The 54,320-nt window shown below is 73.1% G+C and carries 54 protein-coding genes and 2 pseudogenes (2 of these 56 cut by a window edge); 26 read left to right on the top strand and 30 right to left on the bottom strand.

Annotated elements, in window-relative coordinates; all coding sequences use genetic code 11:
* From ACIPXB_RS24640 to ACIPXB_RS24630, 3 genes are all read right to left on the bottom strand, one after another.
* Positions 1-277 carry the start of a transporter gene (locus ACIPXB_RS24640; RefSeq protein ID WP_401453362.1) on the bottom strand. The gene continues 1,364 nt to the left of window position 1, outside the view, so the window shows 277 of its 1,641 coding nt (coding positions 1-277); the start codon lies at positions 275-277; its stop codon lies off the left edge, out of view.
* The gene (locus tag ACIPXB_RS24635; protein WP_401453360.1) at positions 274-1,083 is read right to left on the bottom strand and encodes an ABC transporter ATP-binding protein; all 810 of its coding nucleotides are present in this window, start codon (positions 1,081-1,083) and stop codon (positions 274-276) included. Before ACIPXB_RS24635 ends, ACIPXB_RS24640 begins: the two co-directional genes overlap by 4 nt.
* A gap of 103 nt (positions 1,084-1,186) precedes the next feature.
* Positions 1,187-1,879 (bottom strand): bifunctional DNA primase/polymerase, encoded by a 693-nt coding sequence (locus ACIPXB_RS24630; RefSeq protein WP_401453358.1) that lies wholly within the window; start codon positions 1,877-1,879, stop codon positions 1,187-1,189.
* Positions 1,880-2,090: 211 nt separating this feature from the next.
* Between ACIPXB_RS24630 and ACIPXB_RS24625 the strand changes: the two genes are divergently transcribed.
* On the top strand, positions 2,091-3,473 hold the full coding sequence (locus ACIPXB_RS24625) for a transcriptional regulator (RefSeq protein ID WP_401453356.1): 1,383 nt from the start codon (positions 2,091-2,093) through the stop codon (positions 3,471-3,473).
* A gap of 109 nt (positions 3,474-3,582) precedes the next feature.
* Complete coding sequence (locus ACIPXB_RS24620) at positions 3,583-4,863, top strand: hypothetical protein (protein ID WP_401453354.1); 1,281 nt, start codon at positions 3,583-3,585, stop codon at positions 4,861-4,863.
* Between the two features lie 16 nt (positions 4,864-4,879).
* Here the strand turns inward: ACIPXB_RS24620 and ACIPXB_RS24615 are convergent, their stop codons facing one another.
* Positions 4,880-6,157 carry an ABC transporter substrate-binding protein gene (locus tag ACIPXB_RS24615; protein ID WP_401453352.1) on the bottom strand — a complete coding sequence of 426 codons (1,278 nt, stop codon included), beginning with the start codon at positions 6,155-6,157 and terminating at the stop codon, positions 4,880-4,882.
* A 178-nt stretch (positions 6,158-6,335) separates the two neighbouring features.
* Between ACIPXB_RS24615 and ACIPXB_RS24610 the strand changes: the two genes are divergently transcribed.
* Both ACIPXB_RS24610 and purU read left to right on the top strand, forming a co-directional pair.
* Positions 6,336-6,782 carry a hypothetical protein gene (locus ACIPXB_RS24610; protein WP_401453418.1) on the top strand — a complete coding sequence of 149 codons (447 nt, stop codon included), beginning with the start codon at positions 6,336-6,338 and terminating at the stop codon, positions 6,780-6,782.
* 14 nt (positions 6,783-6,796) lie between these two features.
* On the top strand, positions 6,797-7,699 hold the full coding sequence (gene purU / locus ACIPXB_RS24605) for a formyltetrahydrofolate deformylase (RefSeq protein ID WP_401453350.1): 903 nt from the start codon (positions 6,797-6,799) through the stop codon (positions 7,697-7,699).
* 44 nt (positions 7,700-7,743) lie between these two features.
* Here purU and ACIPXB_RS24600 read toward each other — a convergent pair whose 3' ends face one another.
* Together ACIPXB_RS24600 and ACIPXB_RS24595 are read right to left on the bottom strand one after the other, a co-directional pair.
* Positions 7,744-8,961, bottom strand: coding sequence for a maleylpyruvate isomerase N-terminal domain-containing protein (locus tag ACIPXB_RS24600; RefSeq protein WP_401453348.1), 1,218 nt, complete (start codon positions 8,959-8,961; stop codon positions 7,744-7,746).
* On the bottom strand, positions 8,958-9,518 hold the full coding sequence (locus ACIPXB_RS24595; RefSeq protein ID WP_401453346.1) for a sigma factor: 561 nt from the start codon (positions 9,516-9,518) through the stop codon (positions 8,958-8,960). Before ACIPXB_RS24595 ends, ACIPXB_RS24600 begins: the two co-directional genes overlap by 4 nt.
* 251 nt (positions 9,519-9,769) lie before the next feature.
* Here ACIPXB_RS24595 and ACIPXB_RS24590 point away from each other — a divergent pair, with 251 nt between their 5' ends.
* Complete coding sequence (locus ACIPXB_RS24590) at positions 9,770-10,291, top strand: EF-hand domain-containing protein (RefSeq protein WP_401453344.1); 522 nt, start codon at positions 9,770-9,772, stop codon at positions 10,289-10,291.
* A 61-nt stretch (positions 10,292-10,352) separates the two neighbouring features.
* Here ACIPXB_RS24590 and ACIPXB_RS24585 read toward each other — a convergent pair whose 3' ends face one another.
* Together ACIPXB_RS24585 and ACIPXB_RS24580 are read right to left on the bottom strand one after the other, a co-directional pair.
* Positions 10,353-11,570, bottom strand: coding sequence for a serine hydrolase domain-containing protein (locus tag ACIPXB_RS24585; RefSeq protein WP_401453342.1), 1,218 nt, complete (start codon positions 11,568-11,570; stop codon positions 10,353-10,355).
* A 142-nt stretch (positions 11,571-11,712) separates the two neighbouring features.
* Positions 11,713-13,260, bottom strand: a complete 1,548-nt coding sequence (locus ACIPXB_RS24580; RefSeq protein ID WP_401453340.1) for a class I adenylate-forming enzyme family protein — start codon at positions 13,258-13,260, stop codon at positions 11,713-11,715.
* A 175-nt stretch (positions 13,261-13,435) separates the two neighbouring features.
* Here ACIPXB_RS24580 and ACIPXB_RS24575 point away from each other — a divergent pair, with 175 nt between their 5' ends.
* From ACIPXB_RS24575 to ACIPXB_RS24560, 4 genes are all read left to right on the top strand, one after another.
* The gene (locus ACIPXB_RS24575) at positions 13,436-14,653 is read left to right on the top strand and encodes an amidohydrolase family protein (protein WP_401453338.1); all 1,218 of its coding nucleotides are present in this window, start codon (positions 13,436-13,438) and stop codon (positions 14,651-14,653) included.
* A complete protein-coding gene (locus tag ACIPXB_RS24570; RefSeq protein ID WP_401453336.1) occupies positions 14,644-15,798 on the top strand; it encodes an acyl-CoA dehydrogenase in 1,155 nt (384 codons plus the stop codon). The genes ACIPXB_RS24575 and ACIPXB_RS24570 overlap by 10 nt, the downstream gene beginning before the upstream one ends.
* An 8-nt stretch (positions 15,799-15,806) precedes the next feature.
* Complete coding sequence (locus ACIPXB_RS24565; RefSeq protein WP_401453334.1) at positions 15,807-16,733, top strand: acyl-CoA dehydrogenase family protein; 927 nt, start codon at positions 15,807-15,809, stop codon at positions 16,731-16,733.
* 298 nt (positions 16,734-17,031) lie between these two features.
* On the top strand, positions 17,032-17,481 hold the full coding sequence (locus ACIPXB_RS24560; RefSeq protein WP_401453332.1) for an ATP-binding protein: 450 nt from the start codon (positions 17,032-17,034) through the stop codon (positions 17,479-17,481).
* Positions 17,482-17,664: 183 nt separating this feature from the next.
* Here the strand turns inward: ACIPXB_RS24560 and fxsT are convergent, their stop codons facing one another.
* Positions 17,665-20,130, bottom strand: coding sequence for an FxSxx-COOH system tetratricopeptide repeat protein (fxsT, locus tag ACIPXB_RS24555; protein WP_401453330.1), 2,466 nt, complete (start codon positions 20,128-20,130; stop codon positions 17,665-17,667).
* A 235-nt stretch (positions 20,131-20,365) separates the two neighbouring features.
* Here fxsT and ACIPXB_RS24550 point away from each other — a divergent pair, with 235 nt between their 5' ends.
* Positions 20,366-21,592 (top strand): hypothetical protein, encoded by a 1,227-nt coding sequence (locus tag ACIPXB_RS24550; RefSeq protein WP_401453328.1) that lies wholly within the window; start codon positions 20,366-20,368, stop codon positions 21,590-21,592.
* Between the two features lie 45 nt (positions 21,593-21,637).
* Here ACIPXB_RS24550 and ACIPXB_RS24545 read toward each other — a convergent pair whose 3' ends face one another.
* From ACIPXB_RS24545 to ACIPXB_RS24530, 4 genes are all read right to left on the bottom strand, one after another.
* Entirely contained in the window at positions 21,638-22,348 is a 711-nt protein-coding gene (locus ACIPXB_RS24545; RefSeq protein ID WP_401453416.1) for a hypothetical protein, read from the bottom strand.
* 110 nt (positions 22,349-22,458) lie between these two features.
* Positions 22,459-22,824, bottom strand: a complete 366-nt coding sequence (locus ACIPXB_RS24540) for a hypothetical protein (RefSeq protein WP_401453326.1) — start codon at positions 22,822-22,824, stop codon at positions 22,459-22,461.
* A gap of 272 nt (positions 22,825-23,096) precedes the next feature.
* A complete protein-coding gene (locus tag ACIPXB_RS24535; protein ID WP_401453414.1) occupies positions 23,097-23,285 on the bottom strand; it encodes a DUF397 domain-containing protein in 189 nt (62 codons plus the stop codon).
* A gap of 13 nt (positions 23,286-23,298) precedes the next feature.
* Complete coding sequence (locus tag ACIPXB_RS24530; protein WP_401453324.1) at positions 23,299-24,150, bottom strand: Scr1 family TA system antitoxin-like transcriptional regulator; 852 nt, start codon at positions 24,148-24,150, stop codon at positions 23,299-23,301.
* A gap of 245 nt (positions 24,151-24,395) precedes the next feature.
* Between ACIPXB_RS24530 and ACIPXB_RS24525 the strand changes: the two genes are divergently transcribed.
* The 4 genes and pseudogenes from ACIPXB_RS24525 (at position 24,396) to ACIPXB_RS24510 (ending at position 25,750) form a co-directional block, all read left to right on the top strand.
* Positions 24,396-24,797 (top strand): ATP-binding protein, encoded by a 402-nt coding sequence (locus ACIPXB_RS24525; protein ID WP_401453322.1) that lies wholly within the window; start codon positions 24,396-24,398, stop codon positions 24,795-24,797.
* Positions 24,798-24,859: 62 nt separating this feature from the next.
* Positions 24,860-25,024: pseudogene (locus ACIPXB_RS24520) on the top strand (DUF397 domain-containing protein); the annotation flags it as partial.
* A gap of 66 nt (positions 25,025-25,090) precedes the next feature.
* A complete protein-coding gene (locus ACIPXB_RS24515) occupies positions 25,091-25,279 on the top strand; it encodes a DUF397 domain-containing protein (RefSeq protein WP_401453412.1) in 189 nt (62 codons plus the stop codon).
* 234 nt (positions 25,280-25,513) lie between these two features.
* Positions 25,514-25,750: a hypothetical protein gene (locus tag ACIPXB_RS24510; RefSeq protein ID WP_401453320.1), complete on the top strand. Its 237-nt coding sequence runs from the start codon at positions 25,514-25,516 to the stop codon at positions 25,748-25,750.
* A 46-nt stretch (positions 25,751-25,796) separates the two neighbouring features.
* Here the strand turns inward: ACIPXB_RS24510 and ACIPXB_RS24505 are convergent, their stop codons facing one another.
* Positions 25,797-26,723 carry a cyclase family protein gene (locus ACIPXB_RS24505; protein ID WP_401453410.1) on the bottom strand — a complete coding sequence of 309 codons (927 nt, stop codon included), beginning with the start codon at positions 26,721-26,723 and terminating at the stop codon, positions 25,797-25,799.
* Positions 26,724-26,817: 94 nt separating this feature from the next.
* Here ACIPXB_RS24505 and ACIPXB_RS24500 point away from each other — a divergent pair, with 94 nt between their 5' ends.
* From ACIPXB_RS24500 to ACIPXB_RS24490, 3 genes are read left to right on the top strand one after another with little or no spacing between them, the layout of a single operon-like run.
* Positions 26,818-27,729: an SDR family oxidoreductase gene (locus ACIPXB_RS24500; RefSeq protein WP_401453318.1), complete on the top strand. Its 912-nt coding sequence runs from the start codon at positions 26,818-26,820 to the stop codon at positions 27,727-27,729.
* A gap of 12 nt (positions 27,730-27,741) precedes the next feature.
* Positions 27,742-28,992, top strand: a complete 1,251-nt coding sequence (locus ACIPXB_RS24495; RefSeq protein WP_401453316.1) for an acyl-CoA dehydrogenase family protein — start codon at positions 27,742-27,744, stop codon at positions 28,990-28,992.
* Positions 28,993-28,998: 6 nt separating this feature from the next.
* Positions 28,999-30,066, top strand: a complete 1,068-nt coding sequence (locus ACIPXB_RS24490; protein ID WP_401453314.1) for a Zn-dependent alcohol dehydrogenase — start codon at positions 28,999-29,001, stop codon at positions 30,064-30,066.
* A gap of 85 nt (positions 30,067-30,151) precedes the next feature.
* Here ACIPXB_RS24490 and ACIPXB_RS24485 read toward each other — a convergent pair whose 3' ends face one another.
* On the bottom strand, positions 30,152-30,751 hold the full coding sequence (locus ACIPXB_RS24485; protein ID WP_401453409.1) for a flavin reductase family protein: 600 nt from the start codon (positions 30,749-30,751) through the stop codon (positions 30,152-30,154).
* A 347-nt stretch (positions 30,752-31,098) separates the two neighbouring features.
* Here ACIPXB_RS24485 and ACIPXB_RS24480 point away from each other — a divergent pair, with 347 nt between their 5' ends.
* Positions 31,099-31,881, top strand: a complete 783-nt coding sequence (locus tag ACIPXB_RS24480) for a VOC family protein (RefSeq protein WP_401453312.1) — start codon at positions 31,099-31,101, stop codon at positions 31,879-31,881.
* Between the two features lie 80 nt (positions 31,882-31,961).
* Here ACIPXB_RS24480 and ACIPXB_RS24475 read toward each other — a convergent pair whose 3' ends face one another.
* The 3 genes from ACIPXB_RS24475 to ACIPXB_RS24465 all read right to left on the bottom strand — a co-directional run bounded on the left by ACIPXB_RS24475 (position 31,962) and on the right by ACIPXB_RS24465 (position 36,716).
* Positions 31,962-32,720 carry an enoyl-CoA hydratase/isomerase family protein gene (locus ACIPXB_RS24475; RefSeq protein WP_401453407.1) on the bottom strand — a complete coding sequence of 253 codons (759 nt, stop codon included), beginning with the start codon at positions 32,718-32,720 and terminating at the stop codon, positions 31,962-31,964.
* Positions 32,721-32,943: 223 nt separating this feature from the next.
* Positions 32,944-35,178 (bottom strand): acetate--CoA ligase family protein, encoded by a 2,235-nt coding sequence (locus tag ACIPXB_RS24470; protein WP_401453310.1) that lies wholly within the window; start codon positions 35,176-35,178, stop codon positions 32,944-32,946.
* 266 nt (positions 35,179-35,444) lie between these two features.
* On the bottom strand, positions 35,445-36,716 hold the full coding sequence (locus tag ACIPXB_RS24465; protein WP_401453308.1) for a flavin-containing monooxygenase: 1,272 nt from the start codon (positions 36,714-36,716) through the stop codon (positions 35,445-35,447).
* Positions 36,717-36,937: 221 nt separating this feature from the next.
* On the opposite strand from ACIPXB_RS24465, the gene ACIPXB_RS24460 reads away from it, so the two are divergent.
* A complete protein-coding gene (locus ACIPXB_RS24460) occupies positions 36,938-37,390 on the top strand; it encodes a DoxX family protein (RefSeq protein WP_401453306.1) in 453 nt (150 codons plus the stop codon).
* A gap of 53 nt (positions 37,391-37,443) precedes the next feature.
* Positions 37,444-37,872, top strand: a complete 429-nt coding sequence (locus ACIPXB_RS24455) for a Zn-ribbon domain-containing OB-fold protein (RefSeq protein WP_401453405.1) — start codon at positions 37,444-37,446, stop codon at positions 37,870-37,872.
* 87 nt (positions 37,873-37,959) lie between these two features.
* On the opposite strand, the gene ACIPXB_RS24450 is transcribed toward ACIPXB_RS24455, so the two are convergent.
* The 4 genes from ACIPXB_RS24450 to ACIPXB_RS24435 form a co-directional block, all read right to left on the bottom strand.
* Positions 37,960-38,676, bottom strand: a complete 717-nt coding sequence (locus tag ACIPXB_RS24450) for a pyridoxal 5'-phosphate synthase (protein WP_401453304.1) — start codon at positions 38,674-38,676, stop codon at positions 37,960-37,962.
* 70 nt (positions 38,677-38,746) lie between these two features.
* Positions 38,747-39,604 (bottom strand): RICIN domain-containing protein, encoded by an 858-nt coding sequence (locus ACIPXB_RS24445; protein ID WP_401453302.1) that lies wholly within the window; start codon positions 39,602-39,604, stop codon positions 38,747-38,749.
* A gap of 141 nt (positions 39,605-39,745) precedes the next feature.
* The gene (locus ACIPXB_RS24440) at positions 39,746-40,117 is read right to left on the bottom strand and encodes a VOC family protein (protein ID WP_401453300.1); all 372 of its coding nucleotides are present in this window, start codon (positions 40,115-40,117) and stop codon (positions 39,746-39,748) included.
* A gap of 25 nt (positions 40,118-40,142) precedes the next feature.
* Entirely contained in the window at positions 40,143-41,366 is a 1,224-nt protein-coding gene (locus ACIPXB_RS24435) for an acetyl-CoA acetyltransferase (RefSeq protein ID WP_401453298.1), read from the bottom strand.
* Positions 41,367-41,516: 150 nt separating this feature from the next.
* Between ACIPXB_RS24435 and ACIPXB_RS24430 the strand changes: the two genes are divergently transcribed.
* Both ACIPXB_RS24430 and ACIPXB_RS24425 read left to right on the top strand, forming a co-directional pair.
* Positions 41,517-42,785, top strand: coding sequence for an acyl-CoA dehydrogenase family protein (locus ACIPXB_RS24430; RefSeq protein WP_401453296.1), 1,269 nt, complete (start codon positions 41,517-41,519; stop codon positions 42,783-42,785).
* Positions 42,785-43,258, top strand: a complete 474-nt coding sequence (locus tag ACIPXB_RS24425) for a nitroreductase family deazaflavin-dependent oxidoreductase (protein ID WP_401453294.1) — start codon at positions 42,785-42,787, stop codon at positions 43,256-43,258. Before ACIPXB_RS24430 ends, ACIPXB_RS24425 begins: the two co-directional genes overlap by 1 nt.
* 123 nt (positions 43,259-43,381) lie before the next feature.
* On the opposite strand, the gene ACIPXB_RS24420 is transcribed toward ACIPXB_RS24425, so the two are convergent.
* Positions 43,382-44,029, bottom strand: coding sequence for a TetR family transcriptional regulator (locus ACIPXB_RS24420; protein WP_401453292.1), 648 nt, complete (start codon positions 44,027-44,029; stop codon positions 43,382-43,384).
* A gap of 303 nt (positions 44,030-44,332) precedes the next feature.
* Here ACIPXB_RS24420 and ACIPXB_RS24415 point away from each other — a divergent pair, with 303 nt between their 5' ends.
* The 3 genes from ACIPXB_RS24415 to ACIPXB_RS24405 all read left to right on the top strand — a co-directional run bounded on the left by ACIPXB_RS24415 (position 44,333) and on the right by ACIPXB_RS24405 (position 48,516).
* The gene (locus ACIPXB_RS24415; protein WP_401453290.1) at positions 44,333-45,121 is read left to right on the top strand and encodes a VOC family protein; all 789 of its coding nucleotides are present in this window, start codon (positions 44,333-44,335) and stop codon (positions 45,119-45,121) included.
* A 108-nt stretch (positions 45,122-45,229) separates the two neighbouring features.
* Positions 45,230-47,644 carry a PQQ-binding-like beta-propeller repeat protein gene (locus ACIPXB_RS24410; protein WP_401453403.1) on the top strand — a complete coding sequence of 805 codons (2,415 nt, stop codon included), beginning with the start codon at positions 45,230-45,232 and terminating at the stop codon, positions 47,642-47,644.
* 371 nt (positions 47,645-48,015) lie between these two features.
* Positions 48,016-48,516, top strand: a complete 501-nt coding sequence (locus ACIPXB_RS24405) for a peptidylprolyl isomerase (protein ID WP_401453288.1) — start codon at positions 48,016-48,018, stop codon at positions 48,514-48,516.
* A gap of 70 nt (positions 48,517-48,586) precedes the next feature.
* Here the strand turns inward: ACIPXB_RS24405 and ACIPXB_RS24400 are convergent, their stop codons facing one another.
* From ACIPXB_RS24400 to ACIPXB_RS24380, 5 genes and pseudogenes are all read right to left on the bottom strand, one after another.
* The gene (locus ACIPXB_RS24400) at positions 48,587-49,060 is read right to left on the bottom strand and encodes an SUKH-3 domain-containing protein (protein ID WP_401453286.1); all 474 of its coding nucleotides are present in this window, start codon (positions 49,058-49,060) and stop codon (positions 48,587-48,589) included.
* On the bottom strand, positions 49,057-49,995 hold the full coding sequence (locus ACIPXB_RS24395) for an SUKH-3 domain-containing protein (protein WP_401453284.1): 939 nt from the start codon (positions 49,993-49,995) through the stop codon (positions 49,057-49,059). The genes ACIPXB_RS24400 and ACIPXB_RS24395 overlap by 4 nt, the downstream gene beginning before the upstream one ends.
* Positions 49,985-50,377: a YwqJ-related putative deaminase gene (locus ACIPXB_RS24390; protein ID WP_401453282.1), complete on the bottom strand. Its 393-nt coding sequence runs from the start codon at positions 50,375-50,377 to the stop codon at positions 49,985-49,987. The genes ACIPXB_RS24395 and ACIPXB_RS24390 overlap by 11 nt, the downstream gene beginning before the upstream one ends.
* Positions 50,370-50,843: an SUKH-3 domain-containing protein gene (locus ACIPXB_RS24385; protein WP_401453280.1), complete on the bottom strand. Its 474-nt coding sequence runs from the start codon at positions 50,841-50,843 to the stop codon at positions 50,370-50,372. Before ACIPXB_RS24385 ends, ACIPXB_RS24390 begins: the two co-directional genes overlap by 8 nt.
* Before the next feature lie 52 nt (positions 50,844-50,895).
* A pseudogene (locus ACIPXB_RS24380) lies at positions 50,896-52,638 on the bottom strand (YwqJ-related putative deaminase); the annotation flags it as partial.
* Positions 52,639-52,877: 239 nt separating this feature from the next.
* Here ACIPXB_RS24380 and ACIPXB_RS24375 point away from each other — a divergent pair.
* Positions 52,878-53,483 (top strand): nuclear transport factor 2 family protein, encoded by a 606-nt coding sequence (locus tag ACIPXB_RS24375; protein ID WP_401453278.1) that lies wholly within the window; start codon positions 52,878-52,880, stop codon positions 53,481-53,483.
* Here the strand turns inward: ACIPXB_RS24375 and ACIPXB_RS24370 are convergent.
* Together ACIPXB_RS24370 and ACIPXB_RS24365 are read right to left on the bottom strand one after the other, a co-directional pair.
* On the bottom strand, positions 53,471-54,139 hold the full coding sequence (locus ACIPXB_RS24370; RefSeq protein WP_401453276.1) for a response regulator: 669 nt from the start codon (positions 54,137-54,139) through the stop codon (positions 53,471-53,473). The two genes, ACIPXB_RS24375 and ACIPXB_RS24370, sit on opposite strands and share 13 nt — an antisense overlap.
* Positions 54,136-54,320, bottom strand: partial view of a sensor histidine kinase gene (locus tag ACIPXB_RS24365; RefSeq protein WP_401453274.1) — the final stretch only. The gene runs 526 nt beyond the window's last position; only the last 185 of its 711 coding nucleotides appear in the window; its start codon lies off the right edge, out of view; its stop codon occupies positions 54,136-54,138. The genes ACIPXB_RS24370 and ACIPXB_RS24365 overlap by 4 nt, the downstream gene beginning before the upstream one ends.

The raw sequence follows: 54,320 nt of genomic DNA, 5'->3' as shown, positions 1-54,320 counted from the left end.
GCATGAACGCCCAGGCCAGCGCCAGGATCCCGGTCAGGAGCACGGTCACCGTGCCGGCGTGCACGTGTCCGCGCAGCAGGGTGAGCAGCAGCAACAGCGCCGCCGCGCAGAGCATCGCGAAGACGAAGGAGCCGATGAACGCGGCCTTGCGCTTGGAGGATCCGCGCAGTCCGTTGCGCAGCAGCGCCAGCTTCAGGCCGACGAAGACCGACGTCAGTGACGGCGCGGCCGCCGCCGTCGCCGCGGAGCCCGGGGTGACGGCCGTGACCGCGCTCATCGCCCGCCGCCCAGCCAGTCCAGGGCGGCGCCCGCGTCGCGGCCGTTCGCACCGACGAGTTCGAGGAAGGCGCTCTGCAGCGAGCCCGCCTCGCCCCGTACGTCGGCCAGCGGGCCCGCGGCCCGGATCCGGCCGGCGGCCATCACGGCCACCCAGTCGCACACCGACTCGACGAGCTCCATCACGTGGGAGGAGAAGACGACCGTCGCGCCGGAGGCGGTGTAGCGCTCCAGCACCCCGCGGATCGTCTGCGCCGAGACGGGGTCCACGCCCTCGAACGGCTCGTCCAGGAACAGCACCTCGGGGTTGTGCAGCAGCGCGGCCGCCAGGCCGATCTTCTTGCGCATGCCCGTGGAGTAGTCGACGACCAGCTTGTGCTGCGAGCCCGCCAGGTCCAGGACGTCCAGCAGCTGGGTGGCCCGCTTGTCGACCTCGTCGCCCGGCAGCCCTCGCAGCCGGCCCATGTAGCCGAGCAGTTCCCGCCCGGACAGCCGCTCGAAGAGGCGCAGGCCCTCGGGCAGCACGCCGATCCGGGACTTCACCTCGGCCGGGTCGCGCCACACGTCGTGCCCGGCGACCTCCACCCGGCCCTGGTCCGGGCGCAGCAGCCCCGTGATCATCGACAACGTCGTCGTCTTACCGGCCCCGTTGGGGCCGACCAGGCCGATGAACCGGCCCGCCGGGATCTCCAGGTCGATGCCCGCGACGGCGATCTGCTCGCCGAAGCGCTTCCACAGACCTTCTATCCGTACGGCGGGCGCGGCGGACGCGGTCCCGTCGCCTGCCCTGTGTGCCTGGTCGGCCATGGGTGTTGCCTTTCACTTCGTCCCCGTTGGTCGTTCTCACCATAGGAGCGAAGGCACAGGCAGCGTCAGTTACGAATGTCATGCATGTCGGCCGGGCGCCGCCTCACGCCCGGCCGCGGGCGCGCGCCGCCGCCGCCTCGCGGCCGCAGGCGTACGCCAGCGCGTCGATCAGCTCCTCGGTGTCCGGCAGCCAGCGGTTGGCGGGCGTGGGGCGGCGGGCCCACTGCACCGAGCCGCTGACCCCGTACCGGGTCGGCGGCGCCGCGACGTACTCGCCCTCGCCGCGGGCGACCAGGTCCAGCGAGGCCGGCGGCCAGCCCAGCTTGCGCACCAGGTCCGGCACCTTGGCGCCGGCGCCCGGCAGGACGAAGAAGAGCATCCGCCGGTGCGGGGTCAGGGTCACCGGACCGAGGGTGACCGCCATGCGCTCCAGGCGGGCCAGCGCGAGGAAGCCGGCGGACTCCGGGACGTCGATCGCGTCGAAGGTCCGCCCGGTGGGCAGCAGGATCGAGGCGCCGGGGTTCTTGGACCACATCCGCCGGACCTGGACGGCGCTGCCGGTGGCCTGCGCCGCCCAGTCCTTCACCGCCGGGTGCGCGCCGGGCGTCACGCAGGCCTCGCCGCCGCCGCAGGAGCACAGCTCCCGGCCGTCCGCGGGCTCCAGCGAGGTGCCGGGGAACACGTCCCAGTGCCGCTCTTCCGCGTACCGCACGGCATGGTCCAGCAGCTGCTCGCCGCGCTGCTTGGGGATGGGCGCGGTCTCCGTGACTCCGATGGTCTCTTCCACGTCCTTCACAACTCCCGCCGTCACCACGGGTTACGGGCGTAAACCGGCCGGTGGGCGGAGCATCGATCCTGCACGCGGGGCGCATCGGTGCACGGGCGGGGGCGCGCGGGAGGACGGGGAGCCGGGTCTGGGTAGCGACAAGTCGCAGAGCGGAAGATTCTCCGCCAATCAGCCGGGAAGTGATCATTCGAACGATCACCCGCGGCCACAGGGGGTTTTCATGGCAGCCAGGCCTCTCGTCGCCCGTCAGCCGAACGAACGGTTGCAGGCGCTCATCCAGGAAGCCGGGTGCTCCAACGCCGGGCTCGCCCGCCGTGTGAACGTGACCGGCGCCGAGCACGGTCTCGATCTCCGCTACGACAAGACGTCCGTGGCCCGCTGGCTGCGCGGTCAGCAGCCGCGCGGCCGGGCCCCCGGGATCATCGCCGAGGCCCTGGGCCGCAAACTGGGCCGTACCGTCACCATCGACGAGATCGGCATGGCCAACGGCAAGAACCTCGCCTCGGGCGTGGGCCTGCAGTTCTCCCCGACCGTCATCGGCGCCATCGAGCAGGTCTGCGAGCTGTGGCGCAGCGACGTGGGCCGCCGCGACTTCCTGTCCGGCTCCAGCGTGGCCGCGTCCGCGCTGGTCGAACCCAGCCGCGACTGGCTGATCAGCGGGGCGGACGCGGCGGTGGCCCGCTCGGGTGGCTCGCGCGTGGGCATGTCCGACGTGGACGCGGTACGGGCGACGACGGAGGCGCTCGTCGACCTTGACCACCGGTTCGGCAGCGGGCACGTGCGGCCCGTGGTCGTCCACTACCTCAACAGCGTGGTGTCGGGCCTGATCGGCGGGTCCTACCGGGAACCGGTGGGGCGGGCGCTGTTCGCGGCGGTGGCGCGGCTGACCGAACTCGCCGGCTACATGGCCGTGGACACCGGCCAGCCGGGGCTGGCCCAGCGCTACTACATCCAGGCGCTGCGGCTGGCCCAGGCGGCGGGCGACCGCGCGTACGGCGGGTATGTGCTGGCCGCGTCGATGAGCCACCTGGCGGCCGAGCTCGGCAACCCGCGGGAGATCGCGCAGCTGGCGCGGGCGGCGCAGGAGGGCACCCGCGGGCAGGTCACCCCGCGCGCGGAGGCCATGTTCTACGCCGCCGAGGCCCGTGGCCACGCGCTGCTGGGGGACGCCCGGGCGACGTCCGTACTGTCCGCGCGGGCGGTCACCGCGCTGGAGCGGGCCGAGCCGGAGTCCGGCGACGACCCGGCGTGGATCCGGCACTTCGACGAGGCGTACCTGGCCGACGAGCTCGCCCACTGTCACCGTGACCTCGGCCAGGCGGACGCGGCCGGGCGGCGGGCGCAGGAGGCGCTGCGGGCGCTGCCCGAGACCAAGGCCCGCAGACGAGCGATCGGGATGCTGCTGCTCGCGGCCGCGCAGGTGCAGCAGCGCGAGGTCGAGCAGGCCTGCCACACGGCGACGAAGGCGGCCGAGCTGCTGGGTTCGCTGCGCTCGAACCGGGGCGCGGAGTACCTCGACGACTTCCGCCAGCGGGTCGCGCCGTACCGGGAGGAAGCCGCCGTACGGGAATTCACGGCCCGGGTGGAGGCACGCGTGGCATAAATCGCATCTGGCCCCGCGGGCTGTGGACGGCCTGCCGCGAACGGTGAGTGACCGGGTAGCGTGACCCGACGGTCCCGTAGGTTCGGGTGCAGTCGGAGAAGGAGTCCCGGTGACGCAGAGCGGACAAGGCGGACAAGGGGGCGATCAGCGCCACCCGGTGGAGCCCCCCGCGTACGCGGACGCCCCGCCGGCCGCGGACCCGTGGGGCCCGCCGCCCGCCGTGGCGCCGGCCCCGGGGCATGCGCTCGGGCCGGGGCACGTGCTCGCGCCGGGGTACGAGGGGCCGGGCGCGCCCGACTGGGGGCACGTCCCGGCGCCATCCGGCGGAGACCGTACGCCGCTGCCCGAGGCGGCGACGCAGTACATCCCGCCGGTCCCGGCCGCGCCCGGCCCGATGGAGGCGGCGACGCAGTACATCCCGCCGGTCCCGGCCGCGCCCGGCCCGATGGAGGCCGCGACGCAGTACATCCCGCCCGTCCCGGCGGCGCCCGGTCCGGGGGCCGACGAGGCGGCCACCCAGTTCATCCCGCCGGTCACGGACGGCCCGTTCCACGCCGAGGAGCAGGGGCACACCCAGGTGCTGCCGCCCATCCAGGAGACGGTACGGCCGCACACACCACGGGGCGGGCCGCCGCGCCCGTACCCGGGGCAGCACCAGCAGCCCCCTCAGCACCCGCACCCGCACCAGCAGTACGCGCCCGCCGCCGGACCGCGCCGTCAGGCCCCGCCGCCCCTCGAGGAGCCCGCCCGCCGGGTGTCGCCCGCGATCATCGCGGCCGCCGTGTTCGGCCTGGCGCTGACCGGGCTCGGCGTCGGCGCGCTGCTCGGCGGCGACGTCAAGCCGAAGAGCAACGACCCGGTGGCGGTCGCCTCCGTGCCGAGCCCGACCGGGTCCCAGCCGCCGTCGGCAGCCGCCGAGGCGCCGGTGGACCCGGCGCGCGCCCAGGCCGTGCAGCTGGACAAGCTGCTCGCCGACAGCAACGACAGCCGGGCCACGGTGATCGACGCCGTCGACGACATCAAGGGCTGCGACAACCTCGACACCGCGGCCAAGGACCTGCGCGACGCGGCCCGCCAGCGCGAGGGGCTGGTCACCCGGCTCCAGGAGCTGAAGATCGACAAGCTGCCCGACCACGCCAGGCTGGCCGCCGCCCTCACCAAGGCCTGGCAGTCCTCGGCGGCCGCGGACAAGCACTACGCGGCGTGGGCGGACGAGCTCGCCGGTGACAAGAAGGACTGCAAGGACGGCCGTGCCAGGTCCTCGTCGCATGCGAACGACGGCAACAAGTCCAGCGCCGAGGCGACCCGCGCGAAGGAGTCGGCGGCGACCCTGTGGAACCGCATCGCGGGCCAGTACGGCCTGACGAAACGGGCCACGTCGCAGCTCTGACCCGGTGCGCGCGACGTCAGTTCGAGCCGGGCGCGCCCTCCAGCGTCTGCGTCATGTCCATCGTGCCCTCGCCCGCCTGCGCGACCAGCCGGCCCGACTGCACCACCTGGAAGCTGACCCGCCCGTTGACGATCCGCGGGTAGCCGCTGACCGCGCGCAGGTCCTGGAAGCGCCACTTCAGGTCCGGGGTGAGGCCGCCGGTCGGGACGCCCTCCGACCGGCTCAGCGCGCGGGCGACGTCGCGCGCGCCGATGGTGTCCGCGTCGCCGAGCGTCTTCACGATCTCCGTGAAGACGGAGTACGCGATCCACGTGGTCTGCGTCCCGGCGTCGCTCGGGTCCACCTCGTCGTCGCCGAAGGCGTGATCGGCGATGACCTGGCGCATCGGGGCCCACAGCGGGTCGCTGGCCACCGGGTACCAGCCGGTGACGTACGCGCCCTCGAAGGGGCTCTCCTTGCCGCCGGTGCGGTCGATCAGGGCCTGGCTGACACTGCCGAGGACCGAGGCGAGCTGCGGCTTCTTCTGCTTGGTCTCCACGCGGCGGTAGGAGTCGAAGAAGGTCTCGGTGCGGGCGCCGAGCACGGCCGTGACGCAGCCCTTGGTGGTGTCCTTGCCGCGGGCGGCGTCGACGAGCGCCTCGCGGGCCTGCGGGCCGTAGTCGCTCGCGTCCTCGGCGGCCCGGATGTCGGAGGCCTCCTGCTGCCTGCCGGCCCGCAGGCCGGCGTTGAGCAGGATCGGCATCGAGTCGCCCGCGAGGGTGTCGGGGCGGACCAGGGCCACCTGCTCGCAGGAGCGGGCGAGCTGGTGGCCGGCGCCGGCCAGCAGGGCGGGCTGGCCGCCGTTGACGGGGAAGGACAGGGTGGACTGGAACTCTTCGGAGGAGATGCCGTAGCCGCCGATGAAGGGGATGCCCGCGGCCTCCAGGGGGGACATGAAGGCGCGGCCGTGCTGGCTGTAGGAGCCGATCACGGCGACCGCCTTCTCGGCGATGGCCTTGCGGGCGCAGTCGCCGGCGCCGGCGGGGGTGTTGTGCTCGTTGCAGGTCAGGACGCGCAGCTTGCGGCCGTTGATGCCGCCCTTGCCGTTGATCCACCGCTCGTAGGCCTTGGCCATGGCGGGCATTCCGGCCATATTGGTGGCTTTGGTGTCCTGGGGTGCGAACGTCATGACCGTGAGCGTCTGCTGCGCACCCCCACCGCCACCTGGGAGTGCGCCGCATCCGGTGGCGAGACACGCACCGAGCGCCAAAGCCAGGAGGGAGCGGTATTTCGCCATGCGTCGCATGTCAGTCATGGCTATGCACACTTCCTCCCCACGGGTAACGGGGCAGTGAGCGGTAGGCAACGACGAGTGACGGGAGGGTGAACTCCGGGCGCCTCAAGATCCCGTATGGGCGGAACGTACGATCGAAAGCGTGACATTCGTCCAAGCTTCCAAGAACTCTTCCCGACCCGGCCGCCGCTCCTCCACCATGGGCGGCATGCCGCTCAACGACATGCCGTGGTGGCGCTGGCGCAGCAACGTGCGCTCGGCCCTGCACATGCTTTCCGATCCCGCCTTCCAGGAGGAGACCTGGCTGGCCGGTCTCGAGGGCTACGGTGACGTGACCGACGCCGTGTACCGGCTGGTCGAGGACACCTGGCTCGACAGCTGGTCCGCCGAGAAGTACGTCGGGACGATCTTCCGGGACTCTCAGGAGGCCGCGCTGGTCGACGTCGCCGTCCTGCGCGTGCTGCGCATCCTGCACCAGGTGGGCCCCGACGCACCCGTCGCCGCGTACCTGGAACACCACGGCTGGCCCGAGGCGGTCCGCGCGGCGCGCGAGGCGCACGTACGGCTGGCCGCGGCGGACGGGGACGACCCGGACGCGTACCCGAGGTCGCTGGAAGTACTGCGAATCCTGACCCGCACGGTGTGAAAAGGTGTGGTGCCATGAGCGATGACCCGCACCAGCCGCACCAGCCGCACCACCAGCGCCCCCCGCAGTCCGAGCAGTACGTCCTGACCCTGTCGTGCCCCGACAAGCAGGGCATCGTGCACGCCGTGTCGAGCTACCTGTTCATGACCGGGTGCAACATCGAGGACAGCCGCCAGTTCGGCGACCACGACACCGGACTCTTCTTCATGCGGGTCCACTTCTCGGCCGAGGCGCCGGTGACGGTGGAGAAACTGCGGGCGAGCTTCGCGGCGATCGGCGACTCGTTCCGGATGGACTGGCAGATCCACCGCTCCGACGAGCGGATGCGGATCGTCCTGATGGTCTCCAAGTTCGGGCACTGCCTCAACGACCTGCTCTTCCGCTCGCGCATCGGCGCGCTGCCGGTGGAGATCGCGGCCGTCGTCTCCAACCACACCGACTTCGCCGAGCTGGTCGGCTCGTACGACATCCCCTTCCACCACATTCCGGTGACGCGGGAGAACAAGGCCGAGGCCGAGGCGCAGCTGCTGGAGCTGGTCCGCTCCGAGAACGTCGAGCTCGTCGTCCTGGCCCGCTACATGCAGGTCCTCTCGGACGCGCTGTGCAAGGAGCTGAGCGGGCGCATCATCAACATCCACCACTCGTTCCTGCCGAGCTTCAAGGGTGCCAAGCCGTACCACCAGGCGCACGCGCGCGGCGTGAAGCTGATCGGCGCGACCGCCCACTACGTGACCGCCGACCTCGACGAGGGCCCGATCATCGAGCAGGAGGTCGAGCGCGTGGGCCACGAGGTCACGCCCGACCAGCTGGTCGCCATCGGCCGTGACGTCGAGTGCCAGGCGCTGGCGCGCGCGGTGAAGTGGCACAGCGAGCACCGCGTCCTGCTGAACGGCTCCCGCACGGTCGTCTTCGCCTGAGCACACCTCGGGGGCGCCGCGTGCGTGGCGCCCCCGAGGCGTTGCTACAGCCGGCTGAGGGAAGCCGCCGCGAAGAGGACGTCGCGGATGGCCTCGCGGTCGCCGCGCTGGCCGGCCGCCGCCTCGTCCGGGGCGATGTGCCCGGCCGCGAGCTGGCAGAACTCGATGGTGTCCATCGCGATCTCCGCGACCGTGCGGTCCGCCGAGGTCGCCGCCGCCGGCGAATCCAGCGCGATGTCCCAGGAACCGCCGCCCGCGCCCTCGATCTCCAGGTGCAGCGTCCGGCCCGGCTTGCCCGCCGCCACCAGGTCCTGGGGCGGGCCGGCCAGCCCGCCCCGGCGGCGGTCGGCCAGCGCACCGGGCAGCAGCCGGGCCGCCAGGTCGATCATCCCGTGCAGGTGCGCGCCGGCCGGCGGTTCGTACGGGTAGTCCACCGCCTCCGCGATGTCGGAGGCGTGCACCCAGCACTCGAAGGCCCGTTCCAGGAACGCGTCCCCCAGCGGCAGCGAGGAATCCCCGTAGTCCACCGTGAGGTCGGCGACGCCGCGGCCCGCGAAGGAGACCGTACGCACCAGGGTGTGCCCCTGTTCCCGCCAGGGTTCCCGGACCTGGCGGGTGGTCGGGTACGGCGAGGAGGACCAGAACTCCTCCGTGCGGGCCGTGGGATCGGCCGGTGCCGGCGCGCCCAGCGGATCGGTCAGCCCCAGCGCGGTCGCGACCAGCGCGTCCACCGTCAGCAGATGCCCGATGACCCCGGCCACCGTCGTCCGCCGCGAGGTCCGCCGGTCCTCCTGGAACCACTTCAGCCGGACCGGCGTGTGCCACTCCGAGTCCCCGAAGTCCCGCAGCAGCGCGTCCAGCCGCGCCGTCTCCGTGTCGTACGGCGTCGCCCAGACCGGCACGGGGATCCGCGCCGGACGCTTGCCCAGGCAGTCCTCCAGCACCCGTGACCGCAGCATGGGCTTGAGGTCCAGGCTCTCCTCGGGGTGCAGCAGGCCCACCGCGTCGCGCAGCCGCAGCGCCTCCTCCGCGCAGGGCGCGCACTCGGTGAGGTGCTCCTCCACCGCGTGCGTCTCCTCCGGCGAGCACGCCGACAGCGCCCACGCGCCCAGCAGCGACTTCAGCACGTCGTGCGAGGGCGGCCCGATCGGCGTCACCGCGGGCAGGGTGGCGAAGTCGTCCGCCGCGGCCCGTGGACCCGGTATCCGGGCGGGGCCCGGCAGCTGGTATCCGTCGTCGGCAGACTCGGCGGGGCCGTTCATCGGGAACTTCCGTATCCGGGCGGGGCGGTGTCCTCCGGGAGGACGTTGGCGGTCGACAGCAGCTGGAGTCCCAGGCGCAGCCGCCGGCGCGCCTCGTCCTCGGTGATCTGGAGGTCGGCGGCGGCCTGCCGGTAGTCGCGGCGCTTGAAGTACGCCAGTTCCAGCGCGGCCCGCAGCGGCGCCGGCATGGACGTGACGATGAAGTCCGCGCGGGCGGCGGCGTTGGCGCTGGCCACCTTCCGCTCCAGCTCCTCGCGCGAACCGCGGCCCAGTTCGGCCTGGCGCAGCCGGGCCACGGCCTGGCCCTGGGTGATCCGGGCCACCCAGGAACGCATCGATCCCTGCTTGGGGTCGTACGCGTCCGGGTTCTCCCAGATGTAGCCGAACACCTCACGGGTGATCCGGTCCGCCGCTTTCTCGTCACCGAGCACGCGGTGCGCCAGGCTGTGCACGAGCGACGCGAACCGGTCGTACAGCTCCCCGAGTGCGGCGGCCTCGCCGCGTGCCAGACGTTGCTGCATGCGGCGGTCCCAGCGCGGTGGTACGTCCTTCGGCATACTGCCCCCAGCCGTGTGTCGACCCTCCGAATGTAGTGGGCACCGTGCGGTTCGCGCCCGTTTTGGGAGAAGGTCCCCCTGGAAGGGGGGCCTGCGTGCTACAGCTCGTGCGCCGCACCGCGCTCCTCGTGCGCGGGTTCGATGCGGCCACCTCCTTGCCGGCTTTCCTTAACGCGCAGGCCACCGAGGCCTTACGCTTCCGCCTGTCTTGAACTGAACCCCACCGCACATGTGAAGGCGGAACGCCGAATATGGACAGCGCACAGTACGAGCGCAAGATCGCCGCCCGATTCGCCACCTTCGACCAGGACGGCAACGGATATATCGACCGGGAGGACTTCAGCGCGGCCGCCAGGGCGGTGCTGGCCGAATTCGGCACCACCGCACGCTCCGACCAGGGGCAGGCCGTCTTCAACGGGGCCGAGGCCTTCTGGCAGGGCATGGCCGGCATCGCCGACGTGGACGGCGACCAGCGGGTGACCCGCGAGGAGTTCATCACGGGCGCCGCCAAGCGGCTGCGGGACAGCCCGGACCGGTTCGCCGAGATCGCGCGGCCGTTCCTGCACGCGGTCATCGCGGTCGCGTCGGGCGGCAGCCCCGAGGGCTCCACGCCGGAGGCGGTGGCCCGGGTGCTGCGGGTGCTGGGCACCGCCGCCGAGGGTGCCGAGCAGATCGCGCGCGCCCTGGACGCCGACGGGGACGGCCGGATCTCGGAGGAGGAGATCCTGGCCGCGTTCGCCGGCTACTGCGGGGTCGAGGCACCGGACGCGTAGGGCGGCCGGTCCGCGGGACCGGTACGGGCCGGGCGGGCGGCCGGTCGCCCGCCCCGCCGGGCTACCCGCCGGACGGGCTCGGCGTCACGCCGGGCTGGTTCGGCTGGTTGGGCTGGGCCGCGGACGGCGGCGCGAAGGGGTGCCGCGGGGTCACGATCTCGGTGACCGTTTTGCCGATCAGCGAACTCAGGCTGCCCGTGCCGTTGTCGATGTCGGAGTTGATGAGCACGACGAGGGTGGTCCGCTCGGCGGGCAGGCGGATCGCCAGGGTCTCGTAGCCGGGGATGTCGCCGTTGTGCCCGACCCAGCCGTTCAGGGAGAGGATCCCCAGGCCGTAGCCGAGCCCGGGGTGCCCGGTGGGCGTCATCCGCATGCGCTGGGCCTGGGTGGCGGGTTCCAGGAGCCTGCCGTCGGCGAGCGCCGGCACCCAGGCGCGCAGGTCGTCGAGGTCGGAGATCACCGCGCCGGCGGCCCACGCCCAGGAGGGGTTCCACAGCGAGGAGTCGACCGGCTTGCCGCTGGGGCTGAAGTCCGTGTAGCCGTGGGCGTACGGGGTGGGCATGGCGCCGTCCTTGGGCAGGGACGTGTCGTTCAGGTGCAGCGCATCGAAGACGTGCTCCCGCAGGAACGCGGCCAGCGGCTGCCCGCCCACCTTCTCGATCAGGAGGCCGAGCAGCACCGTATTGGTGTTGCTGTACATCCACTTGGTGCCCGGCGGGAACTGCGCGGGGTGCGCGAAGGCGATGTCCAGCAGCTGGCGCGGGGTGTAGACGCGCTGCGGGTTCGCGCGGACCTCGGCCATCCACGTGGGGTCGAGGGTGTAGTCGTAGAGCCCGCTGCGCATGCCGGCCAGCTGCCGTACGGTGATCCGCTCCCCGCCCGGCACGCCGTCGACGTACCGCGCGATCGGGTCGTCGAGGCCGATCCGGCCCTCGTCGACGAGCTGCAGGACCGCGGTGACGGTGAAGGTCTTGGTGACGCTGCCGATCCGGTGGAACAGGTCGGCCTTCATGGGGGCGCCGGTGGCCTGGTCGGAGACGCCGAGGGAGCGCTGGTAGGAGCCGCCGCCGTCGATCCACAGGCCGACGTTCATGCCGGGGAAGCCGCCCCGCTCCATGGCCGCGGCGAGCGCGTCGTCGAGGCGCTGCACGGTGGCCGGGTCGAGGTCCGGCCGCCCCGGCGGCGCGGCGGCCGGGGCGGGCCCGGCGCACAGCGCGGCCAGCAGCAGGGAGGCGGCCGCCGCCGCGGAGATCCCCCGGAACCTGCCCAGAGCGCCCATCGCGGACCACCTCCGCACCTCACGTCCCCGAGGCCGCTCCTCACAGCGTAGGAGGGGACGCGGGAGGCGGCGACCGGGGCGGTGGCGGCGTCCGGGGCTGGTGGCGGCGGCCGGGCCGGCGACCGGCGGCCGGCGGGCGGGGTCAGGGGCGGGCGTAGCGCTCGCGCAGCTTGTACTTGAGCACCTTGCGCAGGGCGTCGTTGCGGGGGAGGGCCTCCACCAGCTCCAGCTGCTCGGGCAGCTTGTGCGTGGCCAGGCCCGCCCCGCGCAGGTACGCCGTGACTGCGGCCAGGTCCAGCGGCGCGGCCCCCGGCGGCTGCTCGACGACCGCGCAGACGCGTTCGCCGCGCTCGGGGTCGGGCAGGCCGATGACGGCGGCGTCGCCGACGCCGGGCAGCTGGTGCAGGAGGTCCTCGATCTCCTTGGCGGAGATGTTCTCGCCCTTGCGGATGATCACGTCCTTGCTGCGGCCGGTGAGGACCAGGTGGCCGCTCGCGGTGAGGTGCCCGAGGTCGCCGGTGATCAGGTAGCCGTCGGCGTCGAACACCTCCGCCGTCTGCGCGGGGTCGAGGTAGCCCCGGCAGACGGCCTCGCCGCGCAGCCGGACCTCGCCGTCGGTACCGGCGGGCAGCACCGAGCCGTCGGGACCGGTGATCCGTATGGACATCCCGGCGGGCGGCCGGCCCTCGGTGGTGGCGAGGTTTTCGTCGGTGTCGTCGGGCGAACCCATGGTGATCATGGGGACTTCGGTCATGCCGTAGCCGTGGGTGAGCTTGCAGCCCAGCTCGCGCACCACCGCGTGGTAGATCTCCGGCGGTTTGGGGGCGCCGCCGCCCGCCAGCAGCCGCAGGGTGGGGATCAGCGGCTCGCCGGGGTCCTTGCGCTGCTCGGTGAGGAAGAGCGAGTAGAAGGCGGTCGAGCCGCCGGCGACGGTGACCCCGTGGCGGCGGTAGCCGGCCACCGCGCCGGGCATCGCGAACTTCTCGAACAGGACCGCCGGGAAGCCGTACAGCAGCAGCATCACCAGGTAGTCGGGCCCGCCGATGTGCGCGTACGGGAAGGCGATCGAGCCGACGTCGGCGGAGGTCAGGCGCAGGGCGTGCGCGAGGCACGAGCCGCCCGCCAGGAGCGAGCGGTCGGTGTGCAGGACGCCCTTGGGGTCGGAGGTGGTGCCGGAGGTCCAGTAGATCCACCGTACGTCGGTGCCGGAGGCGGGCGGCGGGGGCAGCAGCCCGGGATCGCCCTCCGGCAGGTCCGTGTCCGCGTACGCCTCGAAGACGCCGCGGGCGCCGAGCCGCTCGGCCATCGCGCGGTGGTCGAAGCCGCGCCACTGCCCGGGTACGGCGAAGAACTCGGCCTTGGACTCGCGCAGCGCGAAGCCGACCTCGCGGTCGCGGTAGAACGGGATGACGGGGGACTGGACGGCGCCGAGGCGGGCGAGGGCGAGCGAGAGCAGCACCGTCTCGATCCGGGTGGGCAGCTGCCAGGCGACGACCGTGCCGGGCCGCACGCCCCGGGCGAAGAGGCCGGCCGCGACGGCCTCGGCGCGCTCGCGCAGCCGGCCGAAGGTGATCACGCGGTCGGTGTCCGCCTCGATGAGGGCGGGGGTGTGCGGGGTGAGGGCTGCCCGGCGGGCGACCAGTTCCCACAGGGTGGGGGCCTGGGCCAGCTCGTGTGCGGTGTCCGTCATGGCCTGACCTCCGGAGCGTCCGACGCGACCAATGTCTGACGTTGTGTCAGATCGACTGGGAAGCGTAGGGCGCTGCCGCTTGTCGGTCCAGGGGTGGCGGGGCTAGCTTATTTCTGACGATCCATCAGATTGCCGGTGCGCGGACGGCAGCGCCCGGACACGGTGAGGGGACCCCATGGAACTGCCTCGGATCATCAGCGTCGACGACCACGTGATCGAGCCCGCCCATCTCTTCTCGACCTGGCTCCCCGCCAAGTACCGGGACCGGGGCCCCCAGCCGCTGACCGCCGGCATCGGCGAGCTCGCGTACACCGGCGGCAAGTACGTGATCACCATGGACCCCGACGGCCCGCCCACCGACTGGTGGATCTACGAGGACCTGAAGTTCCCGTACAAGCGCAACATCGCCGCCGTCGGCTTCGACCGCGACGACATGACCCTGGAGGGCATCACCCGCGCCGAGATGCGCCGCGGCTGCTGGGACCCCGCCGAGCGCCTCAAGGACATGGACCTCAACCACGTCGAGGCCTCACTCTGCTTCCCGACCTTCCCGCGCTTCTGCGGCCAGACCTTCGCCGAGGCCCACGACAAGGAGGTCGCGCTCGCCTGCGTGCGCGCGTACAACGACTGGATGGTCGAGGAGTGGTGCGGCGACAGCGGCGGCCGGCTGATCCCGCTGTGCATCATCCCGCTGTGGGACATCGACCTCGCGGTCGCCGAGATCCGCCGCAACGCGGCCCGCGGGGTCAGGGCCGTCACCTTCTCCGAGATCCCCACCTACCTCGGGCTGCCGTCCATCCACTCCGGTTACTGGGACCCGTTCTTCGCCGTCTGCCAGGAGACCGGCACGGTCGTCAACATGCACATCGGGTCCAGCTCCCAGATGCCTGCCGCCTCCCCCGACGCCCCGCCCGCCGTCCAGGCCTCGCTCAGCTTCAACAACGCGATGGCCTCGATGATGGACTTCCTCTTCAGCGGGGTGCTGGTGAAGTTCCCGACGCTGAAGCTGGCCTACAGCGAGGGCCAGATGGGCTGGATCCCGTACGCGCTGGAGCGCGCCGACGACGTGTGGGAGGAGCACCGCGCCTGGGGCGGGGTCCGCGACCTGATCCCCGAGCCGCCCTCCACGTACTACTACCGGCAGATGTACTGCTGCTTCTTCCGCGACAAGCACGGCATCGCCTCGCTCGACGTCGTCGGCCGCGACAACGCCACCTTCGAGACCGACTACCCGCACGTCGACTCCACCTTCCCGCACACCAAGGAGGTCGCCCTCGACCACGTCGAGGGCCTCGACGAGGAGACGGTCTACAAGCTGATGCGCGGCAACGCCATCCGCATGCTCGGCCTGGACCTCGACCGCGACCGCCGCCGGGCGGGCCAGTGGACCTGACCTGCACCGAGGAGGAGCGGGAGTTCCGGGCACGGCTGCGCGCCTGGCTCGCGAAGACGCTGCCCACGCTGCCCGCCCCGCCCTCCCCGGACGACTGGCCGGGCCGGCGCGCCTACGACCTCGGCTGGCAGCGGCGGCTCTACGACGCCGGGTACGCCGGCCTGGACTGGCCCGTGGACGCGGGCGGCCGCGGCGCCACGCCCACGCAGGCCCTGATCTTCCTGGAGGAGACCGAACGGGCGGGCGCCCCGTACGTCGGCGCGAACTTCGTCGGCCTGCTGCACGCCGGCCCGACCATCGCCGCAGAGGGCACAACCGAGCAGCGCGCCCGCTGGCTGCCGCCCGTCCTGCGCGGCGACGAGGTGTGGTGCCAGGGCTTCAGCGAGCCGGACGCCGGCTCGGACCTGGCCGCCCTGCGCACGCGGGCGGTGCGCGACGGGGACGCGTACGTCGTCACCGGCTCCAAGATCTGGACCTCGCACGCGGAGGTCGCCGACTGGTGCGAACTGCTGGTCCGCACCGACCCCGACGCCCCCAAGCACCGGGGCATCACGTGGCTGGCCATGCCGATGGACGCGCCCGGGGTCACGGTGCGCCCACTGCGTACCCTCGCGGGCTCGACCGAATTCGCCGAGATGTTCCTCGACGAGGTGCGGGTGCCGGTCGCCAACCGGGTGGGCGCCGAGAACGACGGCTGGCGGGTCACCATGGTGACCCTGTCCTTCGAGCGCGGCACCGCCTTCGTCGGCGAGGTCGTGGCCTGCCGGCGGGTCCTGGACGCGCTGGCCCGCCGGGCGCGGGAGAACGGCCGCTGGGACGACCCCGTACTGCGCCGCCGGCTCGGCCGCCTGGCGGCGGAGTTCGGCGCGCTGTGGCGGCTCACCCAGTGGAACGTCAGCGAGGCGCAGGCGGCGGGCGGAGTCCCGGGCATCGGCGGTTCCGTCTTCAAGCTGCGCTACTCGCACGCGCGGCAGGAGCTGTTCGACGCGGCCGCCGAGGTGCTGGGACCGTTGTCGTTGTCGTTGGGCGAGGAATGGACCCTGGACCGGCTCTCCTCCCTCTCCTACACGATCGCGGCCGGCACCTCGCAGATCCAGCAGAACATCGTGGCCGAGCGCATCCTCGGCCTCCCGAAGGGCAGGTGACGGCGGCCGTGGACTTCCGGCTGAGCGAGGACCAGCGGGCCCTGCGCGCGGGCGTACGGGAACTGCTGGCCGGGCGGTACGGGCGCGAGGCGCTGCGCAAGGCCGTGGACACCGGCGCGGCGGTCGACCGGGCGCTGTGGCGTGAGCTGGGCGAGGCGGGCTTCTTCGCCCTGCGGCTGCCGGAGTCCGCCGGGGGTGTGGGGCTCGGTCTGCCCGAGGCCGTCCTCGTCTTCGAGGAGGCCGGGCGGGCCCTGCTGCCCGGCCCCCTGGTGGCCACGCACCTGGCGGCCGGGACGGTCCCGGGGGCGGCGGAGGGGACGGCCGTGGTGACGGCCTTCGACCTCGGCGGCCCGCTGGTGGCGTACCTGGGCGAGGCGGACGCGGTCCTGGGCGCCGAAGCCGTACCGGCGGGCGACCCGGTCCGCCCGGTGGACCCGCTGACACCCCTGCACAGCGTGGCCGCGTCGGCGTACGCCGGTGTGCCGCCGTACCGCGACACGGGGGCGCTGCTGACGGCGGCGCTCCAGCTCGGCAGCGCACTGCGGACGGTGGAGCTGGCGGTCGACCACGCGCGCGGGCGCGAGCAGTTCGGGCAGCCGATCGGTGCCTTCCAGGCGGTCAAGCACCTGTGCGCGCAGATGCTGGTCCGGGCGGAGGTGGCCCGTACGGCGCTGTACGCGGCGGCGGTGACCGGCGACGCGGGCGAGGTGGCGGCGGCGAAGCTGCTGGCCGACGAGGCCGCCGTACGCAACGCGCGGGACTGTCTCCAGGTCCACGGCGGGATGGGGTTCACCTGGGAGGCGGACGTGCACCTGCACCTGAAACGGGCCTGGGTGCGGGCCGGTCAGTGGCTGGGGGCGGCGGAAGCGGAGGAGCTGCTGGCCGAGGGCCTCATCGGTTCGTCGGAGGAGTCGTGTGAGGACTCACGGGTGTGACCCTTGAGACGGAGGGGTACATGTCCGATTACGGAGAGTTGATATCGGTTCGTGTCCTTCGCCCGCTTGCTCACGCACCGGAGTCGGGGGCGGGTCACGGTACGCTCCACCGATGCGAGCGGTTGAGCGGCGAGTGCGTCGCACAGTATGCACCACGCCTACTCCTTCGCGATGGAATATGCCCGAAGCGCTTGTTGTCGTGACTGTATGTCAACCATGCTGCTACGCAAGGGGATCACGGTCCGTGATTCCGTCCTGTCGCGAGGCGGAGTGTCAGCCGGTTCGGATGGTGTGAGCGGTGCAGGTGCTTCAGGTTCAGCTGGAGGTAGGTCCCGACCCCGCGGAGGTCGGCCGGGCCCGCCGGTGGGCGCGCTCCCGGCTGGCGGGGTCGGGCATAGGGGATGACGAACCACTCGCCGAGACGCTGGTCCTGCTGATCTCGGAACTGGTCACGAACGCCGTGGTGCACACCGGCTGCCCGGCGGTCCTGCGGATGCTGTTCGGCGGCCCCGGGGTCCGGGTCGAGGTCGCCGACGCCAGCGACCGCCCGCCGGCCCCGCGGCACGCGGACGGCGAGGACACGGGCGGGCGCGGACTGGAACTGGTGGTCGGCCTCGCGGACCGCTGGGGCTGGCAGCGCGAGGGTGCCGGCAAGCGGATCTGGTGCGAGGTCGACCGCGCGCACAAGGCCGCCGACGAGGTCTGCGAAAAAACTGGCCCGGGGCGGGAACCGCGCGTGTACCTCTAACGAGGTGTTGACGGACCGTCATGCGTTGATCACCCTGGAGTGGACGATTCGTCGCGAGGGGACGCCAAGGGTTCGGCCTTGACGAGTGCGGGTCGTGGGGTGGCGGCTGCCGTGCCGCGCTCGGGGCGTGCACGAACGTACGCCGCCACCCACTGAACGGGGGCCGGTTTACAGGGTTCCGGGTTACGGGGCGGGGCGGCTCGTGATGCGGCGCCAGGCGCGGCGGAGGGGCCGGGGCGCGCTGCGCCGCTGGGCCGCCTGCTGGGCGCTGGCGAGGTTGTGGCGGCTGTCCAGGGTGTCGGGGTGGTCGGGGCCGAGGGTGCGGGTGCGGTCGTTGAGGGCTTGCTGGTGGAGGTCGGCGGATTCCTGGTACCGCTCCAGCTCATAGAGCGCGATGGCGAGGTTGTTGCGGCTGTTCAGCGTGTCGGGGTGGTCGGGGCCGAGGGTGCGGGTGCGGTCGGTGAGGGTCTGCTGGTGGAGGTCGGCGGCCTCCTGGTACTGCCCCAACTCAGAGAGCATGTTGGCTACGTTGTTGCGGCTGCTCAGTGTGTGGGGGTGGTCGGGGCCGAGGATGTGAGTGCGGTCGGTGAGGGTCTGCTGGTGGAGGTCGGCGGCCTCCTGGTACTGCCCCAGTTTGTGGAACACGTTGGCGAGGTTGTTGCGGCTGCTGAGGGTGTCGGGGTGGTCGGGGCCGAGGGTGCGGGTGCGGTCGGTGAGGGTCTGCTGGTGGAGGTCGGCGGCTTCCTGGTACCGCTCCAGCTCAAAGAGCGCGATGGCGAGGTTGTTGCGGCTGCTGAGGGTGTCGGGGTGGTCGGGGCCGATGATGCGCGTGCGGTCGGTGAGGGTCTGCTGGTGGAGGTCGGCGGCCTCCTGGTGCTGCCCCAGCTCATAGAGCACGTTGGCAACGTTGTTGCTGCTGGTCAGTGCGTGGGGGTGGTCGGGGCCGAGGATGTGGACGATGTCGGTGAGGGTCTGCTGGTGGAGGTCGGCGGCTTCCTGGTACCGGCCCAGTTCGTAGAGCGCGTTGGCGAGGTTGTTGCGGCTGTCCAGGGTGTCGAGGTGGACCGGGCCGAGAACGCGGTTGCGAATGGACTCCGCCTCTTGCGCAAGCCTGTGATAGCCGATGGGCTGCCCCGCCTCGTCCATGTGGTCGGCGAGAGTGCTCAGGGTGCTGGCGACGGCCAGGTCGTCGCAGCAGCCGTCGAGTCCGGCGACAGCCAGTGCGTGCGGGGCGAGTACGCGAGCGGTCGCCCAGCCCGCGCGTCCGGCAGCCGTCACGTCCTGGACGGTCCGGCCCAGCTGGCCGGCGAGCGCCGCATGCCAGTGCTCCGGGTGCGCGACCTCGCCTGACAGGGCCAGCGCGGAGATCTCCCGGACCAGGGGGTGCAGCACCACCAGCCCGGCCGGGCCGCCGGTTTCCCCGACGACGGCGTCGACCAGACCGTACGTGTGCAGCCCGTTGACCGCGGCCTCCACCGCGACCTCGCTCGCCGCCGAGCCGGTCGCGGCGGTCACCAGGTCCGGGGTGACGAACGACAGCGGTACCGGCGCCGCTCCCAGCAGGGACAGCAGCCGCAGGACCGGCCGGGCCAGGGTGTTCCCGCCGTCGGTGAGCTGGTCGAGGGACAGCTCCCAGGTGTGGCGTACGACGGCCCGCGCGACCTCGGGATCGGCGGCCCGGGGGTGTTCGGCGCCCAGGAGGCTGGACAGTTCGCGGTCCAGGGCCTCCATGTAGGTGGCGTACGTCCGGTACCGGCTGCCCGCGGCGGCCAGGTAGCGGCCGGCGGCGTGCAGGGCCAGGGGCAGTCCGCCGAGCCGCTCGGCCAGCGCCCGGGCCTCTTCGGCAGTCCCCGCGTCAGGGGCCCCGTCCATCAGCACCTGCGAGCCCGCCTGCCCTTCCAGGGGCGTCAGGCGGCGCAGGACCGCCGCGCCGCCCCACGTACCGCTGTCGGTGTTCCGGCTGGTCACCAGCAGCAGCCCGCTGCCGACCGGGCGGATCCACCCCCGGTACGTGCCCACCGGGTCCCCGCCGGACCCGAGTGCCTCCGGCTCGTCCACGTTGTCCAGCACGATCAGCCAGCGGCCCGCCTGGGCCAGTTGCTCCCACACCGCGTCGGGCAGGCTCAGCCGCCCGGCCCGCGCGGCCTCCAGCTGCTCCTCCGGCATGCCGCACGCGACCGCGATGCGCACCATGTGCTCGGCCAGCTGCTGCTCGTCGCGCCAACGGATCCAGAACACGGCCGTGCCGTCCGCCCGGGCCTGCTCCGCCAGCGACGCGGCCACGGTCGTCTTGCCGAGCCCGCCCGCACCGCACAGCACCGCGAACCGCCCCTGCGGGCGGCGCAGCAGGCGTCGTAGCTCGGCCAGGTCCGCCTCCCGCCCGCGGACAGGGCCACCCGTGTGCGGGGCCGCGAGCGACTCCATGACCCCCGCCACGACCCGGCTGACCGGTACCAGCCGCGCCGAAGCGGCGCCCCCGCCGTCCAGCCGGCGACTCCACACCTGCAACGCGACCGAGGCCAGCACCATCACACCGAAGACCGTCCACACCAGCCACGGGTTCTCCGCCCAGGCCGGCACCTTCGCCGTGACGTAGTTCGTGAACACCCCCGTGCCACCGGCCACCAGCGCGGCCACCGCCGCCGCCACCGATCCAGCCCGTGCGCTCCTACCCTGCACCGCGCCCCCTCCAGCAGTCGCCCGCCTCTCAGAATGCGCCATCGGCGACCGGCTGTTGGTCCCGAACCGGAATTCCCGGCGGTCGTGCTCGTCGGCCGTCCCAGCCTTTCGGGCACGCGTCAGTGCCCCCGTGCGCCCCCGCGCGGATCTGGCTACCCAGCAAGGCAGTCGGCAGGATCGGCGCGGGCGGCGCGGGAGGGGCGGCATGCACGGACACGAGCAGGACGAGGACGCCCGCCGGCGGTCCCGCGGGGCGGCGATCCACACGCGACGGGCCGCCGAGGCCGTGGCGGACCCCGGGGCGCCGGCCGATCGGGCACGGCTGCTCGCCCTCCAGTCCCGCGTCGGCAACCGTGCGGTGGGCCGGCTGCTGGTGCAGCGGCAGAGTCTGGAGCCCTCCCTCGCCGGTGCGGGGGCCGCCGGAGCCCTGGCGCTGTCGCAGGTCGAGGTGGTCTCGGTGATCGGCTCGGCCGGGATCGCGGGCCGCGCCGCGGCGCTGGTACTCGCCGTCGTCGGCGGCGAGATCGTCGTCGGGGCCGTCGTCGCGGTGGCGGTAGCGGGGGCGGTGGCCGGAGCGGGGTACTTGCTGTACCTGAACTGGCAGCAGCTGAGCGGCGCCGCCGGGGCACCCCGCATGCCGTACCACCCGCCACCGGGCCGGATCGGCGAGGCCAACCTCCCGCCGCCTCCCGTGGCGGTGCCCCAGCCGGTGCCGCAGGGCCTCGACGGGGCGACCACCGGTACCGGCCCCTGGGTGGGGCCGATCTCCCTCACCCTGACCCCGCCCATCGAGCGGGCCGTCATCCGGCAGATCGCCGTCGAGCGCCCCCGTACGCAGGGGCAGGAGTGCGTGGTGCCCGACTACCAGGGCTACGCGAACATCGCGCACCTGATGGCCTTGGAGGGGGTGGGGGAGAACGTCAACTGGTGGATCGCGCACGCGCACCGCACGCCCCACGGGGAGGCGCTGCGCCGGGACCGCTCCCAGATGATCACTCAGGTCTGCCGGCAGGGCATGTACAACGTCATGGTGGCGTTCTCGTGCCAGGGCGATCTGCTCGCGATGGCTCTGGGCGCCAAGCACTACGACGACGAGGAACACGCCGAGGAGAAGGCGGCGCCCGTCATGCGGGCCGAACTGCGGACCCGCCGGGCCGCCGGCCAGCAGGCCCTGCTGGCCGGCGGGACGCTGGTCAGCATGTGCCAGCAGGAACCGTGCCGCGGTCAGTACAAGGGGCACCACTGCCTGCGGCTGCTGAACCGGATCGCCCGCGAGTACCTGCCGGGAGGGCAGGTGGAGGGAGTGGCCGTCCGGTGGCCGCCGGGCTACCGGCGGCTGCTGTTCGACGCGTACAACGCCCGGATGGCGGCCCGCAAGGGACGCGCGCTGACCGCCGCGGAGCTCGCCCCGCGTCGCGGGGACCGGGTGTGACCGGACGGCAGCCGTTCCCACGGCTGCCGTCCGGGCGCCGGACGCTTACACGTCGGCGGCGCAGATCACGTCGTACGGGCGGCCGATCTGGATGGTGAGCCTCATGGGCTCGGTGGTGCCCTTCGGGCACTCTTCCTTGGTCTTGACGAGGTCGAGGACCTTGTACGAGCCCTTGCCGGCCGAGGCGCAGGCGACCTCCTTCGCGGTCTCGGTGATGCAGTCGCCCTTGACGAGCTGACCGCCGCCCGCGCCCGCGTCACCGGGGTGGTCGTTGCCGAGGTTCCGGCCGCACACGGTGTTGGTGGGCAGGCCGGTGCCCTTGCCACCGTAGGAGACGCTGACCTTGATGATCAGGTCGGTGCCGGCCGGGCACTGGATGGCGTTGTCCAGGATGCTGGCTTCCTTGATCTCCAGGGCCTTGAAGGTGGCCGTGGAGTCGGAGCAGCTGATCTTGCGGTAGCCGTCGGGCTGGTCCTTGGGGTCGGGACCGCCGCACTCGCCGACCTTCCAGGGGCTGTTCTTCTCGGGGTCGGAGGCGGAGCTGGACTTGTCCGACGGCTTCGTCGCAGCCTTCGACGGGGAGGAGGACGCCGAGGACGACGTCGACGCGTTCGAGGACTTCTTGTCCTTGTTCATCCACTGGGAGAGGCCGAAGATGCCGCCGACCACCAGGACGAGGACCAGGACGCTGGCTATGGCGCTGCCCGAACGGCGCCGGGGTGCGGGCGGCTGCGGCATCATGGGCGGCTGCTGCATGGGCGGGGGCGGCGGGGCGGCACCGTACTGGGACATGTTGCTGGTTCCTCCGAGGGTTCTGGGGACGTGCGCGTGACGCGCAGCGTTCGCAACGACGCGTCATGCACACCTCATAGTTCCATGGGGGACCGACACGCAGGCGCGGCAATATCGACGTACGAGACGGGCACCACACGCCATTCGGGACGGAGCCCGTCGCGCAGGACGATGCTGAAGCCGGCGGGCTCGCCCCGGTGCAGGGCGGCGAGCGCGGCGACCCGGCCCCCGGCGGCGGCCCAGGCGAGGGCACGCTCGATCTCGGCGGCGGTGAGCGGGACGGGGCGGGCCGCCCGGATCTGGCTCCCGACCAGCCGGACGGCCTGCTCGGGGGTGTCGAGCATGGCCCGGTGGAGGAGCCGCGGCCGGTCGTCATAGACGTCGCGATAACAGACGGCCTCGAACCAGTACCCGGTGCGGAGGGTGGTGGTCGTGCGCATGGGTCTGCCTCCCGGCCCCGTGCGGTGGAGCCGTCCCCGTCCGCCGTGACGAGCGGTGGGCGGGGACGGCCATGCCCACCTCAACTGGCGCAGGGTTGAGGTGAGTTGCGCCGTCGATGATGAGCGGGCGCAAGGTGAACGTAGCGGTGGCTATTGGCCCGTATCAAGCGTTTGACGTCTAACGAGTGAGGAGGGGCGCTCAAACGCGTTATCCGACATGGCTCGGCCCCCTGGCCGCTGGGGTCAGGGGGCCGCAGTGCGCCGCGCGCCGCTCAGGTGAGGTCGTCAAACTCGCCTGCGGCGGCTCCGTCGATGAAGGCCCGAAGCTTCGTCGGGGTCGTCCTGATGATCACGTCCGGGTCGTCGCTCTCCCGGATGAGGATCTCGCCGCCCTTCATCGCGACTTCCAGGCAGTTGCCGGTTTCCGTGGACTTGGAGGACTTGCGCCACTTGATTTCCACTGTTCCCACGCCTTCACACTTGTTGCGCCACCTCGCGAATGAACTCGCGAGACCGTTCGGAGTCGTATGCCCGCTCCTCCACCCGGTCGAGCACCGCGCGGTAGTTGACGAGACGTGTCTCCGCATCCAGAAGCGTAGGGCCAGTTGGTGTGTCGATCTGCACGGTGTCCAGCTGGGGCACCGGGCCGTACGCGTACAGCGTCGAGCTACCCGCGTCCGGCAGACCGCCGGCCTCGAAGGGGACCACGCGCACGGTCACGTTGTCCCGCTTCGACTGTTCGAGCAGGTAGTTGAGCTGCGCCTGCATCACCTCGCGTCCGCCGAACCTCATGCGCAGGGCCGTTTCATGGATGAGGAACGTGCATTCCAGCAGGGTTTCGCGGTCCAGGACATCCCGCCGTCGCAACCGGAGCGAGAGCAGGCGGCGGACGTAGGCAGGCTGCAGGGGCGGAACGGTCTCCTCGAAAACGGCCCGTGCGTAATCCTCGGTCTGGAGGAGACCAGGCATGTGCATGATTTGCGACGTGCGCAGCGCGACGCAGTGGTGCTCCAGTTCGGAGAGATCGAGCATGCCGGCGGGTACGTCGTCGCGGTACTCCTCCCACCAGCCGCGACCCCGCTCCTCGGCCATGGCGGCGAGCGCCTCCACGTAGGCGCTGTCCGGGCAGCCGTAGCGCGCGCTCCAGGAGCGGATACGTTCACTGCTGACGCCGAAGCGCCCACTCTCCACATTGCTGATGCCCGTGCGGTCGGTGCTCAGCTGTGAGGCGGCCTCGGTGAGTGAAATCCCGGCCTGCTCGCGGATCTTGCGCAGCTCCGCGCCCAATCGGCGCTGCCGGGCGGTTGGAGCTTTTCTCGACGGCATGTGCCACCCCTCCTGTCGGCCCTCATCTTGGCGCGCGCTGCGCCGCCGGGTCCATCTGTCGACACCTTTGGGTGAAAGACACCCAACGTGTGTGACCGAGTCACTACAGTCAAACGCATGGCGCCGCATGTCCGGTAGTCCGAAGTGCAGCCGCTCCGTCGTGACTCGGGGCAGCCAATGCCACGAGCGGGCAGCGCGACGCACCGACCCCGCACCACGTTGGGAGAGCGAGACCGGTGAAGACGATGAGCGCTTTAACCCCACCCCTGACGTACCGACTGGTCGCCCCCAGCCGGGCCGACACCCCACGGCTGGCCCGCGACTGGGTGACCCTTGTGCTGCGGGCCGCCGGTCAGGACAGGCTTGTCGAACGGGCCCGGCTGTGCACCTCGGAGGTGGTGACGAACGCCCACCAGCACACCGCCACACCCGAAATCGGGGTCGAGGTCCTGCTCCAGGGCGATGTAGTGACGGTCTACGTCTATGACAGCGCCCCTGACCGGTGGCCGGCCGGAGGGGGTGGACTGTTCGACACCTGCGGGCGCGGTCTGGACCTCGTGCGGGCGTACGCGGACGACTGGTCCGTGGTGATGCTCGACGACGGGACGGCCAAGGCGGTGTGGTTCAGCCTCGGGTCCCGTGAGTGACCACCGCGGGCCGGGGGTAGGCAGCCGGCGAGTGGTCGTCGCGGCTGCCGGAGGGCGGAGGCGTGAGCGCGGTGGGTATCGAGTGGGAGAAGTCCCGGTACAGCACGGACGCGGAGGGCAGTAACTGTCTCGAACTCGCTGCGGTGGACGGCGACGAGGTCTGGCTGCGCGAGAGTGAGGCCCCCGACGTGGTCGTCAAGACCACGCGTGCCCGGCTCCAGGCGTTCCTGGACGGCGCGGTAACTGGTCAGTTCGACAAGTACGGCGTGCGAGAGGAGCGAAAGGTGGGCACAGTGGAGATCGAGTGGCGCAAGTCCTCCAGGTCCACGGATACCGGGAACTGCCTGGAGGTGGCGGTGAAGGACGGCGAGGTCCTCATCCGAGAGAGCGACGATCCGGGCGTGATCATCAGGACGACTCGGGCGAAGCTCCGGGCCTTCCTCGACGGTGCCGCCGCAGGCGAGTTCGACGACCTCGCCTGAGCATCCGGCAGCACCGCCTCCTTCCCCGGGTCGACCCGGCCCGGGGGCCGGGGCACGTTCCGCGCCACGGGTGCGCCTGCGTGGCGCCACCCTCGTGAGCGCGCCACGCGCCGACTTGCCCCGGCGGACCAGCCCCGGCAGGCTCACCCCGTGACGTGGACGACTGCCGGGAGCGAGCCGGGTGAACCACTGGCAACCGCCGCAACAGTGGTACGGCTCGCACCGGATGCCGTAGTGGCCATCGGTGCCGAGCAGGCGGCGGCCGTCGCCAGGGCGCGGCGCCAGTGGGCGCTGTACCTCGCGATCGAGCGGCACCCTGACCTGGCCGCGCGCCTGCGGCACCTCGAAGCGCGGGCGGCGCACATCACCGACCCGGAGGAGGGGCGGGCGGTCGTGGCCGAGATCGGGCGGATCCTCGATCGGGCCGCCGCCGAGGCAGCGGACGGGGGCGCCCCGGGCGCCGACCGGTAGGGGGCGTCCGGAGTCGGCCCGGCGGCCCCGCGCCCGCGCGGCGGCGTCAGAAGATGGCCACCGGGGCCACCGGGGTGCCCGTGGCGCCAGCGAAGGGTTCCGGCATGGCCGAGAGCAGGAAGCTGTAGCGGCCCTCTTGTCCACAGGCTGTGGACAAGGTTTCGAGGTTCCAGTTCTGGCCCTGGAGCATGCCCATCTCCACCAGGTCCAGCGCGTGCACCGGCAGCCACAGGTTCTCGTGCTCCGGCGGGAAGATCTCGAAGGTCAGGGTGTCGTTCGCGACCGCCGCCACGTCCCGCGCGTGGAACCACTCCGGCGTACGGACGGACAGGCCCGGTGACGGGAAGCCGTACCCGTGCTTGTCGCCCGCCAGGTAGACCTGGATCTGGCCCGTGCGGACCAGCACGATGTCCCCGGCCCGCACGGTCACCCGGCCGAACTCCTCCGCCTCCGCCAGGTCCTCCGGTGTCACCGCGTGGTCGCCCGGCAGCCGGTCCACGCCCTTGGTCGCCGCCACGTCCAGCAGCACCCCGCGCGAGACGACCGGACCCGTCTTGTCGATGCCGCTGAACTGGGCGCCCGTGTGCGCGGCGATCGACGTCGCCGGGCGGCCGTTGTAGATCCTGCCCGAGTGCGAGACGTGCGTCAGGGCGTCCCAGTGGGTGCCGCACTGCAGGCCCATGGTCACCGCGTCGTCGCTGCACGCCACCGTTCCCGGGCCGAAGAGCTCCTGGTTGATCTGCACCATCGTGTGCAGCGGGTTGATCCGTCCCGGGATCAGCCCCGCCTGGACGCCGTCCTCCTTCAGCGGCAGGGCCAGCGCGACCCGCCGGCCGGTGCGGATCCCGGCTGCGGCCGCCCGTACCACCTCGTCGGTGATCAGGTTCAGGGTGCCGATCTCGTCGTCGGCTCCCCAGCGGCCCCAGTTGTTGACGCGCTTGGCGATGTCGTGGAACTCGGCGGGCAGGGACATGGGTCGCATCAGCTCCTCGCTGGGGCTTGTGCTCGCGTATCTGACTGCCCATAGAATCTAACGGTCCGTCAGAAAACGCGGGAAGGGGCCGGACGTGGGGAACTTCTTGGCAGGCAAGGTCGTCGCCGTCACCGGCGCGGGCCGCGGCATCGGCCGGGCCGTCGCGCTCGCCGCCGCCGCCGAGGGCGCCCGGGTCGTCGTCAACGACTACGGGGTCGGCATCGAGGGCGGCGAGCCCACCAGCGAGGTCGCCGAAGCCGTCGTGAAGGAGATCACCGCGGCCGGCGGAACGGCCGTCGCCGTCGCCGACGACATCTCGACCATGGCGGGCGGCCAGCGGATCGTCGACACCGCGCTCGCCGAGTACGGCCGGATCGACGGCGTCGTGTGCGTGGCGGGCATCCTGCGCGAACGGATGCTCTTCAACATGTCCGAGGAGGAGTGGGACCCCGTCGTCGCCACCCACCTCAAGGGCACCTTCACCGTCTTCCGCGCCGCCTCCGCCGTCATGCGCCGCCAGGGCTCCGGCACGCTCGTCGGCTTCACCAGCGGCAACCACCAGGGCAGCGTCGCCCAGGCCAACTACTCCGCCGCCAAGGGCGGGATCATCTCGCTCGTCCGCAGCGCCGCGCTCGGCCTGCACAAGTACGGCGTCACCGCCAACGCCGTCGCGCCGGTCGCCCGTACCCGGATGTCGGCGAACGTCCCCATGGAGCTCAAGGAGATCGGCGAGCCCGAGGACGTGGCGGCGCTGGTGACGTACCTGCTCAGCGACCGGGCCCGCGGCGAGGGCATCACCGGGCAGGTGTACACGATCGCCGGACCCAAGATCGCGGTGTGGGCGCAGCCGCGCGAACTGCGCGCCGGGTACGCCGAGGGCGCCTGGACCCCCGAGAAGATCGCCGACTTCCTGCCCGGCACCGTGGGCACCGATCCGATGCCCATGCTGGCCCAGCTGGAGGCCATGGCGAAGGCGGCGGCCGCCAAGGACCGCCCGAACGCGTAGGGACGGCCGGCCGTGGACTTCGGTTTCGGGGCCGAGGACGAGGAGTTCCGGGCGCGGGCCCGGGAGTGGCTCACCGGCCACCTCGTCGGGCCGTACGCGCAGGCGGCCGGGCTCGGCGGGCCGGGCAGCGAGCACGAGGCGGTGGCCGAGCGCCGGGAGTGGGAGCGCGAGCTGGGGCGGGGCGGCTGGATCGGCCTCGGGTGGACCGATCCGGCCACCGGGCGGCGGGGGGCGTACGGGCAGCGGGCGGCCACGCTCACCCAGCAGGTGGTGTGGGCCGAGGAGTACGCGCGCGTGCGCGCCCCCGGCCGGGTCGGGCACATCGGCGAGAACCTGCTGGCCCCGACCCTGATCGCGTACGGCAGCCAGGAGCAGCGCGACCGCTTCCTGCCCGGGATCGCGCGCGGCGAGGAGCTGTGGTGCCAGGGGTACAGCGAACCCGGCGCAGGCTCCGACCTCGCCGGGGTACGGACGGCGGCCGTGCGGGAGGGCACGGGCTACCGGGTGTCCGGGCAGAAGATCTGGACCTCGCTGGCCCAGGAGGCCGACTGGTGCTTCGTCCTGGCCCGCACGGAGCCCGGCTCGCGGCGGCACGCGGGCCTGTCGTTCCTGCTGGTGCCCATGGACCAGCCGGGCCGGATCGAGGTCCGGCCGATCCGTCAGATGTCGGGCACGAGCGAGTTCAACGAGGTGTTCCTCGACGGAGCCGTGGCCGAGGAGGTCGTCGGCGGGGAGGGCAACGGCTGGCAGGTGGCCATGGGGCTGCTCGCGCTGGAGCGGGGGGTGTCGACCCTGGTCCAGCAGATCGGCTTCGCGGCGGAACTGGAGCGCGTACTGGAGACGTACGTGTCGGGCGCGGGCGCGGGCGCGGGCGGGGGCGGGCAGGGGGCGTCGTCCGGCGATCCCGTGCTGCGGGACCGGCTGGTGCGGCAGTGGGCGGAGCTGCGCACCATGAGGTGGAACGCGCTGCGCACCCTGGGGAGTTCCCCGGATGCGGCCGGAGCCGATCCGGGCGCTCCCAGTGTGGCCAAGCTGCTGTGGGGCGGCTGGCACCGGCGGCTGGGGGAGCTGGCGGTGGCGGTACGCGGGGCCGCGGCCTCGGCCGGGCCGCAGCCGTGGACGGCCGGGGAGCCGTACGCACTCGACGAGGCGCAGCGGTTGTTCCTGTTCACCCGGGCCGACACCATCTACGGCGGCTCGGACGAGATCCAGCGGAACATCATCGCCGAGCGGGTGCTCGGCCTACCCAGAGAGCCAAGGTGAGCGGTGATGAGGGGCGTCGTCTTCGACGGCAAGCAGGCCCAGGTGGTCGACGACCTGGAGATCCGTGACCCGGGGCCGGGTGAGGTGCTGGTGGCGGTCGCGGCGGCCGGTCTGTGCCACAGCGACCTGTCGGTGATCGACGGGACGATCCCGTTCCCGCCGCCGGTGGTGCTGGGGCACGAGGGCGCGGGGGTCGTGGAGGCCGTCGGGTCGGGCGTGACCCATGTGGCGCCAGGTGATCATGTGGCGCTGTCGACGCTGGCGAACTGCGGGGCGTGCGCCGACTGCGACCGGGGGCGGCCGACGATGTGCCGCAAGGCGATCGGGATGCCGGGGCAGCCGTTCTCGCGGGGCGGCAAGCCGCTGTTCCAGTTCGCGTCCAACTCCGCCTTCGCGGAACGGACCGTCGTCAAGGCCGTGCAGGCGGTGCGGATACCGGCGGACATCCCGCTGACCTCGGCCGCGCTGATCGGGTGCGGGGTGCTGACGGGGGTGGGCGCGGTCCTCAACCGGGCCAGGGTCGACCGGGGCGAGTCGGTCGTCGTGATCGGCACCGGCGGGATCGGGCTGAACGTGCTCCAGGGGGCGCGGATCGCGGGCGCGACGACCATCGTCGCGGTGGACGCGAACCCGGCGAAGGAGGCGGTGGCCCGGCAGTTCGGGGCCACGCACTTCGTGGACGCCTCGGCGGTCGCGGACGCGCCGGCGGCGGTGAGGGAGATCCTGCCGACGGGCGCGGACCACGCCTTCGAGTGCGTGGGCGACGTACGGTTGATCCGGCAGGCGATCGACCTGCTCGACCGGCACGGGCAGGCGGTGCTGCTGGGCGTGCCCGGGCACACCGAGGAGGCGTCGTTCCTGGTCTCGTCGATGTACCTGGACAAGACGATCATGGGCTGCCGGTACGGCTCCGCGCGGCCGCAGCGCGACATCGCCCTGTACGCCGAGCTGTACCGGCAGGGGCGGCTGCTCCTGGACGAGCTGGTGACGGAGGTCTATCCGGTCGAGGACTTCGCGAAGGCGGCCGACGACGCCCACCACGGGAGGGTGGCGCGGGGCGTGCTGACGTTCTGAGGCGATGGCGTGCGGGCGCGCAAGGGACCCGGGTGGCGGCGGTGCGGCCACCCGGGTCCCTTGCTGCCCGTCGTACGTACGGGGCTCAGTCGGCGAAGCGGCCGAACCTGCCCTTGTGGAAGAGCAGCGGCTCGCCCTCGCCGGCCGCGCCCATCGCCTCGACCCGGCCGACCACGATCAGGTGGTCGCCGCCGGTGTGGACGGCGTGGATCCGGCAGTCGATCCATGCCGGTACGGCGTCCAGCCGCGGCGAGCCGGTCACGGGCGCCGGCGTGTGGTCCACCCCCGCGAACTTGTCGGCGCCGCTGACCGCGAACGAGCGGCACAGCTCGCCCTGCTCGGCACCCAGGATGTTGACGCAGAACACCCCGGCGCGCGCGATGCGCGGCCAGGTGGTGGACGTACGGGCGACCATGAACGTCACCAGGGGCGGGTCGAGGGAGAGCGAGGCGAAGGACTGGCAGGCGAAGCCGGCCGGTCCGTCCTCGCCGTCGGCGGCGGGCGCGGTGACGACCGTGACCCCGCTGGCGAAGTTGCCGAGCACGGCCCGGAACTCGGCCGGACTGACGGGCGGGCGCTCGTCCTCGCCCACGGCGCGCAGGTCGGGGCGCGGGAGGATTTCGACGGGCTCCGCCGCGGTGGGGGAGCCGACTGACCGGAGATATCGGACGACGGTGGCCGCCATCCCTGCGTGTCCCATCACGAGACCGATTGAAGCTGACGGTGCGTCAGATGGGAAGGGGTGCGGGCTCCCCGCCCGGCGGCGGTCGTCCGCGCCCCGGCTGTCCGCGCCCCCGGCTGTCCGCGCTCCGGCTGTCCGCGCCCCCGGCTGCCCGCGCTCCCGCTGTCCGCGCTCCGGCTGTCCGGGTGAATCCCGGCTTCCCTGCGGGCGCGGGGCGGTGGCGGTACGGTCACGGGGCCGGACGGGTGGGCATCGTGGCCCCGGACTCCGTAGAGCCGCACCGCACAGCAGCCGCACAGCAGCCGCACAGCAGCCGCACCGCAGCCGCACCGCATCCGCAGGAGGAACGCATGCTCGGCACAGACTTCCGCACCGGTTCGCCCAACTGGATCGACCTCGGCAGCCCGGACACGGCCGCGTCCGCCGCCTTCTACGGCGCCGTCTTCGGGTGGGACTTCGTCTCCGCCGGGCCCGAGGCCGGCGGCTACGGGTTCTTCCGGAAGGGCGGCAGGACGGTGGGGGCGCTCGGTCCGCTGATGGAGGAGGGGGCGCAGTCGGCCTGGATGACGTACTTCGCGTCCGACGACATCCAGGAGACCGCCCGCAAGGTGGCCGCGGGCGGCGGCTCCGTACGCGTCGAGCCCATGGACGTGATGGGCGAGGGCTGGATGGGGCAGTTCACCGACCCGCAGGGCGCCCAGTTCGCCGTGTGGCAGCCGGGGAAGACCAAGGGGCTGGAGACGGCGTCCGAGGACGACACGCTGGTGTGGGTGGAACTGCACGTCGAGGATCCGGTGAAGGCGATCGGCTTCTACGGCGGGGTGTTCGGCTGGCGCTCGCAGGAGATGGAGGCGCCCGGCATGACCTACCGGGTGCTCAGCATCGCGGAGGGCGATCTGGAGGACGGCTCCTTCGGCGGGGTGGCACCGCTGCAGGAGGGACACCGGGACGCCCGCTGGGTGCCGTACTTCGCGGTCGCCGACACCGACGTGGTGGAGGCGTCCGTGACGAAGGGCGGCGGCAGCGTGCTCATGCCGTCGGCGGACGTGCCGGACGTCGGTCGGATCGCCTGGCTGGCGGACCCGGCGGGCGCGGTGTTCGCCGTACTGAAGCCGAGCCCCCCGCAGGGCTGAGGGGGCGGGGACCCGCGCCTCGGCCGCGGGCGGGTTCCGGTGCGTCCGTCCTCGTGCGGCCGGGGCCTGTTCCAGGGCCTCTAGAGGCCGCGGTACTTGGGCGTGCGCCGCTCTACGAAGCTGGCCACGCCCTCGTTCGCGTCCGCCGTCGTCATGTTGATCTCCTGGGCGGCGGCCTCGGCCGCCAGCGCGGACGCGCGGTCGCTGTCCAGGGAGGCGTTGACCAGCTGCTTGGTCAGCGCCAGGGCGCGGGTGGGGCCCTGGGCGAGGCGTTCGGCCCACTCCTTGGCCGTGGCGTGCAGCTCGTCGGCCGGGACGACCTTGTTGACCAGGCCGATCCGGGCGGCCTCGGCGGCCGGCAGCGCGTCGCCGAAGAACATCAGCTCCTTCGCCTTCTGCGGGCCGATCAGCCGGGGCAGCAGGTAGGCGCCGGCACCGTCCGGGACCAGGCCGCGGCGCGCGAAGACCTCGATGAACTTCGCGTTGTCGGCGGCCAGGACCAGGTCGCAGGCGAAGGCCAGGTGCGCGCCGATACCGGCCGCCGTGCCGTTGACGGCGGCGATGACCGGCTTCTCGCAGTCCATGACGGACGTGATGAAGCGCTGGGCTCCGAGGCGGATCATGCGGGCCACGTCGCCGGCGATCCGTTCGGAGGGGGAGGAGGGGGAGGAGGGGGCGGAAGGGGCTGCGGGGGCGGACGGGGATCCGCGCAGGTCGGCGCCCGCGCAGAAGCCCTTGCCGGTCGCGGTGAGGACGACCGCGCGCACGGCGGGGTCGGCGGAGGCGGCGGCCAGCAGCGCCATGATGCGCTCACGCTGGTCCCAGGTGAGGGCGTTCATGGCCTCGGGGCGGTTGAGGGTGATCCACGAGACCCCGTTGTCAGTGGTGTGCCGTATCAATGAGGCGAGGGAATCATCCGGTGTGCCGGTCCTGTCCGGTGTGCCGGACGAATCCGCTGTGCCCGTCGTGTGTGCCGTGTGTGTCGTGTGCGTCGTATCCGTGGTGTCCGTCTTGGGGGAGTCGGTCATGGAAGAGCTCCAGTCAAAGGTGTCCCGGGCCGCGTCAGCGGCAGATCGCCAGCGCGTCCAGTGCCACCGCGCCCTGGCCGCGCGGGAGGACCATCAGCGGGTTGATGTCGAGCTCCGCGAGCTCGTCGCCGAGTTCCAGCGCCATGCGCTGGATCCGCAGCACGACCTCGACCAGCGCGTCGACGTCCGCCGGGGGCGCCCCCCGGACCCCCTCCAGGAGGGCGTGGCCGCGCAGTTCGGTGAGCATGGCGCGGGCCTGGTCCTCACCGAAGGGCGGGACGCGGACGGCGGCGTCGCGCAGGACTTCCACCAGGACACCGCCGAGGCCGACGGTGACGGTCGGACCGAAGAGGTCGTCGTGGGTGACGCCGACGACCATTTCGACGCCCCGCTCGACCATCTGGCAGACCAGGATGCCGTCCAGCGGGATGTTCTCGTAGCGGGCGATGTCGGTCAGCTCGCGGTAGGCGTCGCGGATCTGGCTGGCCGAGGTCAGGCCGATCTTCACCAGGCCCAGTTCGGTCTTGTGGCCCAGCTGCGGGCCGGAGGCCTTCATCACCACGGGGTAGCCGACCAGGCCGGCCGCGCGGACGGCCGCCGCCGCGCTCGTCACCAGCTGCTCGCGCGGCACCCGGATGCCGTAGGCGCGCAGGAGCTGCTTCGCCGCGTGCTCGCTGAGCTGCTGGCCCGGGCGCATGAGCGCCTGCGCCTTGCGGTACGAGGGGGACGGCGTGCGGGGCGCGTCGTCGAAGGGGGAGCGGTAGCCGGCGGTGAAGCGGTGGTGGCCGAGGTAGGCGCGTACGGCGGTGATGCAGTTGCCGAAGGTGCGGAAGGTCGCGACGCGGGAGGAGCCGAGGAGGGTGGAGCGGTAGGCGTCCTCGGTGCCGACGGGGGAGCCCCAGATCACGCAGATCAGCTTGTCCGTCCGCTCCGCCGCGTCCACCAGGTCCTGCGCGAGCTTGTCGCTCATGGGCGGGAAGGGCCCGGTGATCGGGCAGATCAGCACGCCCACGGCGGGGTCGGCGAGGATCGCGTCGATGATCTTGCGGCCGCGCCAGTCGCCGACCGGGTGGCCGCCGTTGTCGACGGGGTTGGACACGCCCAGGTAGTCGGGGATCCACTGGTGGAGCTCGTCCTGCTTGGCCTGGGAGAGGGTGGGCAGGTGCAGGCCCGCCTCGGTGGCCAGGTCGGAGAAGTGGGCGCCGGTGCCGCCCGAGATGGAATAGACGACGACGCCGTCGGCCTGCGGGGTGCGGGCGCGGGCCAGCAGGGCCGCGGTGTCCTGGAGCTCGTCGAGGCCGTCCACGCGTATGACGCCGAACTGGCGCATGGCCGCGTCCACGACGGTGTCGGCGCCGGTCAGCTTGCCGGTGTGGGAGGCGGCCATCCGGGCGCCGGTCTCGGTGCGGCCGACCTTGACGGCCACGACCGGGACGCCGTTGCGGGCGGCGCGGTCGGCGGCCAGCAGGAAGGACCGGCCGTCCTTGAGGCCCTCCACGTACGCCGCGATGGCCCCGACCTCGGGGCGCCCGGCGAAGTAGGAGATGAAGTCGGCGGTCTCCAGGTCGGCCTCGTTGCCGGTGGGTGCCCAGTGCGAGAGCCGGATGCCCAGCTCCTGGAGGGCGTAGACGGGGCGGCCCTGGTGGCCGGACTGGGTGATCAGGGCGATGGCCGGGCCGTCGAGGTCCTCGCGGAACGCCTCGAAGGCGTTGAGGTTGGTGTTCGGGCCCAGCAGGCGCAGGCCCGAGCGTTTGACGGCGGCGGCCAGGCGGGCCTGGGCGGCCGCCCCCGCTTCCCCGGTCTCGGCGAAGCCCGACGCGAAGGCGACGGCGAACCGCACCTTGGCCTCGGCCAGTTCCTCGACGACCGGCAGCGGGTCGCCGACCAGCAGGACGGCCAGGTCCACCTGCTCGGGCAGGTCGGCCACGGAGGGCACGCAGGGCCGGCCGAAGACCGTGGTGCGGGTCGGGTGCACGGGATGGAGCCGCGCGCCGACGCGCTCGGCCCAGGCGATGAGCTGGCGCGTGATGCCCGTGTTCGGTCTGCCCTCGGCGTCGGAGGCGCCGACGACGGCCACGGACTCGGGCCGGAAGAACCGGTCCAGGTCGGGCACGTCGGCGTGCAGGGGCCGTCCGCTGACGTCCAGGTCGCCCGCGCCCGTGGGGGTGGCGGCCGCCGTGGAATGGACGGCCGCCCGGGGGGTCTCCCCGCAGGCCTCGACCCGTGCGCGGAAGTCGGTGGTGAGGGTGCCGTGAGTAGATCCAAGCATCGTTCCGCCCGCTCCTGCTCGATGACTCGCGTACAGACTCGCGTGCAACTGACGTGTAGTCAGATTACTGAACTGACGCGCCGTCAGGAACAGGGCTGCGCAGGAAAAGGTGACGGACCGCCCCGCCGGGCGGGGTGTGGCCCACCGGGCGGGGCGTGGCGCCCACCGGGCGGGGCGTGGCGCGCACCGGGTGGGGTGGGGCGCGCACCGGGCGGGCCGTGCGCTTACCGGGTGGGGCGTGGGGCTTGCGGGGCGGTGCGTGGCGCTTACTGGGCGGGACGGGCTGCGCGGCGGGAGGCTCGGGTGGAGCGGGGCTGCCGGGTGGAGCGGGGGCCGCGGGTCCGGGTCCGCTCGGCCTCCTCCTTGGAGAGTGCCCGCGAAAGTCCCCGCGCTATCTTCTCGGCGTCCCGCGCCAGTTCGCGGAGCATCCCGCTGATGGGACTGCTGAAGCCGGTGAAGTACAGACCCGGCGCCTGCGCACAGGCACGGGCGCCGTGCGCGAGGGGACGGCCCTGCTCGTCCAGTACGCCGAGATGGCCGACCAGGCCCTCCAGCGCGCGGTGGTAGCCGGTGGCCGCGACCACCGCGTCCGGGGTGATCCGGGAACCGTCGGCGAGCACCACCTCGGCGCCGTCGAAGCCCTCGACGGCGGCGACCGGCTCGACCCGGCCGGCCCGGACGGCGGCGATCAGGCCGACGTCCTGCACGGGGATCGCACCCTGCTTGACCCGGGTGTAGAGGCCCGTATCGGGGCGCGGAAGGCCGTGCGCCGACAGGTCGGGGACGGAGATCCTCGCGACGGCCCGCGCGAGCCGGTCCACCAGGCGTACGGGCAGCCGCCGTACCAGGATCCCGGTCCGCTGGGCGGGCCAGCCGGCCGTCGAACGGCGCAGGATGTGCGGGACGGTGCGCACCGCCAGGCGTACCCGCGCGGCGCCGCCCTCGACGAGGTCGACGGCGATCTCGGCGCCGGTGTTGCCGACGCCGACGACCAGGACGTCCTGGCCGGCGTACGGCCGGGCGTTGCGGTAGCCGCTCGCGTGCGTGAGCGTGCCCGGGTAGGTGTCGCGGCCGGTCCAGTCGGGCAGCCGCGGGGTGTGGTTGTAGCCGGTGGCGACCACCACGGCGCGGGCGTCGAGCTCACGGCCGCCGGTGGCGAACAGGGTCCAGCCCGCCCCGTCCGCGGCCCGCTCGATCCGGGTGACCTCGACGCCGGTGACCACCTCCAGCTCGTGGTGCTCGGCGTACTGCTCCAGGTAGCGCACCGCGTTGTCGCGCGCGACCCACCGGCCGAAGCGGCGCGGGATGGCCAGGCCGGGCAGGCCGGACAGGCGGCGGGTGGTGTGCAGGTGCAGCCGGTCGTAGTGGCGGCGCCAGGAGGCGCCGACGGAGTCGGACTTCTCCACGACCACCGCCCGCACCCCCCGGGCGCGCAGGGCGGCGGCCGCGGCGAGCCCGCCGGGCCCGCCGCCGATCACGTACACGGGACGCGGCTGCGTGACGCGGAGGTCGTCGGTCTGTGTGCGGGGTCCGGGCATGAGCAGTGAGCGTATCGCCACGCAGCGTTGTTGGGTCTCGGGAGTGCGGGGATCCGGTTGCGGATCGATCACGGCGGGGTGGGGTGGGTCGGGACGGGCCGGAGCGGCGCCGGAGTGGCCCGGCGTGGGCTGGAGCGGTGTCGCCCCGGGCTCTTGCGGGATCGGCGGCGATCCGCTGAACTGACGTACCGTCAGATCATGCGCAGGGTGGAGGGTGGCCGATGCAGACCGTCTGGCTCAGTGGGGCCGAATGGCTCGCCGTGCTCCGCATAGGTCTCGGCCTGTGGTGGCTGGAGAGCTGGCGGCACAAGGACAAGAAGGGCTGGTTCGAGCGCGGTACCGGCATCGCGTGGGCGGCCGACGTCGCGAACAAGCACCGCTGGGCGTTCGTGAAGGGCGGCTTCCAGAGGGTCGTCCAGCCCCGGCCGCGCCTGATGGCGTACGTCGTCGTCTACGCCGAGCTGGCCCTGGGTCTCGGTCTGATCAGCGGCTTCCTGACCCCGATCGCCCTGGTCGGCGGCCTGCTGCTGAACCTGCTCTACCTCGTGCTGATGATCCACGACTGGGCCGAGCAGGGACAGAACGCCATGATGGCGCTGATCTCCCTGGTCGCGCTGCTCGCCATGAGCTGGCAGGTCTGGTCACTGGACGCGGCGATCGGGCTGTTCCTGTGAGCGGGGGCGGGGGTGCGGCGTCCGGTGCGGGCGGTGCGAGTGGCGCCGGCGGTCTGGTGGGTGCGGGGCCGCGTTTCGATCTGCCGGAGGTGGACGACTTCACGCGCCCCTACTGGGACGCCGCCGCCGAGGGCGCGCTGCTGCTGCGCCACTGCGCGGCCTGCGAGCGCGCGCACCACTACCCGCGCGAGTTCTGCCCGTACTGCTGGGCGGAGCCGGACCAGGTCGGCTGGCGCCCGGCGACCGGCCGCGCCACGCTCTACACCTGGTCCGTCGTCCACCGCAACGACCTGCCGCCCTTCGGCGCGCGCGTCCCGTACGTCGCCGCCGTCGTCGACCTCGCCGAGGGGCCCCGGATGATGACCGAGGTCGTCGACTGTCCCGAGGCCCGCCTGGCCGTCGGCATGCCGCTCGAGGTCACGTTCCGCGAGATGGCCGAGGGCATCACAGTCCCGGTGTTCCGCCCGGCGGCGGCTGCCTGATGGCGTGGGCCGCCTGAGCGTGTCGGCTGCCTGAGCGCGTCGGCTGCCTGAGCGCGTCGGCCGCCTCAGCGCGGCGGGCCGGGGCGCCTACGGCCACAGGAGTTCGCGGGTCCAGCCGCCCTCGGGGGTGCGCCGGTAGCGCAGCCGGACGTGGCGGCGCGTCGCGTCGCCCTGGAAGAACTCGACCTCGTCGGCGTCCAGGACGTACGCCGTCCAGGTCGGTGCGGGCGCGTCCGGCTCCGCCCCGGCCCGCTCCCACGCGGCCGCCGACGCCTCGGCCAGTTCCTGGACCGAGCCGAGCACCTCGCTCTGGTGCCCGGTCAGCGCGGCGGCCAGCGCTCCGCGCGAGCGTACGGCCAGATCCGCCCGGCTCTCCTCGGGGCTGCCGGTGGTGACCCGTCCCCGGACGCGGACCTGGCGTGCCACGGCCGGCCAGTAGAACCCGAGCGCCGCCCGGGGGCGGGCGGCCAGTTGCCGGCCCTTGGCGCTGGTGGCGTGCGAGGCGAAGTGCCAGCCGCGCCCGTCGGCGTCGTGCAGCATCAGCGTCCGTACGTCGGGCCGCCCCTCTTCGTCGACGGTCGCCAGCGACATGGTGTGCGGCTCGACCTGGCCGGCCGCGGCGGCGTGCACGAACCACTCCCGGAACAGCACCACCGGCTCGGCGGGCGCGGCGCCCGCGTCGAAGCCGGGCAGCTCGGTGTCCCACACCCGCAGGGACCGCAGGACGGCGTGGAAGTCGTCGGGTGCGGGTGCGGGTGCGGGGGATGGGGCGGGAGCTGCGTCGGGGGTCTCGTTACGGCTCATGCTGGTCATCGAACACCATGAGCGCGGGGGCCCGGCCCCAGGCCCGCGCGGGGGCCGGGAGGGCGTGCGGTCATCTGTGCCAGGTCTGAATGGGGCCGCCGTAGCAGTCCCACTGGACGAGGACGCTGCCGTTGCTCCTGTTCCCGCCGGCGTCCAGGCACTTGCTGCTGTGCTCGTTCATGATCACCCATTTGCCCTTGAGCGGGACCACCGTCCACTTCTGGGTGGCCCCGTCGTAGCAGTCGTACTGGACGACGGGGGTGCCGTTGGCCAGGCTCCACTTGGCGTCGAGGCATTTGCCGCTGTCCGTGTTGACGATGTGCTGCCCCTTCAGCGTCCAGAGCTGGGTCGCTCCGCCGTAGCAGTCGAACTGGACGATCTCGCGGCTGTTCTCCTTGTGCCATCCGGCATCCGGGCACTTGCCGCTGTCGTCGTTGCGGAACATCGTGGTGACGGACGGGGCCAGCGGGTTCGTCCGCTGCTCGGGAGGCTTCCCGGGGGTGGGGGCCGCCGGCGGGGCCCCCGGCGGGGGTGTGGTGCGGGGTGCTTGCGGTGGGTTGTTCTCGCTCGCGCCCGGCCGGGGCGCCGGCGCGAGGGGCTCGCCCGACGCGGGTGGCTCGCCCGACGCGGGTGGCTCGCCCGGCGCGGGCGGCTCGCCCGGAACGGTGGGCGTGGTGGAAGGCGAGGGCCCCGGGGACGCGGGGGGTTCACCCGGCCGCTGGGTGGGCGAGGGGCCGGACGGCCCCGCCGACGAGGCAGCCGCCGCGGCCGACGGCCGGTCCGCCTTGGTCGCGGTCACCCAGACCGTGGCGAGGGTCCCCACCACCGGAACCACGATGCCGATCACCCACCAGGCCCACTTCGGCTGACTGCCCCGCGAGTCCCCGTCCTCGTCGGTCCGCTCCGGTGTCGCACGCTCTCCACTCATGCCTCAACTCCCCCTTGGTGCCAGCATGTTAGCGAGGGGGAGCCGGAAGGTTGCAGGATGCCCGGTCCAGCCGGCCAGCGCCTGGCCGGGGCCGTCGCCGCGCGCCGCGTCAGGCCGTGTGTGCGTCAGGCCGGGTGCGCCTCAGGCCAGGTCCGCCGCCCTCGTGTGGCGGGGCTCGTACAGGGCGATCTCGCCGCCTCCCGGGAGGCGGAACCTCGTCAGGCGGCCCCAGCCGGCGTCGGTGATGCCGGTCGTGAACTCGACGCCGGCCGCCATGAGTTCGGCCACCGTGGTCTCGACGTCGTCGCACATGAGGTAGAGCTCGTGCGCGCCCGGCCCCGGGCCCGGGTCCACCGGCTCCGCCGGGTGGACCGCGACCTCCGCCGGGGGCAGCGCGAAGATCAGCCAGCCTCCGCCGGCGTCGACGTGGCGGAACCCGAGGACGTCGCGGAGGAAGACCCGGTCGGCCTCGGCGTCGCGGCTGTAGATGATGACGTGGGCGCCATTGATCATGCGGCCGACAGTACGGGCACCGGCCCTACCCCCGGCCCAGGATCACCGTGCCCGAGGAGCAGAACCACCCGCCCGTACCCGAGGCGACCGCCACCTCGGGCAGTCGGCCGCCGCGCTTGCGCACCTGCCCCTCACCCGCCTCGCCCCGCAGCTGCCGTACCGCTTCGACCAGCAGGAACAGCCCCCGCATCCCCGGGTGGCAGGCCGACAGGCCGCCGCCGTCGGTGTTGACGGGGAGCTCGCCGTCGCGCAGCAGCCGCCCCTTCTCCACGAAGGCCCCGCCCTCGCCCTTGGCGCAGAACCCCAGGTCCTCCAGGGTCACCAGCGTCATGTACGTGAACGCGTCGTAGAGCTCGGCGACGTCGACGTCCGAGGGGCGCAGCCCGGCCCGCTCGAAGGCGATCCGCCCCGAGACGGCCGCCGGGGAGACCGTGAAGTCCTCCCACTCCGACATCGTGGTGTGGGAGACGGACGTGCCCGTGCCCAGCACCCACACCGGGGCCTTGGCCGTGTCCGCGACATACTCCTCGGCGGCCAGCAGCACCGCGCACCCGCCGTCCGAGCGGATGCAGCAGTGCAGCTTGGTGAACGGGTCCGCGATCATGTCCGACGACAGGACCTCGTCGACGGTCAGGGGCTCGCGGAACATCGCGTCCGGGTTCGTCGCCGCGTTCGCGCGGGCCTGGACCGCCACCGAGGCGAGCTGTTCCAGGGTCGTGCCGTACGCGTGCATGTGCCGGCGGGCGGCCATCGCGTACTTCGCGATCAGGGTGTGGCCGTAGGGGACCTCGAACTGCAGCGGTCCCCGCGCGCCGAAGGACAGGTTCGACGTACGCCGCCGCGCCTTGATGTCGGCGCGCGCCGTCGAGCCGTAGACGAGCAGGACGGCGTTGGCGGCACCGGAGGCGATCGCGTCCGCCGCGTGCGCCGCCATGACCTCCCAGGTGGAGCCGCCGACCGAGGTCGAGTCCACCCACGTGGGCCGCAGGCCCAGGTACTCGGCGACCTCGACGGGGGCGAGGGTGCCGAGACCGGCCGAGGCGAGCCCGTCGACGACCGAGCGGTCCAGCCCGGAGTCGGCCAGGGCGCGCCGGGCGGCCTGGGCGTGCAGGGCGTACGGGGTGGGGCCGTCGACCTTGCCGCAGTCCGAGAGGGCGACGCCGACGACCGCGACCCGGCGGCGGCCGTGCGGGGAGAGCGGGGAAGGTGGGGTGGCGGGGAGTCCGGGGCGTCCAGGGAGTCCAGGCATGCGTGCACGGTATATCTGACGGATCGTCAGGCGCTAGTGCGGGCGCCGGGGGCGTCTTCTCGGGCGGGCCGCTCCCTCCCTCTGTGCATCTGGCCGCCCCCGCCCTAACATGACGGCCCGTCAGATATCTCCCCCGGGAGGAGCCCGACGATGGACGCCGCCTTCACCGCGGAGCAGGACGAGATGCGCCGCACCTTGCGCGAGATCCTGGGCAAACGCTGCGGTCCGGACGAGGTCAAGGCCGCTGTCCGGACCGACGCCGGATACGACCCCGAGCTGTGGCAGCAGCTCGCCCACCAGCTCGGGCTGCCCGGGATCGCCGTCGCCGAGGAGTACGGCGGCGTCGGCTGCACCCCCACCGAGCTGGCGCTGGCCTGCGAGGAGACCGGGCGCGTCCTGCTCCCCTCGCCCCTGCTGGCGACCGCGGCGCTGGCGGTACCGCTGATCACCGCCCTCGGGACGGGCGCGCAGCGCTCCGCACTGCTGCCGCCGCTGGCCGCCGGGAACCTGACCGCCACGCTCGCCGTGCCCGGTACCGCGCTGTCCACCGCGCTGGCGCTGACCGGCGAGAACACCGGCGGGGCATGGGCGGGCGGCGGCCGGGCCGGCGGGGTGCAGGCCCGCCGGGACGAGGGCGGCTGGCGGCTGTACGGGGAGGCGGCGCAGGTCCTCGACGGCCACAGCGCCGGCCTGCTGCTGGTCGCCGCGCACGCCGGGGGCTTCGCGCGCAGCCGTACGCTGCTGTTCCTCGTACGGGGGGACGCGGCCGGCCTGGTGCGCACCCGGCAGACCGTCCTGGACGAGACCCGGCCGCAGGCGCGGGTGCAGTTCCGCGACACCACCGCCGAGCTGCTGGGGCAGGGCCCGGAGGCGGAGTACGGCGAAGGGCCGGGCTACGGCGACGGGCCGGGCTACGGCGACGGGCCGGACCACGGTGACGTCGCGGGCGCGGGGTCCGGTGTGCTCGCGGCCCTCGCCGACGCCGGGCGGGCCGCCGCCGCCGTGCTGGCCGCCGAGGCCGCCGGTGCGGCCGGCCAGGCGCTCGCCCGCACGGTCGAGTACGTCGGCCAGCGCGAGCAGTTCGGGCGGCCGGTCGGGTCCTTCCAGGCCGTCAAGCACCGCCTCGCCGACGTGTACGTACAGGTGCAGGCGGCGCGCTCGGCGGCGTACTACGCGGCCTGGGACCCCGAGCAGGGGCCGCTCGCGCTCGCCCAGGCCCTGGAGGCGCTGCGCCTCGCGGCGGGCGAGGCGATCCAGCTGCACGGCGGGATCGGCTTCACCTGGGAGCACGACGCGCACCTGTACTTCAAGCGGGCGGCCGCCGACGAGTTGCTGTTCGGGCCGGTCCACCGGCTGCGCGCGCACGCCGCGCACCGCGCGGGCCTGTTCACCCCCACACAGGAGAAGGTGGCCGTCTGATGGCTCCCGGCGTCAAGCTCATGCAGAAGGTGTCCTCGACCCTGCTGTTCGCGAAGATCGCACCGCACTTCATCCCCGCGATGGACAAGGCCGTGCACCGGCTGACCCGCGGCCGCGTCATGCTCAGCGCCCAGATGCTGCCCGGGGTGATCCTGACCGCCCGGGGCGCCAAGACGGGCGAGCCGCGCACCACGCCGCTCGCCTGCATGCCGGAGGAGGGCGGGGCGAGCTGGATCCTGATCGGGTCCAACTTCGGCCGGCCCGGGCATCCGGCGTGGACCGGGAACCTGCTCAAGCACCCGGACGCGGACGTGAGTTGGAAGGGCCAGGACATCGCCGTACGGGCCCGGCTGCTCCAGGGCGAGGAGCGGGCGGCCGCGTGGCAGGCGGTGCTGAAGTTCTGGCCGCCGTACGCGACGTACCAGGCACGCATCGAGCGCGAGATCCGGCTGTTCCGGCTGGAGCGGCGCTGACCGCGACCGGAGGCCCGGCGACTGTCCGGACCCGGAGGCCGTGACGCCGGATACCGTGACGCCGTGACGCCGGATACCGTGACGCCGTGACGCCGGGGCGGCGGACCCTTTCCGGATCCGCCGTTACCTGGTCGGCTTCTTGCCCGTGATGCCGAGGTGGACGAGCAGCGCCAGGTTCGGCTTGAGCTCGGCCTGCTTGACCCCCCAGGTCTGGAAGCCCTTCTGGTGGGAGGCGACCGCGGCCAGCATCGCGACGAGGGAGCCGGCGACGGCGGCGGGGCTGACGTCCTTGTCGACCTTGCCCTTGGCCTGGAGCTCCTTCATCGACTCCGTCAGGGAGTTGGTGACGGAGTTCAGGATCTTCATGCGGATCTTGTAGAAGCGCTTGTCGCCCTCGGCCGCACCGAGGTCGACGACCCGCAGGATCGCGTCGTTGCGCCGCCAGAAGTCCAGGAATCCCTCGACGAGTTCCTCGGCAGCCTGCCAGCCGGACTTGCCGACCCAGCTACGGCCCTCGACGAGCGCCGTCAACTGCGCGCCCTCGGCGGCCATGTGCTCGGCGATCTCCAGGACGGCGCCCTCGACGTCCGGGAAGTACTGGTAGAAGGTCGCGGGGGAGGTGCCGGCCTTGCGGGCGACATCGATCACCTTCACGTCGCGGTACGGCGAGGAGCTGAGCATCTCGCCGAGGCAGTCGAGCAGCTTCTGCCGCGTCGCCTGACCGCGTCGGCCGGCAACGCGGCCGTCGACGGTGCGTACTTGTCCTGTCATGCCGTCAGCTTACCGAGGGGCGATCCGCGCGCGATTCGGCCGCCTGCAAATGGGGTGACGCGCGGTCCGGCCAGGCGGCGGGCCCTTTCGACGGCGATTTCCAGCCGGAGGTGCGGACTGGGTGCAGCCGATGTGAATCCGTCGGCGGGCCCCGGCGCGTCCCCCTTCCCTCGGAGGATCCCCCGAATAGTCTTATCAACAGGCTGTGGACAAGGTGGCAGCAGATCATGTGCTGGGGGCGCATACCGCAGGAGAAGGCAGTACATGGCACCACACCCCCGCACAACGGAAGGAACCGGGCCCATGGCCGCATTCACGGAAGGCACGCCCTGCTGGGTGGATGCCTCGCTTCCGGACGTCGAGGCGGGCAAGCGTTTCTACGGCGAGCTCTTCGGCTGGACCTTCGGGGAGAGCGCCGGCGGCTACGGCGGCTACACGCAGGCGTACAGCCGGGGCCGCAACGTCGCCGCCCTCGCCCCCAAGCCCGACGGGCGCATGCCCACCGTGTGGGGCGTCTACCTGTACACCTCCGACGCGTACGCCTGCGCCCAGCGCATCCGCGCCGCCGGCGGGCAGATGGTGATGGAGCCCATGCCCGTCGGCCCGTACGGCACCGCGGCCATGGCCGCCGACCCCGGCGGCGCGGTCTTCGGGCTGTGGCAGCCCGGCACGCACCACGGCTTCGAGGCCAGCATGGAGCCGAACACGTACTGCTGGACCGAGCTCTACACCCGTGCTCGAGACGCGGTGGACGCCTTCTACGCCAAGGTGTTCGGCTACGTGCCCGAGGACCAGACCGACGCGGGCACCGACTACCGCACCTGGTCCCCGCCCGGCAGCGCGCCCGGCCCGGACACGGCCGTGATGGGCCGCACGCTCATCACGGACGCGTTCCCCGAGATGATGCCCTCGCACTACCTGGCGTACTTCGCGGTCGCCGACTGCGACACGGCGGCGGCCACCGTGCGCAGGCTCGGCGGACGCGTGACGGCGGACCCGTTCGACACGCCGTACGGGCGGATCGCGGTCGTCACCGACAATCAGGGGGCGGCCTTCGCGTTGCTCTCGGAACCCGACGACGAGAAGGCCTGACAGAATCGGGGTTGCGCGACCCCGGGCGGCGCCCGGGAGTGAGACGCTGCACGGGCTGGTGGTGGGCGGGCCCGGCATGGGCCCGTACGGGGAGGTGTGAGGCGAGTGGTGGAGCAGCTGACGCAGCACGACCCGAGACGGATCGGCCCCTTCGAGGTGCTGGGACGGCTCGGGGCCGGCGGCATGGGGCTGGTCTATCTCGCACGGTCGGCGTCCGGCCGGCGGGTCGCGATCAAGACGGTACGGACCGAGCTCGCCGAGGACCAGCTGTTCCGCGTGCGCTTCACCCGCGAGGTGGAGGCGGCGCGCGCCGTCTCCGGCTTCTACACCGCCGCGGTGGTGGACGCCGACCCGCGGGCCGCCGTGCCCTGGCTGGCCACCGCGTACGTGCCGGCGCCCTCGCTGGAGGAGATCGTCAACGAGTGCGGGCCGATGCCCGCGCAGGCCGTGCGCTGGCTCGCCGCCGGTATCGCGGAGGCGCTGCAGTCGATCCACGGCGCGGGACTGGTGCACCGGGACCTGAAGCCGTCCAACGTGCTCGTGGTCGAGGACGGCCCGCGCGTGATCGACTTCGGTATCGCCAGCGGTGTCTCCAACACCCGGCTGACCATGACGAACGTGGCCGTCGGCACGCCCGCGTACATGTCGCCCGAGCAGGCGAAGGACTCGCGCAGCGTCAAGGGCGCCAGCGACGTCTTCTCGCTCGGCTCGACGCTGGTCTTCGCGGCGACCGGCCACCCGCCGTACCACGGGGCCAATCCGGTGGAGACGGTCTTCATGCTGCTGCGCGAGGGCCCGAACCTGGAGGGCCTGCCGGAGGAGCTGCGGCCCCTGATCGAGTCGTGCATGCAGATGGACGCCGCGGCCCGGCCGACCCCGGCCGACCTCCAGGCACAGCTGGCCCCGCACCTCTTCGCGGCCGGGGACGACAGCGGGACGGCGTCCGCGTGGCTGCCGGCGCGGGCGGTCGCGATGATCGAGGCGCGCCGGGCGGGCCAGCGGACGAGCGCGATCGGTACGCCGGGTGCGGGCGGTGGCCCGGGCGCGGGCGGCGGCCCGGGTCCGCGGGCCGGCGCCGGGGCCGAGGCCCGTACGCACCGGCAGCCGCCGCGGCCCTCGAACCCGCCGCGCGGCGCCGACCCGTGGGTCGACCCGCGCACCGGCCAGCAGGCCCCGCCCCGCCCGCACCACCCGCCCGCCCCGTCGGGCGAGCCCGTGCGCCTGGGCGGCTCACCCGTGCCGATCGGGCCGGGCCCGCGCGTCGCGGCCGCGGCCGCGGTGACGCCGGGCGCGGAGGCGGCCACCGGCTGGGTGCGCCCGCCGGGCGGGGTCGCGGCCCCGGCGGCGCCGGCGGTGGCCACCGTGCCGCGGCCCGGCCCCTCGCCGGACAGCGGCCGCTGGCGGCCGTGGCGGTTCCGCATGTCCAACGAGGTCTGGGGCACCCCGACCGTCGCCGGCGACCTGCTGTACGTCACCTCCTTCGAGGTGCACGCCCTGGACGTGGGCAGCGGCCGCCGCCAGTTCAAGACGCGGGACGTCGCCTGGTCGATGGCCGTCGCCGACGGCCGTATCCACGCCTCGGACGGCCCGTCGCTGTACGCCCTGGACGCCTCCGACGGCTCCGAGCGGTGGCGGCTGGCCACGGACGCGTGGGTGTACGCGCTGCGCGCCGACCGGGGCACGGTGGTCACCGCGACGCGCGGCGGCGGCGTACAGGCCTGGGAGGCGGCCAGCGGGCAGAAGCTGTGGGAGCTGTCCGGGGCCCAGACGGACTTCGAGACGGCCGAGGCGGCGCCGGTCCTGGCGGACGGCACCGTGTACGTCTGGCAGGACGCCCGGCTGCGGGCGCTGGACGCCCGCAGCGGGCGCGAGGCGTGGTCGTACCCGGTGGGCGACGCGGCGTCCTGCGGCAACGTTCCGGTACGGGTGACGCCGGCCGCCGACGGCAACGTGTACGTGGCCGCGGGCACCCGGGTGCTGTCGATCGAGCGGGCGTCGGGCCGGGTGCGCTGGCACTTCGAGGCGCCGGCGGTGTTCATGGCCCCGCCGACCTTCGCGCCGGGGCCGGCGGTGACCGGCGGCGGCGTGTACCTGGCCGACTACCTGGGCACGGTGTACGCGCTGGACGCGTCGACCGGCGCGGACCGGTGGCGGATCGCGACGGAACCGCGGCCTTCGGCCGAACCGGTGATCGTCGCGAACGGCAGCGTCCACCTGGGGGCGGGCAGCGCCCTGTACACCCTGGACGCGGTCACGGGCACCCCGAAGTGGCGCTTCGCGGCGGGCGGGGAGATCACGGGCTCCCCGGCGGTCGCCGACGGCCGGGTGCACTTCGGCTCGGCGGACTCCTGCCTGTACACGCTGGACGCGGCGGGCGGGCAGCTGCGGTGGAAGCTGGCCACGGGTGGCGAGATCACCGGGTCGCCGGTGGCGGAGGCGGGCGTGGTGTACGCGTGCAGCAAGGACCGCTGCGTGTACGCGCTGGACGCGGCGAAGGGCACGGGGACGCGGACGACGTCCTGACCGGGGGCCTCCCGGCCCCCGGCGCCCCGCCGGCGTCGGGCCGGCGTCGGGCCGGGAGGTGCCCCTGGGCGGGCTGCCCCCCCCGGGGCTCCGCCCCGGACCCCGCGCCTCAAACGTCGGCGGGGCTGGAGTGGCGGACCCTGCGCCTTGAACGCCGGCGGGGCTGGAGTGGCGGACCCTGCGCCTTGAACGCCGGCGGGGTGGGAGTGGCGGACCCCGCGCCTTGAACGCCGGCGGGGCTGGAGCGGCGGACCCTGGGCGGGGCGGGCCCCCCGCCGGACGGAGTCCGGCGCAGCGGCCCGGAGCCGGGCAGGCCCCTCGGGGCCGAGCCGTGCGAGGCGTGCGGCGAGAAAAGTGTCAGGATGGGCGGCATGAGTAACGACAACGTCTACTTCGACATCACCATCGGCGGCGAGCCCGCCGGCCGCATCGTCTTCAAGCTCTTCGACGACGTCGTGCCGAAGACCGCCGAGAACTTCCGCAAGCTCGCCACCGGCGAGCCGGGCTACGGCTACGCCGGGTCGCCCTTCCACCGCGTCATCCCGAACTTCATGCTGCAGGGCGGCGACTTCACCCGCCGCAACGGCACGGGCGGCAAGAGCATCTGGGGCGGCGAGTTCGACGACGAGAACTTCCAGCTGAAGCACGACCGTCCGTTCCTGCTGTCGATGGCGAACGCCGGCCGCAACACCAACGGCTCGCAGTTCTTCATCACCACCGTCGTCACCCCGTGGCTCGACGGCAAGCACGTCGTCTTCGGCGAGGTCGTCGAGGGCTCGGACCTCGTCAAGAAGATCGAGGCGCTCGGCTCGGGCTCCGGCGCGACCAAGACCGACATCGAGGTCGCGGCCTCCGGCGTCGTCGGCGCGTGACGCACCGCGTTCCGTAGGACCGTGCGGGACAGCGCAGGACCCCGGCGACCCCGCCGGGGTCCTGCGCGTTCTACGCGTAGTACGCGTCGATCTCGTCCTGGTCGCCCCGCATCAGGCTCGACAGGGCCTGCGCCTCGTCGCCGCCCAGGAAGTACGGGCCGGTGTGGTGCAGGTAGAAGAACCGGCCGAGGTCGTCCAGCAGCACCAGGCCGGCCTCCACCGTCTCGTAGCCCACGGGGAAGAGCCGCCGGTCCAGGTCCGCCGCCAGCCCGGCGATGTCCTCCGCGTCGCCCTCGTACCCGAGGGCCGGGTGCGGCAGGAAGACCCGCTCGGGCGCCAGGGGCATCGGGAAGCGCAGGCCGGCGTACCGGCCGACGAAGTCCGTGACGGCCTCCCACGGCTCCAGCGGGCAGCCCTGCCGTACGGAGTCCCGCACCCGCACCGCGATCAGGCGCTCGGCCTCGGCCCGGTCGGCGTGCTCCGGGTGCCAGCCGTGCGTACGCAGCCAGGCCTCGACCTCCGCCCGGGGCGCGGGCGGCCTCACGAGCGGGCTGCCCAGGCGCCGAGGTCCCGCTCGTACGCGCCGATCAGCTCGGCCGCCCGGCCTATGGACGCGGCCATCCCGGCCGACAGGGTGACGGTGGGCCGGCCGGCGGGGCCGCCCACGCTCACCGTGCACTCCAGGGTCGCCAGCGCCCCGGTCGTGCCGGGCGGGGCGGGGACGGACAGCGCCAGCTCGCAGCCCTGCGGGCGCAGGCCGAGCGCGGTCAGCACGGCCTCCATGGCGTCGGTCAGCGGCCCGGCGCCCGCCTCCAGCGGGCCGGGCGGCAGCGGGAAGTCCTGGTCCAGGGCCAGGACGCCCACCCCGCGCAGGGTGGTCGCGCGCAGCCGCAGCGAGCGGGCGCTGTAGACGCCGGTGTGGTGCAGCAGGTAGACGGCGACCAGGGCGGCCCGGACGGCGGCGGCGAGGTCGCCGGGGTGCGCGGCCAGCGGCCAGTACCGCTCGCGCGCCCGCAGCCGTACGGGCATCCGGCCCTCGGCCAGGGTCAGCAGCCCTTCGCGTGTGCTCTCGCCGAGCAACCAGGCCCCGCCGACCCCGAGGGTGAGCAGGCGGCCCTCCTCGTCGACGGCCATGGGGGCGTCGGTGTCCGTGCGGCCGAACGGGAACAGGCGGGTGCCGAGGGTGCGGCCCAGCTGGTACAGCGGTGGGCCGGCGTAGCGGGCCTCCTGGGGGTCCACGACGCAGCCGGTCGCGGCGACCTCCAGGCCGCCGTCGGCGCTCGGCGGTATGCGCAGGCCGTGGAACTCCCGCAGGGCGCGCTCGGCGGCGGGGAACAGCTCCCACATACCGACGGCCACGGTCTTGAGGATGGCGAACACGGCGTTGTCGGCGGCGTCCCGCCCGGGCCGCCAGCCGGCGGCGACGAGCACGTCCCGGTGCGCCGCCGGGTCCGCCTGTGTCAGAACGTCACTGGTCATGGATGACGTCGATGCCCAGCCGTTCGAGGAGCGCCGTGCACGAGCGGCAGACCTCGGCCTCGGTGCCGTGCTCCGGATCGCCCTCGGGGCGGATCTTGCGGGCGACCAGGGCCGACCCCGCGAAGTGGGGGAGTGCCTCGTCCAGGGTCGTGGTCCGGCCGTCCGTGCGCCGCTGGTCGAGGGCGTACATCTGGTCGGACACCAGGGCCGACTCCGCGCAGTAGCCGAGGAACGGCTCGCGCAGGGCGGGCGGGAGAGCGTCGAAGAACTCCCGGACGGCCGGGTGGAGGTGCGGCTCGCCGTCACCGGCGAGGTTGGTGTGGCTGACGATCGTGCCCTGGATGAGGAGGGACGCGGCCGTGCCGGGGACCAGGTCAGACAAAGTAGTCCTCCGCGTCCTGCATGGGGGCGTTGCCGAGGCTGATCATGGCCTCGGTCCGGTCGGCGCCCATGTAGTACGCGCCGGTGTGGTGCAGGTAGAAGAACCTGCCCCGGTCATCGATGACGATCGGGGAGCCTTCGGAGCTGTCGTAGCCGATGGGGAACAGCCGTACCCCCAGGTTGTCACTGAGCTCGGCGATATCGCTGGACGTCGACTGCCACACCAGGCACGGGGTGAAGTGGAGGTGATCCCCGCGCCGGGCGTCGATCGTCAGGCGCAGCCCGCCGTGCTCGGTGAGGAAAGCCGTCGCGGTGTCCAGGGGCTCCAGGGGGAATCCTTCCTCCTGGGACTGCCGCGTGATCTCCTCCACCATCGCCGGCACCTGGTCGGCCACGTCCCGGCCGGGGAACCATCCGTGGTCCCTGAACCAGGTGTCGACGTCCTCCGGGGTGTTCAGCCGTGGCACGAATAGCTCCCTATCCGGTGAAGGCGGTGATGCCCGCCATGTCGAGTGCGATCTCGCAGGATCGGCACGGTTTCTTGTAGTCGCCGTGGTTGAGGGCATCGGACGAGCGGTCCTTGCCGATCTGCACGGTGTACATCTGGGCGCCCCGCATGGCCTCGCGCACGTCATCGAGCGTACTGATGCCCCCACCATCGGGATCGAGATGGCGCAGCCGGTCGGAGATCAGGTTGGCCTCGGCGCACTTGCCGTGTCCGGCACCGGGATTGCGGCCGTCGGCCTTGAACTGCTGCTCGACCTGGTCGTAGATGTCCTTCAAAGCCGGGTGCAGTTCGGGCATCCGCTGGCCGGATCCCTTGGTCGCGCTCGAATGGCTGGTGATCACGCCGTCATGCAGGAGGCTCCCCGCGCACGACCCGTCCAGCAGGTTGGTGCCGGGCGGGAAGTGGGTCTTCGCCAGGTTGATCTTGTGCTTGGGGTCGTTCGGGTTGTCCGGGTCCGCCTTCCGCGCCTTGTCTGCCAGGTCGCGGGTCTCCCGTACCAGTGCGGTGCGCTGCTGCTCCGGGGTGAGGTGGCGTACGTCCAGCGGGTCGGTGCGGTGGTGGTTCATCCCGCCGGCGGAGCTGCCGTGCCACTTCGGGGGCGGCGTCATACGGTTGCCGCCGTTGTTGTTGCCCGTGCTTCCGCCGCCGCTCCCGCCGGTGGGGGGCTTGCCACCACCCCCGCCGCCGTTGCCTCCGCCGCCCTTGCCGCCCTGGGCCGCCTTGGCCTTGGCGCGGGCGAGGCGGGCGGCGAGGGCGTCGTCGTTGTTCTTGTGGTCGGTGGAGATCTGCTTGACGGCCTTGGGCAGGGTCTTGCCGACGTGGTCGCCGACCTGCTTCGTGGCCTTCATCAGGGCGGCCATGGCCTTGTCGGCGACCGGGTCGATGGCCGAGGCGATGCCGTCACGGCCCCGGGTGCGGCCGTGGGCGGTCTTGGCCTTGGTGAGCTTGGAGGTGGTCTTGCCGTGGATGCCGGTGCTGACCCCGGCGAGCTTGGTGTGGGCGCGGTCGTGCTCGTCGTGGTCGATGAACAGGTCGGCCAGGCCCGTGCCGCCGCCGGCGCGGCCGGAACCGCCGCCCGCCGAGGCGAGGTTCAGGGACTCCTTGCCGGACTGGACGCCCTCCTTCAGGCCGTCCTTGCCGGCCTCCTTGGTCTGGTCGAGATCGACACCGTCCTGGAGGCCCAGCGCCATCGACCCCAACTGCACCACGAGGTCCGCGGCCATGCCCTCCAGGGCGGCCACGGCCGGCTCCGTCATCGCCGCGACGATGTAGCCGACCGCCTCCTCCACGCACTCCTTGATCAGCCGCTTGACGACCTCCTGCGTGGCCCGCATCGCGCCGGCCCCGATCAGGGCCGAGAGGCCACCGGTGACCGGGATCGCCGCGATGGCGATGCCCGCCTCGGCGGCGAGGTAGCCGAGCTGGACGATCGCGGCGAGCTTCATCGCCTCGACCGCGCCGGCGGCCTTGTCCATCGCGCCCGCGATCGTGCGCGCCGCGCTGATGATGTCCTTGAGGTGCTTGCCCTTGACCTTGTTCCAGTGCTCGTCGAGCGCCTTGATCGACTCGCCCTCGCCCGAGGACAGCAGCCGCTCGAAGTGGTTGTTCGCCAGCTGCCCGTCGTCCGCGAGATCGTCGGCGAACTCCCGCAACGCGTCCGCCATCTCGCGGTAGGCGTCCTCGTCGACATTCGGCCAGGCCACGCCGATCAGGTCCAGCAGTGTGTCGGCCCAATCGGGCAACGTGACCGCCATGCCCCACTTCCCCCCGGTGTGAAGATTCGTTCGCTGGATGCTTGTGCGAACTCAGCTTGCCATGAGTGCGATCTTGCGGACGGCATCGTACGTATGGGTGATTTCCGCGTCGTCCGGGCGGGCGGCCGCGGTCGTACGCCGTGCCGATCCGGCCGGGGCCGTGGCGCGGGAGGCTCGGGGTGAGCCCGGGCGGCCCGCACCGGTCCGGGCGCCACCCGCCGCGTCGAGAGGAACCCGTCATGCCGTCCACCGAGTTCGCCCCGGAACGCCGCCGCATGCTCTCCGTCCTGGGCACCGTCGGCGCCGCCGCCGGAATCGGCACCCTGGCCGCGGCCACGCCCGCCGCCGCCGCGCCGGAGGAGCTGACCGCCGCGCGCTGGGGCGTGAACGGCCCGGTGGACGACGAGGTCGCCATCCAGCGCCTGATCGACGGCTACCTCTTCGCCGTCGACACCAAGGACAAGACCTTCTTCCGCACGCTGTGGACCGAGGACGCCACCCTCACCGTCATGGCCCACCCCGACGGCACCGCCGGCATCGTCAAGAGCGGGATCGAGGCCATCGTCGCCAACCTCGACGGAGCCCAGGCCTGGGGCCAGTCCACCCACGTCAAGGCCAACGTCAGCATCCGCGTCAGCGGCCGGACCGCGACCGCCGACAGCTTCGCCACGGCCCAGCTGGTCTACCCGGCCACCGCCACCGCGCCCGAGACCGTCGTCGTGCGCGGCCTGCGCTACCGCGACGCGTTCGTGAAGACCGCCACCGGCTGGAAGCTGCGGGGGCGCGTCATGTCGCCGCTGTGGCAGTTCAACGGCGCCAGCGTGCCGATCGTCTACCCCAACTGAGCCGGCAGCGCCGTTTCCGGCGCGTCCAGCTGGATCAGGCCGCGGTCGACGGCGGCGCGCACGGCCGCCGTACGGTTCTCCACCCCCAGCTTGTCGTAGACGTGGGCGAGATGGGTCTTGACCGTCGTCCCGCTGATGAACAGCGCCGAGCCGATCTGCCGGTTGGACCGGCCCGTCGCGATCAGCTCCAGGATCTCGATCTCGCGCGCCGTGAGCGCCGTCCGCGGCGCCCGGCAGCGGTTCATCAGCCGCGAGGCCACCGCCGGCGAGAGCGCCGACTCGCCCGCCGCGACCGTACGCAGCGACTGCAGGAGCAGGTCGGGCGGGGACTCCTTCAGGAGGTACCCCGCCGCGCCCGCCTCCACGGCCCGCACGATGTACGCGTCGGAGGCGTAGCCGGTCAGGACCACCACCCGGGGCGGGGCGGGCAGCCGTACGACGTGGCGGGTGGCCTCGACGCCGCACATGCCCGTACCCATGCGGAGGTCCATCAGGACCAGGTCCGGGGCCAGTTCGCGGGCCAGCCGCACGGCGGTGGCGCCGTCGGGCGCCTCGCCGCACACGTCGAAGTCCGGGCAGCCGCCGAGCAGGGCGCGCAGGCCCGCGCGGACGACGGGGTGGTCGTCGACGAGCAGGACGCGGACGGCCCCGCTCACCGGGGCACCGCCGGGGAGGCCGGTGCCGGCAGGGTCACCGACACCACCGTGCCGCCGCCGGGTGTGCTCTCCACCGTGGCCGTGCCGCCGAGGTCCGCGATCCGGCGGCGCAGCAGCCGCAGTCCGTGGCCGCCGTGCTCGTCCGGGCGGCGGACGGCCGCCGGGTCGAAGCCGACGCCGT

The organism is Streptomyces sp. NPDC090022, assembly GCF_044748145.1.
Taxonomy (GTDB): Bacteria; Actinomycetota; Actinomycetes; order Streptomycetales; family Streptomycetaceae; genus Streptomyces.
This window is presented reverse-complemented; position numbering and strand designations above follow the sequence as displayed.

What these genes read in the sequence shown, in the direction of transcription:
- ACIPXB_RS24625 (WP_401453356.1), top strand. Translation starts at nt 2,091, where the DNA reads ATGGCAGCCAGGCCTCTCGTCGCCCGTCAGCCGAACGAACGGTTGCAG.
- ACIPXB_RS24590 (WP_401453344.1), top strand. Translation starts at nt 9,770, where the DNA reads ATGGACAGCGCACAGTACGAGCGCAAGATCGCCGCCCGATTCGCCACC.
- ACIPXB_RS24530 (WP_401453324.1), bottom strand. Translation starts at nt 24,150, where the DNA reads ATGCCGTCGAGAAAAGCTCCAACCGCCCGGCAGCGCCGATTGGGCGCG.
- ACIPXB_RS24475 (WP_401453407.1), bottom strand. Translation starts at nt 32,720, where the DNA reads ATGAACGCCCTCACCTGGGACCAGCGTGAGCGCATCATGGCGCTGCTG.
- ACIPXB_RS24430 (WP_401453296.1), top strand. Translation starts at nt 41,517, where the DNA reads ATGGACGCCGCCTTCACCGCGGAGCAGGACGAGATGCGCCGCACCTTG.
- ACIPXB_RS24545 (WP_401453416.1), bottom strand. Translation starts at nt 22,348, where the DNA reads ATGCAGCAGCCGCCCATGATGCCGCAGCCGCCCGCACCCCGGCGCCGT.
- ACIPXB_RS24525 (WP_401453322.1), top strand. Translation starts at nt 24,396, where the DNA reads ATGAGCGCTTTAACCCCACCCCTGACGTACCGACTGGTCGCCCCCAGC.
- ACIPXB_RS24480 (WP_401453312.1), top strand. Translation starts at nt 31,099, where the DNA reads ATGCTCGGCACAGACTTCCGCACCGGTTCGCCCAACTGGATCGACCTC.
- ACIPXB_RS24600 (WP_401453348.1), bottom strand. Translation starts at nt 8,961, where the DNA reads ATGAACGGCCCCGCCGAGTCTGCCGACGACGGATACCAGCTGCCGGGC.
- ACIPXB_RS24595 (WP_401453346.1), bottom strand. Translation starts at nt 9,518, where the DNA reads ATGCCGAAGGACGTACCACCGCGCTGGGACCGCCGCATGCAGCAACGT.
- ACIPXB_RS24375 (WP_401453278.1), top strand. Translation starts at nt 52,878, where the DNA reads ATGCCGTCCACCGAGTTCGCCCCGGAACGCCGCCGCATGCTCTCCGTC.
- ACIPXB_RS24470 (WP_401453310.1), bottom strand. Translation starts at nt 35,178, where the DNA reads ATGCTTGGATCTACTCACGGCACCCTCACCACCGACTTCCGCGCACGG.
- ACIPXB_RS24485 (WP_401453409.1), bottom strand. Translation starts at nt 30,751, where the DNA reads ATGGCGGCCACCGTCGTCCGATATCTCCGGTCAGTCGGCTCCCCCACC.
- ACIPXB_RS24580 (WP_401453340.1), bottom strand. Translation starts at nt 13,260, where the DNA reads ATGACGGACACCGCACACGAGCTGGCCCAGGCCCCCACCCTGTGGGAA.
- purU (WP_401453350.1), top strand. Translation starts at nt 6,797, where the DNA reads ATGAGCGATGACCCGCACCAGCCGCACCAGCCGCACCACCAGCGCCCC.
- ACIPXB_RS24445 (WP_401453302.1), bottom strand. Translation starts at nt 39,604, where the DNA reads ATGAGTGGAGAGCGTGCGACACCGGAGCGGACCGACGAGGACGGGGAC.
- ACIPXB_RS24405 (WP_401453288.1), top strand. Translation starts at nt 48,016, where the DNA reads ATGAGTAACGACAACGTCTACTTCGACATCACCATCGGCGGCGAGCCC.
- ACIPXB_RS24460 (WP_401453306.1), top strand. Translation starts at nt 36,938, where the DNA reads ATGCAGACCGTCTGGCTCAGTGGGGCCGAATGGCTCGCCGTGCTCCGC.
- ACIPXB_RS24465 (WP_401453308.1), bottom strand. Translation starts at nt 36,716, where the DNA reads ATGCCCGGACCCCGCACACAGACCGACGACCTCCGCGTCACGCAGCCG.
- ACIPXB_RS24425 (WP_401453294.1), top strand. Translation starts at nt 42,785, where the DNA reads ATGGCTCCCGGCGTCAAGCTCATGCAGAAGGTGTCCTCGACCCTGCTG.
- ACIPXB_RS24490 (WP_401453314.1), top strand. Translation starts at nt 28,999, where the DNA reads ATGAGGGGCGTCGTCTTCGACGGCAAGCAGGCCCAGGTGGTCGACGAC.
- ACIPXB_RS24575 (WP_401453338.1), top strand. Translation starts at nt 13,436, where the DNA reads ATGGAACTGCCTCGGATCATCAGCGTCGACGACCACGTGATCGAGCCC.
- ACIPXB_RS24505 (WP_401453410.1), bottom strand. Translation starts at nt 26,723, where the DNA reads ATGTCCCTGCCCGCCGAGTTCCACGACATCGCCAAGCGCGTCAACAAC.
- ACIPXB_RS24395 (WP_401453284.1), bottom strand. Translation starts at nt 49,995, where the DNA reads ATGACCAGTGACGTTCTGACACAGGCGGACCCGGCGGCGCACCGGGAC.
- ACIPXB_RS24585 (WP_401453342.1), bottom strand. Translation starts at nt 11,570, where the DNA reads ATGGGCGCTCTGGGCAGGTTCCGGGGGATCTCCGCGGCGGCGGCCGCC.
- ACIPXB_RS24540 (WP_401453326.1), bottom strand. Translation starts at nt 22,824, where the DNA reads ATGCGCACGACCACCACCCTCCGCACCGGGTACTGGTTCGAGGCCGTC.
- ACIPXB_RS24615 (WP_401453352.1), bottom strand. Translation starts at nt 6,157, where the DNA reads ATGACTGACATGCGACGCATGGCGAAATACCGCTCCCTCCTGGCTTTG.
- ACIPXB_RS24435 (WP_401453298.1), bottom strand. Translation starts at nt 41,366, where the DNA reads ATGCCTGGACTCCCTGGACGCCCCGGACTCCCCGCCACCCCACCTTCC.
- ACIPXB_RS24440 (WP_401453300.1), bottom strand. Translation starts at nt 40,117, where the DNA reads ATGATCAATGGCGCCCACGTCATCATCTACAGCCGCGACGCCGAGGCC.
- ACIPXB_RS24610 (WP_401453418.1), top strand. Translation starts at nt 6,336, where the DNA reads ATGGGCGGCATGCCGCTCAACGACATGCCGTGGTGGCGCTGGCGCAGC.
- ACIPXB_RS24420 (WP_401453292.1), bottom strand. Translation starts at nt 44,029, where the DNA reads ATGACAGGACAAGTACGCACCGTCGACGGCCGCGTTGCCGGCCGACGC.
- ACIPXB_RS24415 (WP_401453290.1), top strand. Translation starts at nt 44,333, where the DNA reads ATGGCCGCATTCACGGAAGGCACGCCCTGCTGGGTGGATGCCTCGCTT.
- ACIPXB_RS24635 (WP_401453360.1), bottom strand. Translation starts at nt 1,083, where the DNA reads ATGGCCGACCAGGCACACAGGGCAGGCGACGGGACCGCGTCCGCCGCG.
- ACIPXB_RS24450 (WP_401453304.1), bottom strand. Translation starts at nt 38,676, where the DNA reads ATGAGCCGTAACGAGACCCCCGACGCAGCTCCCGCCCCATCCCCCGCA.
- ACIPXB_RS24550 (WP_401453328.1), top strand. Translation starts at nt 20,366, where the DNA reads ATGCACGGACACGAGCAGGACGAGGACGCCCGCCGGCGGTCCCGCGGG.